The organism is Mycobacterium appelbergii, assembly GCF_032883035.1.
Taxonomy (GTDB): domain Bacteria; phylum Actinomycetota; class Actinomycetes; order Mycobacteriales; family Mycobacteriaceae; genus Mycobacterium; species Mycobacterium appelbergii.
Window position 1 is genome coordinate 455,613 of sequence record NZ_JAMQTH010000002.1, and the last position, 55,934, is coordinate 511,546.

At 65.6% G+C, this 55,934-nt stretch carries 60 protein-coding genes (2 of these 60 cut by a window edge); 33 read left to right on the forward strand and 27 right to left on the reverse strand.

Going from position 1 to position 55,934, the window contains the following annotated elements; translation table 11 throughout:
- Window positions 1-536, reverse strand: the 5' portion of a protein-coding gene (locus M1247_RS06455; RefSeq protein ID WP_317155440.1) for an acyl-CoA dehydrogenase family protein. The gene continues 436 nt to the left of window position 1, outside the view; the window shows 536 of its 972 coding nt (coding positions 1-536); the start codon lies at window positions 534-536; the stop codon falls past the left edge of the window.
- A 95-nt stretch (window positions 537-631) separates the two neighbouring features.
- Between M1247_RS06455 and M1247_RS06460 the strand changes: the two genes are divergently transcribed.
- The 7 genes from M1247_RS06460 (at window position 632) to M1247_RS06490 (ending at window position 7,297) form a co-directional block, all read left to right on the forward strand.
- Window positions 632-2,182 carry a class I adenylate-forming enzyme family protein gene (locus tag M1247_RS06460; protein WP_317155441.1) on the forward strand — a complete coding sequence of 517 codons (1,551 nt, stop codon included), beginning with the start codon at window positions 632-634 and terminating at the stop codon, window positions 2,180-2,182.
- On the forward strand, window positions 2,179-2,964 hold the full coding sequence (locus tag M1247_RS06465; RefSeq protein WP_317155442.1) for an enoyl-CoA hydratase-related protein: 786 nt from the start codon (window positions 2,179-2,181) through the stop codon (window positions 2,962-2,964). The genes M1247_RS06460 and M1247_RS06465 overlap by 4 nt, the downstream gene beginning before the upstream one ends.
- 1 nt (window position 2,965) lies before the next feature.
- On the forward strand, window positions 2,966-3,811 hold the full coding sequence (locus M1247_RS06470; RefSeq protein WP_317155443.1) for a mycofactocin-coupled SDR family oxidoreductase: 846 nt from the start codon (window positions 2,966-2,968) through the stop codon (window positions 3,809-3,811).
- An 8-nt stretch (window positions 3,812-3,819) separates the two neighbouring features.
- Entirely contained in the window at window positions 3,820-5,112 is a 1,293-nt protein-coding gene (locus M1247_RS06475) for an FAS1-like dehydratase domain-containing protein (RefSeq protein WP_317155444.1), read from the forward strand.
- Between the two features lie 4 nt (window positions 5,113-5,116).
- Window positions 5,117-6,259 (forward strand): acyl-CoA dehydrogenase family protein, encoded by a 1,143-nt coding sequence (locus M1247_RS06480; protein ID WP_317155445.1) that lies wholly within the window; start codon window positions 5,117-5,119, stop codon window positions 6,257-6,259.
- A gap of 14 nt (window positions 6,260-6,273) precedes the next feature.
- Entirely contained in the window at window positions 6,274-7,029 is a 756-nt protein-coding gene (locus M1247_RS06485) for an enoyl-CoA hydratase-related protein (RefSeq protein ID WP_317155625.1), read from the forward strand.
- 118 nt (window positions 7,030-7,147) lie between these two features.
- Complete coding sequence (locus tag M1247_RS06490; protein WP_317155446.1) at window positions 7,148-7,297, forward strand: hypothetical protein; 150 nt, start codon at window positions 7,148-7,150, stop codon at window positions 7,295-7,297.
- 117 nt (window positions 7,298-7,414) lie between these two features.
- Here the strand turns inward: M1247_RS06490 and M1247_RS06495 are convergent, their stop codons facing one another.
- Window positions 7,415-8,053, reverse strand: coding sequence for a TetR/AcrR family transcriptional regulator (locus M1247_RS06495; RefSeq protein WP_317155447.1), 639 nt, complete (start codon window positions 8,051-8,053; stop codon window positions 7,415-7,417).
- A gap of 336 nt (window positions 8,054-8,389) precedes the next feature.
- On the opposite strand from M1247_RS06495, the gene M1247_RS06500 reads away from it, so the two are divergent.
- Window positions 8,390-9,619, forward strand: coding sequence for a CaiB/BaiF CoA transferase family protein (locus tag M1247_RS06500; RefSeq protein ID WP_317155448.1), 1,230 nt, complete (start codon window positions 8,390-8,392; stop codon window positions 9,617-9,619).
- Window positions 9,620-9,640: 21 nt separating this feature from the next.
- On the opposite strand, the gene M1247_RS06505 is transcribed toward M1247_RS06500, so the two are convergent.
- Genes M1247_RS06505 through M1247_RS06565 form a run of 13 tightly spaced genes read right to left on the reverse strand, consistent with a single transcriptional unit; the run spans window position 9,641 to window position 21,506 of the window.
- Window positions 9,641-10,468 (reverse strand): thioesterase family protein, encoded by an 828-nt coding sequence (locus tag M1247_RS06505; RefSeq protein WP_317155449.1) that lies wholly within the window; start codon window positions 10,466-10,468, stop codon window positions 9,641-9,643.
- Window positions 10,465-11,214, reverse strand: coding sequence for an alpha/beta fold hydrolase (locus M1247_RS06510; protein WP_317155450.1), 750 nt, complete (start codon window positions 11,212-11,214; stop codon window positions 10,465-10,467). The genes M1247_RS06505 and M1247_RS06510 overlap by 4 nt, the downstream gene beginning before the upstream one ends.
- 14 nt (window positions 11,215-11,228) lie before the next feature.
- Window positions 11,229-12,125 carry an LLM class F420-dependent oxidoreductase gene (locus tag M1247_RS06515; RefSeq protein WP_317155626.1) on the reverse strand — a complete coding sequence of 299 codons (897 nt, stop codon included), beginning with the start codon at window positions 12,123-12,125 and terminating at the stop codon, window positions 11,229-11,231.
- Between the two features lie 52 nt (window positions 12,126-12,177).
- Window positions 12,178-13,305, reverse strand: a complete 1,128-nt coding sequence (locus tag M1247_RS06520) for an acyl-CoA dehydrogenase family protein (protein WP_317155627.1) — start codon at window positions 13,303-13,305, stop codon at window positions 12,178-12,180.
- 44 nt (window positions 13,306-13,349) lie between these two features.
- Window positions 13,350-13,940 carry a flavin reductase family protein gene (locus M1247_RS06525; protein WP_317155451.1) on the reverse strand — a complete coding sequence of 197 codons (591 nt, stop codon included), beginning with the start codon at window positions 13,938-13,940 and terminating at the stop codon, window positions 13,350-13,352.
- Between the two features lie 22 nt (window positions 13,941-13,962).
- Window positions 13,963-15,453 (reverse strand): aldehyde dehydrogenase, encoded by a 1,491-nt coding sequence (locus M1247_RS06530; protein ID WP_317155452.1) that lies wholly within the window; start codon window positions 15,451-15,453, stop codon window positions 13,963-13,965.
- A gap of 9 nt (window positions 15,454-15,462) precedes the next feature.
- Window positions 15,463-16,245: an enoyl-CoA hydratase/isomerase family protein gene (locus tag M1247_RS06535; protein ID WP_317155453.1), complete on the reverse strand. Its 783-nt coding sequence runs from the start codon at window positions 16,243-16,245 to the stop codon at window positions 15,463-15,465.
- Window positions 16,242-17,816 (reverse strand): class I adenylate-forming enzyme family protein, encoded by a 1,575-nt coding sequence (locus M1247_RS06540; protein WP_317155454.1) that lies wholly within the window; start codon window positions 17,814-17,816, stop codon window positions 16,242-16,244. The genes M1247_RS06535 and M1247_RS06540 overlap by 4 nt, the downstream gene beginning before the upstream one ends.
- A 16-nt stretch (window positions 17,817-17,832) precedes the next feature.
- Window positions 17,833-18,360 carry an aromatic-ring-hydroxylating dioxygenase subunit beta gene (locus M1247_RS06545; RefSeq protein WP_317155455.1) on the reverse strand — a complete coding sequence of 176 codons (528 nt, stop codon included), beginning with the start codon at window positions 18,358-18,360 and terminating at the stop codon, window positions 17,833-17,835.
- 2 nt (window positions 18,361-18,362) lie between these two features.
- Window positions 18,363-19,652: an aromatic ring-hydroxylating oxygenase subunit alpha gene (locus M1247_RS06550; protein WP_317155456.1), complete on the reverse strand. Its 1,290-nt coding sequence runs from the start codon at window positions 19,650-19,652 to the stop codon at window positions 18,363-18,365.
- Window positions 19,649-20,098 (reverse strand): Zn-ribbon domain-containing OB-fold protein, encoded by a 450-nt coding sequence (locus M1247_RS06555; RefSeq protein WP_317155457.1) that lies wholly within the window; start codon window positions 20,096-20,098, stop codon window positions 19,649-19,651. Before M1247_RS06555 ends, M1247_RS06550 begins: the two co-directional genes overlap by 4 nt.
- Complete coding sequence (locus M1247_RS06560) at window positions 20,095-21,213, reverse strand: thiolase family protein (protein WP_317155628.1); 1,119 nt, start codon at window positions 21,211-21,213, stop codon at window positions 20,095-20,097. Before M1247_RS06560 ends, M1247_RS06555 begins: the two co-directional genes overlap by 4 nt.
- A 32-nt stretch (window positions 21,214-21,245) precedes the next feature.
- A complete protein-coding gene (locus M1247_RS06565; protein ID WP_317155458.1) occupies window positions 21,246-21,506 on the reverse strand; it encodes a hypothetical protein in 261 nt (86 codons plus the stop codon).
- 199 nt (window positions 21,507-21,705) lie between these two features.
- Here M1247_RS06565 and M1247_RS06570 point away from each other — a divergent pair, with 199 nt between their 5' ends.
- From M1247_RS06570 to M1247_RS06600, 7 genes are all read left to right on the forward strand, one after another.
- Window positions 21,706-22,638, forward strand: coding sequence for an alpha/beta fold hydrolase (locus M1247_RS06570; protein ID WP_317155459.1), 933 nt, complete (start codon window positions 21,706-21,708; stop codon window positions 22,636-22,638).
- Window positions 22,631-23,455: a 2-oxo-hept-4-ene-1,7-dioate hydratase gene (hpaH, locus tag M1247_RS06575; RefSeq protein ID WP_317155460.1), complete on the forward strand. Its 825-nt coding sequence runs from the start codon at window positions 22,631-22,633 to the stop codon at window positions 23,453-23,455. The genes M1247_RS06570 and hpaH overlap by 8 nt, the downstream gene beginning before the upstream one ends.
- Entirely contained in the window at window positions 23,449-24,234 is a 786-nt protein-coding gene (locus tag M1247_RS06580; protein WP_317155629.1) for an aldolase/citrate lyase family protein, read from the forward strand. The genes hpaH and M1247_RS06580 overlap by 7 nt, the downstream gene beginning before the upstream one ends.
- A gap of 110 nt (window positions 24,235-24,344) precedes the next feature.
- Complete coding sequence (locus tag M1247_RS06585) at window positions 24,345-25,517, forward strand: acyl-CoA dehydrogenase family protein (protein WP_317155461.1); 1,173 nt, start codon at window positions 24,345-24,347, stop codon at window positions 25,515-25,517.
- Window positions 25,518-25,538: 21 nt separating this feature from the next.
- Entirely contained in the window at window positions 25,539-26,561 is a 1,023-nt protein-coding gene (locus M1247_RS06590; RefSeq protein WP_317155462.1) for an acyl-CoA dehydrogenase family protein, read from the forward strand.
- A complete protein-coding gene (locus tag M1247_RS06595) occupies window positions 26,558-27,709 on the forward strand; it encodes an acetyl-CoA acetyltransferase (RefSeq protein WP_317155463.1) in 1,152 nt (383 codons plus the stop codon). Before M1247_RS06590 ends, M1247_RS06595 begins: the two co-directional genes overlap by 4 nt.
- Entirely contained in the window at window positions 27,710-29,257 is a 1,548-nt protein-coding gene (locus M1247_RS06600; protein ID WP_317155464.1) for a class I adenylate-forming enzyme family protein, read from the forward strand.
- A gap of 17 nt (window positions 29,258-29,274) precedes the next feature.
- On the opposite strand, the gene M1247_RS06605 is transcribed toward M1247_RS06600, so the two are convergent.
- Window positions 29,275-29,811, reverse strand: a complete 537-nt coding sequence (locus tag M1247_RS06605) for a hotdog domain-containing protein (protein WP_317155630.1) — start codon at window positions 29,809-29,811, stop codon at window positions 29,275-29,277.
- 227 nt (window positions 29,812-30,038) lie between these two features.
- Here M1247_RS06605 and M1247_RS06610 point away from each other — a divergent pair, with 227 nt between their 5' ends.
- Window positions 30,039-32,495 (forward strand): CaiB/BaiF CoA-transferase family protein, encoded by a 2,457-nt coding sequence (locus M1247_RS06610; protein WP_317155465.1) that lies wholly within the window; start codon window positions 30,039-30,041, stop codon window positions 32,493-32,495.
- A gap of 5 nt (window positions 32,496-32,500) precedes the next feature.
- Here M1247_RS06610 and M1247_RS06615 read toward each other — a convergent pair whose 3' ends face one another.
- Window positions 32,501-33,190: a TetR/AcrR family transcriptional regulator gene (locus M1247_RS06615; protein WP_317155466.1), complete on the reverse strand. Its 690-nt coding sequence runs from the start codon at window positions 33,188-33,190 to the stop codon at window positions 32,501-32,503.
- 137 nt (window positions 33,191-33,327) lie between these two features.
- Between M1247_RS06615 and M1247_RS06620 the strand changes: the two genes are divergently transcribed.
- The 9 genes from M1247_RS06620 to M1247_RS06660 all read left to right on the forward strand — a co-directional run bounded on the left by M1247_RS06620 (window position 33,328) and on the right by M1247_RS06660 (window position 41,654).
- Window positions 33,328-34,464: an amidohydrolase family protein gene (locus tag M1247_RS06620; protein WP_317155467.1), complete on the forward strand. Its 1,137-nt coding sequence runs from the start codon at window positions 33,328-33,330 to the stop codon at window positions 34,462-34,464.
- 4 nt (window positions 34,465-34,468) lie between these two features.
- Complete coding sequence (locus tag M1247_RS06625) at window positions 34,469-35,668, forward strand: thiolase C-terminal domain-containing protein (protein WP_317155468.1); 1,200 nt, start codon at window positions 34,469-34,471, stop codon at window positions 35,666-35,668.
- A complete protein-coding gene (locus M1247_RS06630) occupies window positions 35,665-36,120 on the forward strand; it encodes a Zn-ribbon domain-containing OB-fold protein (RefSeq protein ID WP_317155469.1) in 456 nt (151 codons plus the stop codon). Before M1247_RS06625 ends, M1247_RS06630 begins: the two co-directional genes overlap by 4 nt.
- Window positions 36,121-36,124: 4 nt before the next feature.
- Window positions 36,125-36,349, forward strand: a complete 225-nt coding sequence (locus M1247_RS06635) for a hypothetical protein (RefSeq protein WP_317155470.1) — start codon at window positions 36,125-36,127, stop codon at window positions 36,347-36,349.
- A gap of 6 nt (window positions 36,350-36,355) precedes the next feature.
- On the forward strand, window positions 36,356-37,171 hold the full coding sequence (locus tag M1247_RS06640) for a mycofactocin-coupled SDR family oxidoreductase (RefSeq protein ID WP_317155471.1): 816 nt from the start codon (window positions 36,356-36,358) through the stop codon (window positions 37,169-37,171).
- Window positions 37,172-37,186: 15 nt separating this feature from the next.
- Window positions 37,187-38,644 carry an aldehyde dehydrogenase family protein gene (locus tag M1247_RS06645; RefSeq protein ID WP_317155472.1) on the forward strand — a complete coding sequence of 486 codons (1,458 nt, stop codon included), beginning with the start codon at window positions 37,187-37,189 and terminating at the stop codon, window positions 38,642-38,644.
- Between the two features lie 100 nt (window positions 38,645-38,744).
- Window positions 38,745-39,578, forward strand: coding sequence for a hypothetical protein (locus tag M1247_RS06650; protein ID WP_317155473.1), 834 nt, complete (start codon window positions 38,745-38,747; stop codon window positions 39,576-39,578).
- Window positions 39,578-40,783: a cytochrome P450 gene (locus M1247_RS06655; RefSeq protein WP_317155474.1), complete on the forward strand. Its 1,206-nt coding sequence runs from the start codon at window positions 39,578-39,580 to the stop codon at window positions 40,781-40,783. Before M1247_RS06650 ends, M1247_RS06655 begins: the two co-directional genes overlap by 1 nt.
- 49 nt (window positions 40,784-40,832) lie before the next feature.
- On the forward strand, window positions 40,833-41,654 hold the full coding sequence (locus M1247_RS06660) for an NAD(P)-dependent oxidoreductase (RefSeq protein WP_317155475.1): 822 nt from the start codon (window positions 40,833-40,835) through the stop codon (window positions 41,652-41,654).
- Between the two features lie 5 nt (window positions 41,655-41,659).
- On the opposite strand, the gene M1247_RS06665 is transcribed toward M1247_RS06660, so the two are convergent.
- Both M1247_RS06665 and M1247_RS06670 read right to left on the reverse strand, forming a co-directional pair.
- Window positions 41,660-42,004, reverse strand: a complete 345-nt coding sequence (locus M1247_RS06665) for a nuclear transport factor 2 family protein (RefSeq protein ID WP_317155476.1) — start codon at window positions 42,002-42,004, stop codon at window positions 41,660-41,662.
- Window positions 42,001-42,639: a TetR/AcrR family transcriptional regulator gene (locus tag M1247_RS06670; RefSeq protein WP_317155477.1), complete on the reverse strand. Its 639-nt coding sequence runs from the start codon at window positions 42,637-42,639 to the stop codon at window positions 42,001-42,003. Before M1247_RS06670 ends, M1247_RS06665 begins: the two co-directional genes overlap by 4 nt.
- A 36-nt stretch (window positions 42,640-42,675) precedes the next feature.
- On the opposite strand from M1247_RS06670, the gene M1247_RS06675 reads away from it, so the two are divergent.
- Entirely contained in the window at window positions 42,676-43,908 is a 1,233-nt protein-coding gene (locus M1247_RS06675; protein ID WP_317155478.1) for an FAD-dependent oxidoreductase, read from the forward strand.
- An 8-nt stretch (window positions 43,909-43,916) separates the two neighbouring features.
- On the opposite strand, the gene M1247_RS06680 is transcribed toward M1247_RS06675, so the two are convergent.
- The gene (locus M1247_RS06680; protein ID WP_317155479.1) at window positions 43,917-45,002 is read right to left on the reverse strand and encodes a phosphotransferase family protein; all 1,086 of its coding nucleotides are present in this window, start codon (window positions 45,000-45,002) and stop codon (window positions 43,917-43,919) included.
- 47 nt (window positions 45,003-45,049) lie between these two features.
- On the opposite strand from M1247_RS06680, the gene M1247_RS06685 reads away from it, so the two are divergent.
- The 4 genes from M1247_RS06685 (at window position 45,050) to M1247_RS06700 (ending at window position 47,744) form a co-directional block, all read left to right on the forward strand.
- Window positions 45,050-46,111, forward strand: a complete 1,062-nt coding sequence (locus tag M1247_RS06685; protein ID WP_317155480.1) for a TIGR03857 family LLM class F420-dependent oxidoreductase — start codon at window positions 45,050-45,052, stop codon at window positions 46,109-46,111.
- A 54-nt stretch (window positions 46,112-46,165) separates the two neighbouring features.
- On the forward strand, window positions 46,166-46,882 hold the full coding sequence (locus tag M1247_RS06690; protein ID WP_317155481.1) for a hypothetical protein: 717 nt from the start codon (window positions 46,166-46,168) through the stop codon (window positions 46,880-46,882).
- An 80-nt stretch (window positions 46,883-46,962) separates the two neighbouring features.
- A complete protein-coding gene (locus M1247_RS06695) occupies window positions 46,963-47,466 on the forward strand; it encodes a cytochrome c oxidase subunit 3 (RefSeq protein ID WP_410506828.1) in 504 nt (167 codons plus the stop codon).
- Window positions 47,466-47,744, forward strand: a complete 279-nt coding sequence (locus M1247_RS06700) for a cytochrome C oxidase subunit IV family protein (RefSeq protein WP_317155483.1) — start codon at window positions 47,466-47,468, stop codon at window positions 47,742-47,744. The genes M1247_RS06695 and M1247_RS06700 overlap by 1 nt, the downstream gene beginning before the upstream one ends.
- A gap of 6 nt (window positions 47,745-47,750) precedes the next feature.
- Here the strand turns inward: M1247_RS06700 and M1247_RS06705 are convergent, their stop codons facing one another.
- From M1247_RS06705 to M1247_RS06725, 5 genes are read right to left on the reverse strand one after another with little or no spacing between them, the layout of a single operon-like run.
- Window positions 47,751-48,041 (reverse strand): hypothetical protein, encoded by a 291-nt coding sequence (locus M1247_RS06705; RefSeq protein ID WP_317155484.1) that lies wholly within the window; start codon window positions 48,039-48,041, stop codon window positions 47,751-47,753.
- 51 nt (window positions 48,042-48,092) lie between these two features.
- Window positions 48,093-49,016, reverse strand: a complete 924-nt coding sequence (locus M1247_RS06710) for an SDR family NAD(P)-dependent oxidoreductase (RefSeq protein ID WP_317155485.1) — start codon at window positions 49,014-49,016, stop codon at window positions 48,093-48,095.
- Window positions 49,013-49,438 carry a Zn-ribbon domain-containing OB-fold protein gene (locus M1247_RS06715; RefSeq protein ID WP_317155486.1) on the reverse strand — a complete coding sequence of 142 codons (426 nt, stop codon included), beginning with the start codon at window positions 49,436-49,438 and terminating at the stop codon, window positions 49,013-49,015. Before M1247_RS06715 ends, M1247_RS06710 begins: the two co-directional genes overlap by 4 nt.
- A 2-nt stretch (window positions 49,439-49,440) precedes the next feature.
- On the reverse strand, window positions 49,441-50,244 hold the full coding sequence (locus tag M1247_RS06720; protein ID WP_317155487.1) for an enoyl-CoA hydratase/isomerase family protein: 804 nt from the start codon (window positions 50,242-50,244) through the stop codon (window positions 49,441-49,443).
- On the reverse strand, window positions 50,241-51,515 hold the full coding sequence (locus M1247_RS06725; RefSeq protein ID WP_317155488.1) for a cytochrome P450: 1,275 nt from the start codon (window positions 51,513-51,515) through the stop codon (window positions 50,241-50,243). Before M1247_RS06725 ends, M1247_RS06720 begins: the two co-directional genes overlap by 4 nt.
- A 137-nt stretch (window positions 51,516-51,652) precedes the next feature.
- On the opposite strand from M1247_RS06725, the gene M1247_RS06730 reads away from it, so the two are divergent.
- Window positions 51,653-52,747 carry a Gfo/Idh/MocA family protein gene (locus M1247_RS06730; protein ID WP_317155489.1) on the forward strand — a complete coding sequence of 365 codons (1,095 nt, stop codon included), beginning with the start codon at window positions 51,653-51,655 and terminating at the stop codon, window positions 52,745-52,747.
- A 19-nt stretch (window positions 52,748-52,766) separates the two neighbouring features.
- Here M1247_RS06730 and M1247_RS06735 read toward each other — a convergent pair whose 3' ends face one another.
- Window positions 52,767-53,891, reverse strand: coding sequence for an NDMA-dependent alcohol dehydrogenase (locus M1247_RS06735; RefSeq protein WP_317155490.1), 1,125 nt, complete (start codon window positions 53,889-53,891; stop codon window positions 52,767-52,769).
- 17 nt (window positions 53,892-53,908) lie between these two features.
- On the reverse strand, window positions 53,909-55,357 hold the full coding sequence (locus M1247_RS06740) for an aldehyde dehydrogenase (RefSeq protein ID WP_317155491.1): 1,449 nt from the start codon (window positions 55,355-55,357) through the stop codon (window positions 53,909-53,911).
- Window positions 55,358-55,435: 78 nt separating this feature from the next.
- On the opposite strand from M1247_RS06740, the gene M1247_RS06745 reads away from it, so the two are divergent.
- Both M1247_RS06745 and M1247_RS06750 read left to right on the forward strand, forming a co-directional pair.
- Window positions 55,436-55,870, forward strand: a complete 435-nt coding sequence (locus M1247_RS06745; RefSeq protein WP_317155492.1) for an FAS1-like dehydratase domain-containing protein — start codon at window positions 55,436-55,438, stop codon at window positions 55,868-55,870.
- Window positions 55,867-55,934 carry the 5' portion of a MaoC/PaaZ C-terminal domain-containing protein gene (locus M1247_RS06750; protein ID WP_317155493.1) on the forward strand. Its footprint extends 382 nt past the window's final position, so only the first 68 of its 450 coding nucleotides appear in the window; its start codon is at window positions 55,867-55,869; the stop codon falls past the right edge of the window. The genes M1247_RS06745 and M1247_RS06750 overlap by 4 nt, the downstream gene beginning before the upstream one ends.

Consider the following 55,934-nt stretch of genomic DNA (forward strand, 5'->3'; position numbering starts at 1 on the left):
GTTCCGGCCGGAAGTTCGGTTTCCTCGGCGGCGGCGTCGGGGTTCACCCGTGCCCACGATCGGGTCAGGTCGAAGGTCGCCATGGTGGCCAGCGTCGGTGCGGTAAGCAGCGCCAGGTACTCCTTCCCGCCGTCCTGGCGCGCCACCGCGATGGCGTCCATATCGGCGGCCATCGGTACCGGGGTGGCGGTCTGCTCACCCACAACGGCCAGGCCGATCAGCGAGGCCCCGTCGGTCTCGATGCCGGTGGAGTCGAGAAGCCAGGCGGCGATGGCCAGATCGGCGATCGGCAACGAGCTCGCGGAGTAACCGTGGGCTTCGGTGAGGACCGCGAGATCGACATGGGTGCCGCCCATTTCGGGGGTGAGCAGGGCCAGCAGTCCGGATTCCTCGGCGTGTGCGACCGCCGCGGGGTCGACGGTGACCGGCGCAGTGTCCAGCGCGGCACGCACGCGGAGCAGGGGATCGTGGCGGACCAGCCAGGCGCGTTCGGCCCCGGCCAGTTGGTCCTGCTCGTCGGTCAATCCGAAGTCCATGTGAATCCTTCCCACAACGTTGACCTAGTAAACCATGTCGATTAGGTTAAATAGAATACTGATTCTTCGGAAGAAGACTTCTTCGGAAAGTGGCAATGACGAACATCCGCGAGGCGCTGGGACGGCTGTGGGACGCGAACGACCACGCACGCATGCTGCAGTGCAACGGACATTGGGAGCCGTGGGGACGTGTCCGCGCACTCACCGAGCAGATCGACAAGGAGCTCGCCGCTGCAGGGTGCGGTGAGGGCGGCCGGGTGGCGGTCGTGCTGTCCAACCGAATGGAGTCCGTCGCCGCTCTCATCGCGATCTTCCGTGCCGGACGCACCCTGGTCATCGTCAGCCCCCTGCAGCCGCCGGAACGATTGAGCGCTGACCTTGCGGCGGCCGCAGTGCCTTACGTGCTGGCCCCGTCCGCGCTGTGGTCGCACGATGTCTTCACCCGCACCGTCGAGGACCTCCGCGCGACCGGGTGGAGCGTCGAGGGCGATGAGGTGATCGTGCAAGCGCGAGGCGCCGCACCCACGGGGGCCGGGGATGTCGCCGTCGCCGTCGAGATGCTGACGTCCGGTACCACGGGTGCCCCGAAACGTATCCCGCTGACCCGCGCTCAGCTGGATGCATCCCTGGCGGCGGCGCTGCAGCACAATGACCGGCCGGAACGACGGTCCAAACCGCCACTGACGGGAACCGTCGGTCTCGTGACGCTGCCGATCGTGCACATCGGCGGTCTCTGGTCGCTGTTGCAGTCACTGGTCGCCGCCAGGCCGGTCGCGATGTTGGATCGCTTCACCGTGCCGGCCTGGCATGCCGTGGTCAAAGAGTTCCGGCCCGCCGTGGCGGGCCTACCGCCGGCAGCGATGAGATCGGTGCTCGATTCCGAAATCCCCGCAGCCGATCTGGCGAGTATCCGTGCCATCAACGCCGGCACCAGCCCGGTCGACCCTGAACTGGTCGACGCGTTCTTCGAGCGCTACCACATCCCGGTCCTGGTGGTGTACGGCGCAACCGAATTCTCCGGTGCCGTGGCCGGTTGGACCGTCAAGGATTTCCACACCCGCTGGGCGCAGAAAAAGGGCAGCGTCGGACGCGCATTTCCCGGGGTGCGGTTGCAGATCGTCGATGCGGATGGCGCTGTGCTCGACGCTGGTGAAAAGGGCAGACTGCAAGTCGCCACTCCCCAGGCCGGCGGGTCGGATGACTGGATGACCACCAGCGATCTGGCACACCTGGACTCCGACGGTTTTCTCTACATCGATGGACGCGCCGACGACGTCATCGTGCGTGGCGGGTTCAAGGTGGCCCCGGAGACGGTGGTCCGGGCGCTGCGCGCACATTCGGCCGTCGCAGACGCGGCCGTGGCGCCGATTCCTGATCTCCGGTTGGGGCAGATCCCGGTTGCAGCTGTCGAATTGCGTGCCGGTGCCGGTGCCGACACCGACGGTGACGCTCTACGCCGGCACTGCCGTGCGGTACTCGCGCCGTACGAGGTGCCCGCGCAGATTTTCGTCGTCGATGCGCTACCCCGGGGCGCGGCGCTCAAGGTGGACCGCAGGGCCCTGTTGGCCATGCTGGCGGACCTCGGCGCCGGACAGGCAGACCCACACTCAGAGAACGCCGACAATCCGCAGAAGGAGAATTCATGACTGACGCCGCCATTGTGGAGCGGAGGGGCAACGTCGCCCTCATCACGATCAACCGGCCGGAGGCTCGCAACGCTGTCAACGGCGCCGTGAGCAATGCGGTCGGAGATGCATTGGAGGCGGCACAGAAGGATCCGGACGTGTGGGCGGTGGTGCTCACCGGTGCGGGCGACAAGTCGTTCTGCGCCGGTGCGGATTTGAAGGCGATCACACGTGGCGAGAACCTCTTTCACGACACAAACCCCGAATGGGGTTTTGCGGGCTATGTGCATCATTTCATCGACAAGCCCACCATCGCAGCGGTCAACGGCACTGCGTTGGGCGGTGGGTCGGAACTCGCGTTGGCCAGCGATCTGGTGGTGGCCGCCGAGAGCGCCAGTTTCGGGCTCCCCGAGGTCAAGCGCGGCCTGATCGCGGGCGCTGGTGGCGTGTTCCGGATCGTCGAGCAATTGCCACGCAAGGTGGCATTGGAACTGGTGTTCACCGGGGAGCCGATCACCGCCGCTGAGGCATTGCGGTGGGGTTTGATCAACCAGGTGGTGCCCGACGGCACCGTGGTGGAGGCCGCACTGGCGCTCGCCGAGCGGATTACGGTGAACGCGCCGTTGTCGGTACAGGCCAGCAAGCGACTCGCCTACGGTGCCGATGGCGGCGTCATCGCCGCCGAGGAGCCCAAGTGGGACCGCACCGCACGTGAGTTCACCGCCCTACTGAAAACCGAAGACGCACAAGAAGGCCCACTCGCCTTCGCGCAGAAACGTCAACCCGTATGGAAGGCACGCTGACATGGGTCGTGTAGAAGGCAAAGTCGTTCTGGTCACCGGCGGCGCGCGCGGTCAGGGCCGCAGCCACGCGGTGAAATTGGCCGAAGAGGGCGCCGACATCATCCTCTTCGACATCTGCCACGACATCGAGACCAACGAATACCCGCTGGCGACCTCGCGTGATCTCGAAGAGGCCGGTCTTGAGGTGGAGAAGACCGGCCGTAAGGCCTACACCGCCGAGGTCGATGTCCGGGACCGCGCGGCGGTGGCGCGCGAACTCGCCAATGCCGTGGCGGAATTCGGCAAGCTCGATGTGGTCGTCGCCAACGCCGGCATCTGTCCGCTCGGTGCGGATCTCCCGGTGCAGGCCTTCGCCGATGCCTTCGACGTCGACTTCGTCGGCGTGGTCAACACGGTGCACGCCGCGTTGCCGTATCTGAAATCCGGTGCGTCGATCATCACCACCGGTTCGATCGCCGGCCTCATCGCTGCACAACCAGGAGCGCCGGGGCCCGAGGGCCCGGGCGGGGCGGGGTACAGCTACGCCAAGCAGTTGGTGGATTCCTACACGCTGCGGCTCGCATTGCAGTTGGCACCGCAATCCATTCGTGCCAACGTCGTTCATCCCACCAACGTGAACACCTCCATGCTCAACAACGAGCCGATGTACCGGCAGTTCCGGCCCGACCTCGAATCCCCGACCCGCGACGACGCGCTGCAGACCTTTCCCCTCATGCAGGCCATGCCTATTCCCTACATAGAACCGTCGGATATCTCGAATGCGGTCTGCTTCCTGGCCTCCGACGAGTCCCGCTACGTGACCGGACTGCAGTTCAAGGTCGACGCCGGCGCCATGCTGAAGTTCTAGGAGAGGTGATGACGACTACCGAGAAGAGCGCTGATACGGCGGCCGAAGAAGGCCGGATCACCGACGAGGACATCGAGCGGGCCAAGGCGCAGATCGGAATTCCGGTCTTTCAGCGGGACGAGGCATGGCACAAGCTGCCGTCCGGCGATGCCATCACCCAGTTCGCCTTCGGTTGCGGCGACGACAACCCGCTGTTCCACGATCCGGTGTACGGGCCGGGCACCCGTTGGCACGGGCAGATCGCCTCACCGACGTTCCCCATTGCGACTGGTCTGGATCAGACGCCGAAGTTCACCGACCCGGAACGGAAGAAGTTGTTCCGCGGGTTGTTCCGGGGGACCGGCAAGTACTACTCGGGAGTGAAGTGGACGTGGTACCGCCCGATCTACGCAGGACGTCCGGTGCTGGCGGAGAACTACACTCTCGACGTCCAGGTCAAGGACAGCGAATTCTCCGGCGGGCGCTCGGTCAAGGAGACCTACCGCTATCTCTACGTCGACATCGACGGCAATCCGATCGCCACCCGCGACGAGTCCTACATCAATGCCGAACGCCAGGGTTCCAAGAAGTCCGGCAAGCTCAAGAACATCGAGCGCAAGCACTGGACACCTGAGGAATTCGCTCAGGTCGAGGCCGAGTACGAGGCCGAGGTGCGCCGCGGCGCCAACCCGCAGTGGCGGGAGGACGTGTCGGTCGGCGACGAGCTTCCCGGAATCATCAAGGGCCCGTTGACCGTTGTCGATATCATCTCGATGCACATGGGGTGGGGCTGGGGCGGATACGGCGTCGGTCCGCTGAAGTTCGCCCACCAGTTGCGCAAACGGATGCCGGCCTTCTATCAGCCCGATGAATACGGAGTTCCCGATGTCGTGCAGCGGCTGCATTGGGACGCGGCACGCGCGCAGTCCCTCGGCATCCCAGCCCCCTATGACTACGGTCAGATGCGTGCCGCGTGGGTCAGCCACCTGCTCACCAACTGGATCGGCGATGACGGCTGGCTGGCCGAGATGGACCTGCAGATGCGCGGTTTCAACTATCACGGCGATGTGCACAGGTTGACCGGCAAGGTCACGGCCACGGGCGCGAGCGCCGACGACACGGTGTCGCTGGATGTCTTCGCGACCAGCCAGCGCGATGAGGCCACCACCCGCGGTACCGCCAAGGTGCTGTTGCCGTCGAAGTCCACCGGAGCTGTCGTGTTACCGGTGCCGGATACCGACCTCAGAAGACGCGGTGCACAGGTTGTTTCGCGGACATCAGGAAAGGTCGGCGACGAGATGCGCCGGCTGTACGGAGAGTGAGATAGTGAAACGACTTGTACTCGACGCCGAACATGAGGCGTTCCGTGACACTGTGCGGCAGTTCATCGAGCGCGAGCTCGTACCGAATGCCGAGCAGTGGGAGAGCGCTCGGCTGGTCGACCGCTCGGCGTATGTAGCGGCAGGCAAATATGGCCTGATCGGGTTCAACATGCCCGAGCAGTACGGCGGGGGAGGTGTCGACGACTTCCGGTTCAATGCGGTCATCGACGAGGAGATCGCCCGCTACGGGGGGCCGGCCCCGTCGTTGAGCCTGCAGAACGACGTCGTGGGACCGTACTTCTCGTCGCTGGCCGACGACGAACAGAAGCAGCGCTGGCTGCCCGGAATCATCAGCGGAGAGTTGATCGTCGCGGTGGCGATGACCGAGCCCGGCGCGGGTAGCGACCTGGCGGGTGTCCGTACCTCGGCGGTCCGCGATGGAGACGATTGGATTGTCAACGGGTCCAAGACCTTCATCTCCTCCGGGATCAACTGCGATCTGGTGGTCGTGGTCTGCCGCACCGATCGCGACGCCGGGCACAAGGGTTTCACCCTGCTCGTGGTCGAGGAGGGAATGGACGGATTCACCCGTGGCCGCAAGTTGGAGAAGATGGGCTTGCACTACCAGGACACCGCCGAGCTCGTCTTCGAGGATGTCCGGGTGCCCGCGGCGAATCTGCTGGGCAAAGAGGGCCGTGGTTTCTATCATCTGATGCACAATCTGCCGTCGGAGCGGTTATCCATCGCGATCTCGGCATTGGCTGGTGCGCGTGAAACATGGCGGCAGACACTCCAATATGCCAAGGACCGCAAGGCCTTCGGTCAATCAATCGGCAGCTTCCAGCACAATCGCTTCCTGCTGGCCGAGATGGACACCGAACTCGAAATCGGCGAGCAGTACATCGACCGGTGCCTGCAGGCCGTAGTGGACGGTGACTTGACTGCGGTCGAGGCATCGAAAGCCAAATGGTGGTGCACGGAACTGGCCAAGAAGGTGATCGACGGGTGTGTGCAGTTGCACGGCGGCTACGGCTACATGACCGAGTACCGGGTGGCGCGTGACTACATGGACAACCGCATCATGACGATTTTCGGCGGCACCACCGAGATCATGAAGGACATTATCGGCCGCGATCTCGGCCTGTAGCGGGCCCGCTTGTGGTGAACGGGATTTCGGTCGACCACGACGGTGCGATCCGACGGATCCGGCTGGACCGGCCGGAGAAACTCAACGCCGTCGATACCCCGATGCTCGAGGAGTTGTCGGCGCGGCTGAGCGATACCGCGGCCGACGACTCGGTGCGGGCGGTGCTGCTCACCGGGGCAGGACGAGCCTTCTGCTCCGGTGGCGACCTGACGGGCGGTGACACCGACGGTGCGGCGCATGCCGCCAATCGGGTGGTGCAAGCGATCACGGCGCTGCCGAAACCGGTGGTCGCCGGAGTGCACGGTGCGGCAGCCGGTTTCGGCTGCCCGCTGGCGCTGGCCTGCGATCTGGTTGTCGCCGCGCCCACCGCGTACTTCCAGTTGGCTTTCACCCGCGTCGGATTGATGCCCGACGGCGGTGCCTGCGCCCTGCTGCCGGGACTGATCGGAAGGACCCGTTCCGCACGGATGGCAATGACAGCCGAACGGGTGGACGCCGCAACGGCATTCGGCTGGGGGATGATCTCGCACCTGACAGCCGACGACGACTACGCGAGCGTGCTGGAACAAGTGGTGCGGTCGGTATCCACGGGGCCGACGTTGTCTCATGCCTGGACCAAACGCGCGTTGGCGGCCGCGACGTTGGGCGAGCTGGAGTCGGTTCAGGAAATCGAGGCCGACGGACAGTTGGCGTTGGTCCATACCGCCGACTTCGGTGAGGGTGCGCGCGCGTTCCGGGAGCGGCGGGCCCCCGATTTCCGGGGCCGCTGACCTGCCACGTGGAACTTCACCCGCGTAAAGTTAAATATTTAGCGGTTTATCTCGACTTTGCCGTGACGCGAAGCGCTGATGCGATAGCTTGTGGCCACAGTCATAGAAAGGTGGCCCAGTGGCCGGAGCGTTGTTCGCTGTACTCCTACTGGCGTTGGGTATTGGCGCTGTCGCGGGGGTCGTCGTGGCCGCCGCGCTCGGGTACTCCACAGTCGCCATTGTCATCGGGATCGTCTCTGGCGCTTTCTTCGCCGGCCGGGCCTGCTGAGCGACGGTAGCTGCCGCCGGCCCGGTTGCGCCGAGGCTGACGTAATGGTCGTAACAGCCTCTGGGAGCGACCATTACGTCAATCTCGCGGATCAGCGGACATGACCTGGGCAGAAGCCTACTGCGTGCGTGGAGCGAGACAGGCTGGGACGAAGGCGCGGATGAGTCCCTCGTCGCCGCCGTCCTCGGGCCTGCCCGGTTCGGCGATCAGGCTGAACGCGATGCGGGTCACCCAGCGAGCCATGGTTTCGGAGGTGAGATCGTCGCGGACCTCGCCGGCCGTTATTGCTGCCTCGATGCGTTGGCCGAGCGCCTCGGCGAGGTTCTGGCCCCAGACTTCGGACGCCTCGGCCGCGTGAAAGGTCCGGCCCAGGTCGTCGGCGCCGATCAGTAGTGCCATCGTTGGCGAGTTCCTCGCTGCCCGCATCCCGATCGTCATTGCGTTGACGAGTTGTTCCAGAAAAGGTTCGTCAGTGTCCCAACAAGGTTCGGCAGTGTCGAGCACAGCACCGATCGCACGCATGAAGGATGCGGCCAACAGCGCTTCCTTGGTGGGGAAGTAGTCGTAGACCGTGCGGCGATGCACGCCGGCCCTGTTCGCGATATCGCTCATCCGGGTCCGCGACGGACCCCGTTCGACGTAGCAGGCCTCAGCGGCGGCCAGCAACCGCTCCCGGGCCTGTTCCTCGCCCACCGGGGCATCGGCTCCCCAGGGCGCGGCGCGGACCGAACCCGTCCGCCTTGACGTGCCTGCCATTCTCGCTACCCCCGATGCGCGGAACTCCTTGACTATCAACCACGCGGAAGCTTACCGTGTGGTGGCAACCACATTGCGACAATTTTGTGGTCCAGGAGGCGGGATGACGGATCGCCGATCTACTCGGTCTTCGATAGACGACGCTTACCTAGTAATCTATGTTGGTTATGTGATTCAGATCTCGGCAAGCCGAAGGTGTCCCTGATACCGTCGCAGTTAAGTGTCTCATAATTGAGTCGTCAGTGAAAGATAAGCGCATATATTGGTCGTTGTCAGCGGAATTCCCAACCACCGCTGCGACACGCTCAGCCCCGGCTCGAGGATGGATGTGGGTAGATGCAGAAACCGATGACCGGGGTGCGTGTGCTCGAGGTCGCGCAGTTCACCTTCGTGCCTTCGGCGGGGGCCGTACTCGCCGACTGGGGCGCCGATGTCGTCAAGATCGAGAATCCCGTGACGGGCGACGCGCAACGGGGACTGGTGACGGTCGCCGGACGCTCGGCCACGGCACCGGGAGTCGCGTTCTCACCCGTGATGGAGGCCCCCAACCGCGGTAAGCGCAGTGTCGGACTTTCCCTGGCCCTCAACGAGTCGCGGCCGGTGTTCGAGGAACTCGTCCGCCGCAGCGATGTCTTCCTGACCAACCACCTACCGCAGGCGCGGGCCAAGCTCCGGATCGACCTCGACGAGATTCGCCGGATCAACCCGTCGATCGTCTATGTCGCGGGCAGCGGTTTCGGAAGTGAGGGGCCCGACCGGGACACCGGGGCCCACGATGTCACCGCGTTCTGGGCCCGGTCGGGCAGCGCCGACGGGGTGACGCCCACGGACTCTGAGGCACCGGTCGGGATGCCGTCCGGTGGGTACGGCGACAACATGGGCGGGATCACCATTGCGGGCGCGGTCGCCGCGGCCCTGTACGGCAGGCAGGCTACAGGCCAGACGTCGGTGATCGACGTATCGCTTCTGGCAGTGGGGGCGTGGGCCAACCAGTTCAACATGAACTTGGCGATGTTGTACGGCTGCCCGCTCCCCAAGATGGACCAACGCGGCCAAGCCCTGGGTAATCCGCTCACCGGCGCCTACCGTTGCGCGGACGGCCGGTTCATCCAGTTGTCGATGCTGCAGCCGACCCGCTACTGGTCGCCCGTATGCCGGCTGTTCGGTCTTGAGAAGGCTGCCGATGACGAGCGGTTCGCCTCATTGGAGTCCCTCGCAGCGCACGCCGACGATGCCACCGCACTCATCGCGCAGGCGATCGGCACCCGGACGTTCGACGAATGTAAACATCTCCTCAACCTGTCCGGCGGTCAGTGGGCTCCCGTGCAGGATGCCTGGGAGGCCGCCAATGACGAGTCGCTGATCGCCAACGGGCGCATCGCCGATGTCGTTGATGCACAGGGTAATAAACAGCGGTTGGTGGCCAATCCGGTGAAGTTCGACGAGGCGGGCGCTCACTTGGCGCGTGCGCCGATGTTCGCTGAACACACCGATGAGGTGTTGCGAGAGCTGGGATTCTGCGATCACGATCTGATCGAACTCAAGATCGAAGGGGCGATCACCTGAGCGCGCCTGTGATCGGACCGCTCAGGGCGACACCATCGACGGCGGCGGCGTGAATCCGGGGTTCACCAATGCCGTTGCCAGGCCGCTGCCGATCGGCCCGGCCTCATCGAACAACGTCGCCACACCGGTCGCGACTCCGGCGTGGCCGGAGTGCGTCAACGAAGCCAATCCGATGTAGACACCTTCCGGCAATCGACTGAGCGCGACCGTGTAATCGGCGTTGATGTACTGCAATCCGGCGCTACCCCAGTGTGTCAACGAGCTCGTGATGTCCGCGGCCATGACCACTCGTGTGAAGGGCGACAGCGGCTCGTCGTCGACCAGCAGTTTCGTCTCCCGCACCCACGCGAACTTCTGCCCGTCGTGGCGCCACTCGGTGACGCCGACACCCGGGCTGCCTGCGACCGGATCGCGACCGTATGAATGAAGCAACATGGGGAGGTTGTCATCCGCCACTTCGGGTTCGGCCGGGATCGCCGGCATCGTGACGGGCGTCGTCCATACCCTGTCCTCGGCGTGCCCGCCCCGCCGCAGGAACAACGCACTGGCACGTGCCACCATGACGCCGTTCTGAGTCATGACCGCGTCGACCACCCGCAGTCGGCGGCCATCCCGAAGCACCGACGACTCGACCTGCAAGGGTTGCAGCGCCACCGGTCTGAACAGGTCGACCGTCAGCCGGGCGGGCTGCAGGTCAACATCGTCGACTTCGTGCTCCACCGCTCGCCCGAGCAACCCGCCGATATAGTTCCCGCTGAGTGCCGGACCCCACGGCCCTCTCGCCAAGGGAGTTGGCAGATAATGTTTTCCGTCGGTGACGAAGAAGCAATCCGGTGATGGATGCGTCATGTGGCGTCCACTTCTCGCAGTCGGCACCGTTCGAGGAGAATCTGTGCCAAACGTTCCGGGTGGCTGAACATCACCTCGTGGCAGGCGTCGATGGCGATCACGTTCTGGACCCCGCCGAGTGCGGCGATGCTCGCCTGCTGAGATGGCACCGACAGGGCCCGGTCCCGGGTGGTCAGGATCCAGGTGCGCGGTACATCTTCGGGGAGCCCGCTGCGGTCCACGGGTTCTGCGGGGATACGAGCGGATTCGGCAGAAAGCTTCGACATGGTCAATCGGCGCCGCTCGCGTGTCATGCCGTTGCAGAACGCCCACTGTGCTGCCGGCGCCGGGATCTTCATGGGCCTGCCGATCCGGGCAGCACGTCGTGCGAAGACCGCCAGCGGGCCACCGAGCGTGTCCGCGATCGCCAGCCCGTGTGGTGGGACGAAGGCGGTGGCCAGGATCATCTCCCGAACCCTCGACGAGCCGAGTTTGGCCACAACACCAGGCACCGTGACGCCGGCCATCGAATGGCCGACGATCACGATGCCAGCCAGACCTGCGTCTTCGATGTCGGCGACCACGGAGTCCACCCAGTCGCCGATCGTCGAGGTTCTGAGGTCTCCGCGCTTCGCGCCGTGGCCCGGCAGGTCTACCGCCAGGGTGCGTAATTCCGGTGCCAGACGGTGCAATTCGGCAACGGTCAGGTCCCAGCAGTCGGAGGCGTGCTCGCCGCCGTGGACGAGGACGAGATCGGGCAGGGGCATGGGTCCGGTGTCCCTCAGCGGTCGATCAATTGGGAGGCGAGCAGGTCGATGTCGGTGCGGAGGTCGGTGAAACTCCTGCTGGCAGGCTCGATGGTGATCCAGGTGACGCCGGCCTCGGCGTAGTCGTCCAGTTTGGGTTGCACGGCAGTGGTGAATGCGGTGCAGTCGCCACTGGCGAGCAGGTCGGCTTCGAAGGGGACGAACGAGACGTCGGCCGGGCCGCGCTCGAGTTCGGCACGCCGTTTGTTGACCGCAGCGATCCATTCGCCGAGTGTCCCGACGTCTTCGAGCGGCCGGGCCCGGGTGATGGCGGCCATCTCGCCCGATGCGGCCATCGGCATCCAGCCGTCGGCCACCTCGATGACCCGGCGCTGTGCCGCAGCGCTGTTGCCGCCGATCCAGATCGGGGGGCCGCCGTTCGTCAGCGGTGGTGGAAGCGCGATGTGACCGCTCACCCCGAACGCCGGGCCGTCGTGGTCGATGCCGGCCCAGGTTGACCGCCACGCCGCGATCGCCTCGTCCAGCAGTGCGCCGCGACGGCCGAAATCGGCTCGGAGTGCCTCGAATTCGGACTTCAGATAGCCGGCTCCGGTGCCCAGGGTGAATCGGCCGCCCGACAACAGGTCGAGACTCGCAGCCCCCTTGGCTGTCAGATACGGGCTGCGGTAGCCGGAGACCAGGATGTAGGTCATGACCCGGATGCGGGTGGTCGCGGCGGCGGCGAAACTCAGCGACACGAACGGGTCGAAGGCGTGGTGGCCGCCGTGGGCCAGCCAATCCTGGTCGGGGTACGGATGCTCGGACATCGAGAACGCATCGAAACCGGCTTCCTCCACCAGTTTGGCGATATCGCCGATGGCGGCACCCTCACACCACCGATTCCAATGCTTGACCGCCCGCATCGGGAACATCAGGTTGTAGCGCACATGACCCCATTCCGCTGATAATTAGCAAACTATATAACTATCTCAACAGCGATCTGGCAATGACCTCACGCTGGACTTCGGTGGCGCCTTCGCCAAGCCGTTTGACTCGCAGGTCCCGGAACCACCGTTCCAGCGGGAGTTCCGCGGAAATCCCCAATGCGCCGTGGAGCTGAATGCACCGATCGAGGACTTTATAGGCCGCCTCCGTGCCGTACATCTTCGCGACCGACGCGTCCACGCGGACGTTTCGGCCCAGGTCGGCGTTCCAGGCCGCCTGATACATCAGCAACCGCGCGGCCCGCAGTTCTACCTCGCTCTCGACCAGCATCCACTGCACGCCCTGCTTGTCGGCGAGCCGGCCGCCGAACACGTCGCGGTCCCTGGCCCACCGGCAGGCCAGGTCCAGTGCGCTCTGCGCGATGCCGATCGGCCCTGCGGCGTAGATGATGCGGCCGTGGATGAGGAAGTCGCTGGCCAGCGAGAAGCCCTGTCCCTCAGCGCCGATCAGCTGATCCGCTGCCAGCCGGACGTTGTCGAAGTGCAGTTCGTAGGGCGCGAAGGAGGCCATCACCGGGATGCGGTTGAACGTGACACCGGGGGTGTCCTTCTCCAGAATGAACGCCGAGATGCCGTGGCGGCCTTCGCCGGTTCGGGCGTACACCACCCCCCAGTCGGCGCCCGGTGCGTGCGAGATCCACATCTTCGAGCCGTTGAGCAGGTATCCCGAATTTGCACCGTCGCCGTCCCGCGTCGCCTTGAGCTTGATCGCCCGCGCCGGGTCCGATCCCCCGGACGCCTCGGTGATCGCGGTGTAGGCCTTGGACATGGTGCCCTCGATGATCGGCCGGGCATACTTCTCGAACTGCTCGGACGAGGCCTTGAACATGATGTTGGGCGGATTGCCGCCGAACGCGCCGAGCGCCGGAAAGAAGGCGCCCATCCGGCATTTCGCGGCCTCCTCGGCGACCACCACCTGGCCGAGCACGCTCAGCCCGGCGCCACCGTACTCCGAAGGAGTCTGCAGTGCCCACAGTCCGAGCTCACGGGCTCTCGCCTGCAGCGCCGCCAATTGCGCACGTGGCAGGCCGACCGCGTCGTGGTCCAGCTTCTCCTCGAGCGGATGCACGTGTGCATCCATGAATCGCCGCACGGTATCGCGCAGCATCACGAGTTCTTCCGGCAGCTCCCAAGCGCCGGCCTGCTGGTCGGTCACACCGACTGCACGGCGGCGGCCCGCAGGTCGCGCGCGCTCTGCAGTTGCGGCTCGTGATTGGCTTCGTACCGCTCGATCCACTCGTGCGGCAGCTTGCCCCACGCCTCGCCGATCCGGAGTCGCTGGGCCGAGCTGAACACCTCCGCGGCCACCACGTCACCGACGAAGATGGTGTTCTCGTCGTTGTCGAGGGAACCGGTGATCCGGCATTCGACGTAGCTGTGCGCATCCAGCAGGACCGGCGCACCTGTGACACCGGTCTTGGTGCGCAGCGTGGCGATCTTGTCGCCGTCGCGGCCCGAGCTGCCGCCAAGGGTCATCAGGATGTCCATCGACGCGTCGATCTCCTCCGGGCCGGCCGACAGCATGTGCATCACGAAAATGCCGGAATTGATCAGCATGTCGTGTGAACGGTTGTACTTGGTGAGGCTGACGGTCGCGCGGGGCAACTCCGGCACGATGCTGGCCGAGCCGGCCGACAGCGACATCAGCCCGTTCGCGAAGCCTTTGTCAACGGTGGTGATCGCCACCGGGAACGGGCGTAGACCGGCCAGTACCTTGTCGGCGGCCGCGAGGTCGAGTGTCATATGTCTCTCCTTTGTTGAGTCGCTACCCGAGGGTGAACGGATCGCGGGTCGCCCCGGACAGCTCTATCCACACCGCCTTGGTCTCGGTGAAGTCCTTGACCGCGTCGATACCGTTCTCTCGGCCGATGCCGCTGTGGCCGACGCCCCCGAACGGAACATGCGGTGCGACAACGCGATAGGCGTTCACCCACACCGTCCCGGCCTGAAGTTTCGCCGCGACCCGGTGCGCCCGGTGCACGTCCTTGGTCCACACCGACGCGGCCAGCCCGAACTCGGTGGCGTTGGCTGCTGCGATGGCCTCGTCTTCGTCGGCGAAGGTCATCACCGCCAGCACCGGTCCGAAGATCTCCTCGGCGACCGCCCGCATTGACGGGTCGACACCGGTCAGCACCGTGGGCTTCACGAAGAAGCCGCCGAGATCGGCGGCCGGTTCGCCACCGTACGCGATGGTGGCACCCTGTTCGCGTGCGGAAGCGAAGTGCGACAGCACCTTCTCGTACTGCGGTTGATTGGACACCGGGCCCATCTCGGTCGCCGGGTCCTTGGGGTCGCCGAGCTTGATGGTGGCTGCCCGCGCGACGATGCGCTGCACCAGCGCGTCGGCAACGCTGTCGTGCACCAGCAACCGTGACCCGGCGAGGCAGGTCTGTCCGGTGGCGGCGAAAACGCCCGCGATCACACCGTTGGCCGCGGCGTCGAGATCGGCATCGTCGAACACCACCTGCGCCGATTTGCCGCCCAGTTCCAAGCTGAAGCGGGTCATGTTCTCGATGGCGGCCTTACCGACCCGGATCCCGGTGTCCGTAGACCCGGTGAACGCGATCTTGTCCACATCCGGATGGGATGCCAGCGCGGCACCGGTCTGCGGGCCCCAGCCGGTCACCACGTTGACCACGCCGGGCGGAAAACCTGCTTCGGCGAACAGCTTTGCGAACGCCAGCGTCGAGGTGGGGGTGTGGTCGCTCGGCTTCACCACGAATGTGCAGCCCGCGGCCAGGCCGGCGGCCAATTTCCAGGTCAGCAGCAGTAGCGGTGAGTTCCACGGGGTGATCGCCCCGACCACGCCGACCGGCTCGTGCCGGGTGTAGACGAGGTAGTTGGCCTTGTCGGTCGGCATCACCTCGCCCTGCAGTTTGTCGGCCAGACCCGCGTAGTAGAAGTAGTACTCCGGCAGCGACCGCATCTGGCCGACCATCTCTCGGGTCAGCTTGCCGCCGTCGCGGACCTCCAATTCGGCGAGCATCTCGGCGTCACGCGCGATGAGTTCGCCAAGACGCCACAGCAACTTGCCGCGTGCGGTTGCGGTGAGGGCGCCCCACGGCCCGTCCAGCGCGGCGCGGGCGGCGGCGACCGCGCGGTCAATATCGTCGGCATCCCCATCGGGGACCCGGGCCCAGGGCTGCCCGGTGAACGGGTCAACGCTGTCGTAGGTGGCCCCGGATGCGGCGCCCGTGGATTCGCCCCCGATGACGAGGTCGAACTCGGCCAACTGCCGGGTGCTGGTATCAGTCATGCACGCTCCTCATCGAGTCCGCGGCTTCTTCTTGTTGTTGAGCGAATCGGGAACGGCGCCGGCATTGCCCAGATCGGTGTAGAACTTGCCGTGCCGGGCCGCGATCGTCGGCGGCAGATCGCGCGCCTCCCACATGGCGCGCACCGTCCCTTGGATACCGGATGGGCGTCGCGCGGCGATCTCGGCGGCCAGTTCGGCGGCGCGGGTACGCAGTTGGTCGTCGGGGACGACCTCGGTGACGATGCCGACGCGCAGTGCGGTCTCGGCCGTCATCCGCTCCTCGCTACCCAGCAACGCCCAGCGCATCACCTCGCCGTAAGGCAGGCCCAGGGCCAGCATGCCCATGGGCTCCAGTGCCGACACGATGCCTGCGTTGGGATGGGGATCGAAAAACGTGGTGGTCTCGGCGCAGATCGCGAAGTCGCATTCGTTGACGAAATACATCGCTCCGCCGGCGACGATGCCGTGCAGTGCCGCGATCACCGGCTTCCACACCTTGTGCGCCTTGGGTCCCAGCAGCTCGCCCGGGTCCTCCTGGTTGAAGATCGACTTGTGCTTCCACCAGGTGCCCGCGGCGACGTCGATGCCGGTGCAGAACGCCCGGTCTCCGTTGGCCTGCAGCACCGCGACGTGGATATCGTCGTCATCTCGCACCCGGGACCACGCGGTGGCGAGGTCCGCGGCCATCTGTTCGGTGAAGCTGTTCAACTTCTCGGGCCGATTGAGCGCCACGGTGGCGACGTGGTCGCTCACCTGGAACTCGATGGTGGCCAGGTCTGTGGTGTCGGTCACGGGCGCTCCTCTGTCATTCCGGTGGACACCGGAATCATCGCACCTTCATCGACTACATGGTTCACCTGGTTAGCTATCTCGCGTTTGAGAATCTTGCCGGCGGGCCCCAGCGGGAATTCGCTCCAGAACAGGAACCGGCGCGGTTGCTTGTAGCCGGCCAACTCGGCCCTGCACAGCGCCGTCAGTTCCGCGCTGAGCGCATCGCGGTCGGTGACATGCGATGTGGGAATGACCACCGCGACGGGAGTCTCGCCCCATTCCGGGTCGGGCGCCCCGACCACCGCGACCAGGTCGACCCCGGTGTGGTGTGCGATGACCCGCTCGATCTCGGCGGGATAGACATTGAACCCGCCGGAGATGATCATGTCGGTCTTGCGGCCGGTGATGTGCAGATAGCCGTCCCCGTCGAGGTAGCCGAGGTCGCCGCTGCGCAGGCCGTCGGGCCGGAACGCCTCGGCGGTCTGCTCGGGCCGGTTCCAGTAGCCAACGGCGTTGGCGGGGCTGGTGATAACGATTTCACCGACCTCACCGGTGGGTGGGTCGTTGCCATCGGAGTCGATGATCCGGATGACGCACATCGGCGTCTCCCGGCCGCACGACGTGGCGATCGACGTCCGGCCCGCAACGATGTCGCGATGATCCTGGGGAGTGAGAATGGTGGCCTGCCCGCCACATTCGGTCAGCCCGTAGCGCTGCTGCAGATCACAGCCGAGCAGATCCATCGCCTTGCGCGCCAGCCCCGGCGGCACCGGCGCCGACCCGTAGGAGATCCGTCGCAGGCTGGACATGTCCCGCGGCGGCCCGTCCTCCAGGATCGCCAGGGTCCGGTGCAGCATCGTCGGGATGAACGTGGTGAAGGTGATCTTGCTGCGTTCGATCTCGTCGATCACGGCCTGCGGGTCGAAACGCTGGTGGATCACCATGGTCTGGCCGAGATACAGCCAGGACACGGTGCGCACCATGCCACCCGCGGTGAAGAACGGGGTGGTCGCCAGCATGACGTCGGAGCGGTTGGCCTCGGTGACCAGGTTGGTGTCCGCGGCCTGGTAGAGCAGCGCGCGATGAGTGTGCATCACGCCTTTGGCGCGGCCGGTGGTACCGCTGGTGTAGAGAATGACCGCGACATCATCTGGTGAGACGTCGACCTGGGGAGCCCGGGGATCAGCTGAGGCCAAGGCCGATTCGTACTCGGGGCCGATGATCAGCGCCAGGCGCAGACCGGTCAGCTCGTCGAGGAATTTCTCCGCGTGGTCGGCGTGGATGAGCACCGCCTGGGCGCCCGAGTCATCGCGAACGTGGGCCACCTCGTCGGGGGCGAGCCGGATGTTGACCGGAATGGCGACCAGGCCTGCCTTGGCCAGGCCGAACGAGATCTCCGGCCATTCGATGCAGTTGCGGGCGATCACCATCACCCGGTCACCGGCTGTGAGTCCCTGAGCGGCCAAATGGTTCGCCAGGCGGCGGGCCCGGTCGTCGACCTCCGACCAGGTGTGTACCCGGTCGGCATCGACGAGCGCATTCTTGTCCGGGTAGCGGCGGGCGTTGTTGGCTGCGATATCTCCGATGAGCATCAGATCAGGAATGCCTTCATATTAGAAATGCCAATGTTTCGACCGGGCCGCCCGCGTCGATCAGGTGCACGATCTTGCGGATCAGCCACGGACCATCGGGGGAGCGGCGGACCGTGTGAATCACCTTCCCGGCCCAGAAGCGTTGTCGTATCCGGTATTCGAACAGCGCGAAATTGGATTCGACGGTCACGATGTCGCCGCCCGCATCGGTGTGGACGTCGACGACCTCGGAGTTGGACACCACCCGCCGCATCACCGACGGGGGCGTCTGTGAATGCCGGTTGCCGGTGTTGAGTTGCGCCACCCGGCTCTTGATTCGCCGCCGGTTGTCGTTGATGTAGGCGAGCGTGGTGCGCGGGTTGTCCTCGGGGTGGATGGGGACGCGGTATTCGACCCGGTCGTCGTCATCGGCCCACAGCGCTTCCCACTCCGAGTAACGACCCTCGTCGGCCAGCCGGGCCTCCAGGTTCAGGAAAGCCATGATGTCGGCGTCGGGAACCGGCCGCAGGGCGGGCCGGATCCGGGGTGCGGTGTCAGCGGTCATGCTCATGCCTTCCCGCCGACGACGTCCGCCCACCTCGAGTAGAACCCGCGCTGCGGTGTCTCGGCACTCTTGTCCCGGTTGATGATTCCGGATTCGTCGGTGATGTCATCGGACATGCCGCGGGCCAGCACCAGCCACTCCGGCAATTCCGCGGCGAGGCCGGCCTGGTTGCGCATCCCGATTTCGCCGTCGTCGGCGATGAGGAAGCCCGCAGGCCCCATCGCGCCTTCCGATCGCCGCAGGGTGCGTTCGTTGAGTGCGTCCTCACCGGGGATCAGGACTGCGGTGGTGTAGGCGACGGTGCGGTCCGGGGCCTGCGGCTCGACGAACATGACGTTCATCTCGGCCAGGAACAGATTCGGCCAGATCAACGTGTGCGGCGGGCCGACCACCAGCGCGTCGTGCGCCTGTTCGGGGCCGTACGCGGATTCGAGTGCTTCGACGTAGCCGGCGAGTTTGGCGCGGGGAATGCGGCCGTACCAGATGAATTCCTCGTCGAGCTTGCGGTATTCGTCTGTGTAGTCGATCTCCGAGTGGCCGTTGCCGAGGTCGCGCACCAGCACGTCGACCTTGGTGGGGACGTGCGACACTTTCGCCGGTTTGATCGCGTCGTACACCGAGGCGTGCGTGAACAGCGCGTGGTAGCCATCGACGTTGTTCTCCACCACCATCTTCCAGTTGGCGTGGTGCAGATGCTTCATCCAGTTGGCCCGCAGGTCGATCTTGCGGTTGGGCGAGAGATTGAGAAGCCGGTCGATGGCGCCGGTGGCCTTGCCGAGATGCTCGCGCAGTGAGACACCGTCGGGGGCCAGTGACGCGAAGACGAAGCCGCCGTAGCTGTCGACCCGCGGTGCCTGCGCCAGACCCAGTTCGGCCCGCATCTCTCGGTAGGCGTCCCCGTAGCCCTCGCGCATCGGGACGCCCTGCAGCGCACCGGTGTTGCTGAACGTCCAGCCGTGGTAGGGGCACCGGAATGAGTTGGCGTTGCCGGTCTCTGCGTTGCAGAGTTTGTTGGCGCGGTGGGTGCAGCGGTTGAGCAGCACCCTGACCTCGCCGTCCTTGCCCCGCACCACCACCACCGGATCGTGGCCGACGGACCGGGTGAGGTAATCGCCGGGCTCGCTGACCTCGCTGTCGTGGGCGACATAGACCCAACCGGTCTTGAAGATGGTGTCCATCTCACGGCGGAAGATGTCGGCGGAGGTGTAGACCGACCCGTGCACGCGGTCCGTCCGGACGATGCTGTCGACGTCGAAATCGTCGACGGTGGGCGATGATTCGAGAGTCGTCACTTGTCCTCCAGGGTGTCGATGGCTGGTATCGCGACGTTGCCGAGGTGGCGGAAGCCGATGGTTACCTTCGTGCCGATGGCCGGCGCGGTGTCCGCGGGACGCACGGTGGTGAGCACCAGTCGGTGCCCGCTGTGCAGTTCGACATCGACGATCGGATACGGCTTCTGCACACGTACCAGACCGGGCTCGCGCCGATGCATGAGCGTCGCGGAGTGCACTGTGCCGCGCAGTTCGACTGTGCGCGAATACTGTTCGGAGGAACCGCAGTTGTCGCAGATTTCCTGGTCGAGCTCAACCGGCAGCGCGCACACCGCACAGAACGGCAGAGCCAGCTCTCCACGTTCGGCCGCCTCATACAGCGGTGCCAACGAATCGCCGTCGACAGCAGGCGCAAGTGTGTCGTCCAGCAGCCAGTCCGCGCTGGCTCGCTCGTTCGTGGCGGTCATCCCGCCCGCTCCAGCACCAGCGCGGCGTGGTGGTCCAGTCGGCCGCCGATACCGCCGACCAGCGCCACCGTGGCGCCAGAGACCTGGCGTTGCCCGCCTGCACCACGCAGCTGGACAACCGCCTCGGCGAGCGGCGTCATACCTTGTAGGTAGAAACCTGACAGTTGGCCCCCACCGGTATTGGTCGGCAGGGCCCCGTCCGGACCGGTCTGGCCGGCACGTACGAAATCGCCGGCCGGAACGCCTCCGGTGAGCCGGTATTCGTCGAGCAGCAGCAGCGTGACGATCGAGAAAGGGTCATAGAGCTCGGCGACATCCAGATCTGATCGGGACATCCCGGCTTGTTCCAGCGCATTGTCGACCGCCCGGCAGCCGCCGCCGAACCACGACTCCGCGGCCGCGCGGCGCCGGCGCACCGGATGTTCACGGCCGGTGCCACGCACTGAAAGTCGGGTTGCGCCGATTTCAGGCCTGCCCGTGAGTATCACCGCGACTGCGCCGTTGACGGGCCGCGCGCAGTCGAGCCGACGCAACGGTTCGGCGATCATCGGACTGGCGTCGTAGCCGGCATCGTCGAGTGGTTCGCGGTTCACCGCGTCGGGGTTCGCCATCGCCCAACCCCGTGCCGTGAGAGCCACCGACCGCAAGGTTGCAGGATCGGTGCCCGTCGTGTGCAGCCAGCGGCGGGCCAGCAGTGCGTACGTCGGTACCGAGCCGAGGAGTCCGGAGGCGCGCTCGAGACCGCGTACTCCGGTATTGCCGCCACTGTGCGCGTAGGTGGATCCGGCGCCCTTCCCGGCAGCCAGCGGCGCATCGGCGAAGACGCACAGCACAGTCGATGCCTCACCGGAACGGATCGCGTGACGGGCGCGCTGAATCATCGCAATCGTGGTGGCGCCCTTGATCTCAATGTGCTCGAGCAGCCCGAGATCCCGGAAGCCGCCTGCCGCGGCGAACCCGACACCCAGGCGGTCCGGTCGCACCCCCTGGGAGGAACCCACCAGGAGGCCGTCTATGTCGGCGCGGCCGATCTGAGCATCGGCCAGCGCGGCGACGCTCGCCTCGGCAGCCAGGCGCAGCGGGGCCGCGCCCGGCCGTAGCGACATCGCCGTCATGCCCAGGCCCACCAGATCTACCTCGGGTGCGCTCACCGCGGTTTCCCCGGTCCGCGTTCGCCGTGTCCACGTTCAGACCGGTAGTTGCCCACCCGCAGCCAATCCTCGCGGTCTTCCGGGGTGGCCTGGGTGAAGCTGGCCAGCTCCAGCGGGCACAGGAAGACGTGTTCGCCGCTCTCCAGGTCTTCGACGAGCAGGCGAGGCCCGTTGCCGTTGACATCCAGCGATACCCGCACGGCCGCGAACTCATTCACCAACTCGGCGAGTTCGCGGCGTCCGGAGGGTGTGCTCACCTGCCTAGTTTTACCGCATACGAGTGTCAGAAGCAATGCATCAGGTGCGACCGGACGCGCGACTCGACGGCCTTCGTGGTGGCGCCCGTGAGTAGTTATCTACTAGGAAACATGCCGGTTATGGCACCATTGACGTATCCGCATCGGGTCGGGACAATAAGTTGACATGATTGTCAGATGAGTCATCGGGAAGGGTGAGATGATCCAAGCGCAGGCACCACAGACCGAGGCGGGTGGAGGCTCCGGGCTCGACACGGCGGACTACCGCAGTATCTGGATGTACCTGAAAGAGCTCGAGTTCCGCCAGGGATTCATCGACGTTCCGGTCAATGGCACGAAAGTACGGACGCGGTACGCCGAGGCCGGTGCGGCAGACAGACCGCATGCGATCCTGCTGCACGGCACCGGTGGACATTGGGAGACGTTCGCTCCCAACCTCGCTGCGTTGAGCGAGCACTTCCATTGCGTGGCCATCGACATGGTGGGTAACGGCTTCTCCGACAAGCCCGACTACGACTACGAGATCGCGGTCTACGTCGAGCATGTCCTCGGGGTGATGGACCACTTCGGCATGACGTCGGCCAGTTTCGTGGCCATGTCGCTCGGCGCTTTCGTCGCCTCCGCCGTGTCGGTGGGTCATCCCGACCGGGTGGACAAGGTGATCCTGATGTCGCCGGCCGGCAGAGAGTCGTCGGCGTCGAACATGGCCCGTATCCGGGCCGAGCGCACCAAGGCCGTCAACGAGCCGACCTGGGAGTCGTTGCACGCGGTCTTCGCGCACCTGATCGCCGACGAGGCGAATCGACTGCCCGACCTGATCGGTTTGCGCCAGTCGATCTACCGGCGCGCGGACACCCGCAACACCATCGACCGGCTGCTGATTCTGCAGGACGAAAAGGTGCGCGACCGCAATCTCATCCCGGACGACAAGTGGCGCGGTATCGCCGCGCCGGTGATGATCGTGGCTTCCGGTAAGGACCACGGTGTGTACCAGGACACCGCACGCACCATCGCGGACCTGATCCCGAACTCCGAGGTATTCGAGATGCCGACGGTGCGGCATTGGCCGCATTTCGAGGATCCCGAATCGTTCAATGTCGCCGCGGTCGATTTCCTGACCCGGCATGAGTAGACCCGGCGACGCCCAGATCGCGGATATCGCCCGCCGGTTGTACGAGGCTGAGAAGACTCGTACACCGATCCGGCAGCTGTCGCTGGACCATCCCGAGATGACCGTCGAAGACGCGTACGCGGTCCAGCGGGCTCTGGTCACGCTGAAGGTGGCCGACGGCCGAAAGGTCAAGGGCCGCAAGATCGGTCTGACCTCGAAGGTGATGCAGCGCGCGGTGTCGATCGACGAGCCCGACTACGGTGCACTCTTCGACGACATGTTCGTCGAGGACGGCGGGCGCGTGCAGCCCGGCCGGTTCATCCGACCCCGCGTCGAAGTCGAGCTGGCGTTCGTGCTGGGCGAGCCGCTGCAGGGACCCGATGTCACGTTGTTCGACGTACTGCGTGCCACCGAGTTCGTGACTCCGGCGCTGGAGATTCTGGACGCCAGGGTGCAGATGTCGGATCCCGAGACCGGCCACCTGCGCACCATCGTCGACACCATCGCCGACAATGCCGCCGACGCGGGCCTGGTGCTGGGAGGGCGGGTGCTGCGGCCGATGGACGTCGACTTGCGCTGGGTATCGGCGCTGCTGCTGCGCAACGGCACCATCGAGGAGTCCGGGGTGGCCGCTGCGGTACTCAACCATCCGGGAAACGGCGTCGCCTGGCTGGCGAATCGGCTGGCTCCGCACGGGGTTTCGCTGCAGCGCGGTGAGGTGATCCTGTCCGGGTCGTTCACCAAGCCGGTGTTCGCCGAACCAGGCGACACTTTCGTCGCCGATTACGGGCCGTTGGGCACCGTCTCGGTGTCATTCGAACCGGGTGAGGCATCGTGAACCGCTGGGTGGAACGGATCGGGGCCGGGCGGCCACGGTTCGGTATGTGGCTGGCCTCGGGCAGCGGCTACATCGCCGAGATCTGCGCAGGGTCGGGGATCGACTGGGTCCTGCTGGATCAGGAACACGCGCCCAACGACCTGCGCAGCACGCTGGAGCAATTGCAGGCGCTGGCAGGCTGTCCCGACGTCGACGTCCTGGTGCGTCCGCCGTCTGCCGACCCCGTCGTCATCAAGCGGTTGCTCGATATCGGTGCACAGAACATCATCGTCCCGATGATCGACGATCCCGACGAGGCCCGCGCGGTCGTGGCCGCCACCCGATACCCGCCGGCCGGCATCCGCGGCGTCGGTAGCGCATTGGCGCGCGCATCACGATGGAACCGGATCTCGGATTATCTGGCCACCGCGGACGCGTCGGTGTCGCTGACCGTGCAGGTGGAGACCGTGGCGGCGCTGGATCGGGTGGGGGACATCGCCGACGTCGACGGGGTCGACGGGGTGTTCATCGGGCCTGCCGACCTGGCCGCCTCCATGGGCCGGCTGGGTGAACCGGAACATCCGGAGGTGGTCAGCGCCATCGAGAACGCGCTGGCGACCATCGTCGCGCACGGCAAGAGTGCCGGGGTGAACGCATTCAACGAGAGGATTGCGCGACGCTACGTGGCCACCGGGGCGAGTTTCGTTCTGGTCGGGGCAGATGTCGCGCTGCTGGCCCGGGCTGCCGAACAGCTGGTCGACAAATACCGGGAAGTCCCGTCAACTGACTATTCTGACTAAAACGTCACGTGATACGGATGGTCAAACCTATGTATACATGGGGAGATTCGGATGACGCCAATGTGGACGAATATTGTTTCTGACACTTATGTCACATAGACTCGCTAGTCATGGACCTGGACTTCACTCCTGACCAGATCGAGTTCCGCGATCAGGTCCGCACCTGGCTCGACGAGAACAAGCCGAGCGAATCGCGGCCCCGCGATGATGAGGGTATCCGGGCGTACGACCTGGCCTGGCAACGCACCCAGTGGGAGGGTGGCTGGGCCGGCATCGCCTGGCCGCAGGAGTACGGCGGCAAAGGCCTGACCCTGCTGCAACAGCTGATCTGGTACGAGGAGTACGCCGCGCGGGGATTCCCCGGTATCGACGCCTGCTTTGTCGGTCTCTCGCATGCCGGGCCGACACTGATCACCCGGGCCACCGATGACCAGAAGTTGTTTCATCTGCCGAGAATCCTCCGCGGAGAGGTGATCTGGTGCCAAGGATTCTCCGAGCCCGATGCCGGCTCCGATCTCGCGGCGCTGCGCACCAAGGCGGTGGTCGACGGTGACGAATTGGTGGTCTCCGGCCAGAAACTCTGGACCAGTTTCGCCACCGTCGCCGACTACCAGGAACTTTTGGTGCGCACCGACAACACGGGCAGCAAGCACAGCGGCATCACCTGGGTGATCTGCGATATGCGCACGCCGGGTATCGATGTGCGCCCGATCGAGACCATCGAGGGCGGCGCGGAGTTCTGCGAGGTGTTCTACGACGACGTCCGTATCCCGTTGTCGAATGTCGTCGGTGAGTTGGGTGCGGGCTGGTCGGTGGCGATGGCAACACTGTCATTCGAGCGAGGTACCGCATTCACCGCGAACCAGGTGCGGCTGGCCAAGATCATCGAGGACCTCATCGACTACGCGCGCGATCATGTCGGTCCCGACGGTCGCCGGCCGGCCATCGCCGACGACGAGATCGCGCGGCGGCTGGCTCATGCGCGGGCGTCGGTGGCAGCGCTACGCGCACTGACCTACACCAACATCTGCGAGGCGATGAAGACCGAAACCCCCGGCCCGCGTGGATCGATCGTCAAGTTGATGTACGCCGAACTGGCCAAGGAGATCGGCAAATTGGCGCTGGACGTCGTCGGTCCCGCGTCGAACCGCCACTCCTCACGGTGGGACGTCGACGGCTGGGTGGGCTACTACTACTACAGCTTCTCCCAGGCGATCGGCGGCGGGACCTCGGAGATTCAGCGGAACATCGTCGGTGAGCGGGTGCTGGGGCTGCCCCGATGAACGATCAGTCAGGAGAGCGTCGTGGACCTGCTACCAGGAGCTGAACAGCTCGAAATCATCGAGGCGGCAGGAGAGTTCCTTGCCGAGCGGATGCCGGTCGAACGGATTCGCACCGAGCGGCATGCGGAAATGGCGGTGCCCGAACAGCTCTGGCGTCAAGGTGCCGAGATGGGTTTGCTCACGCTGGGGCTGGACGAAGAATCCGGCGGCTCCGGGCGGCCGTTCGACGACGAGGTGTTGTTGTTCGTCGAATTCGGCAAACGGCTCGCGCCCGGTCCGTTCCTGGCCTGCACGTTGGCTGCCCGGGTCGCCGCGCGCTGCGGTGACACCACCCTTGCGGAGCGCATCGGATCCGGGCATGCGCTGGTTGCGCTTGCCGTACTGCGCGGCGACGGTGAGGCCAGGCCGGTCAAAGGCACCTTCGACGTGTTCGAACCCGCCGGTGCCTCCCACGCGCTGGTGGTCGCGCGCAGCGGAGCCGCGCTCGTCGGGATCGACGAACTCGGTGAACTGTCGCCGGTCGATGCGTCCGACCCCGGCACCCGCATCGCCACCGCCACCGTGGAATCCGCAGAGCCCCGGTACTGGCTGCCCGCCGAGGACGAATGGATCTGGGGACGCGCCATGGTGCTCTCGGCGGCATTCCTGACCGGTCTGGCCGCGGCCGCGTGTGAATCGGCGACCGAACACGCGAAGACCCGCGAGCAGTTCGGCAAGCCGATCGGTGTGCACCAGGCGGTCAAACACGCGTGTGTGGACATGGAGATCGCGGCCGAAGCGGCACAGGCACAGACGTTCTTCGCCGCGATAGCGCTGGCGGACGGCCGCTCCGATGCACTGCTTCAGGTGCTCTCCGCGGTGACCGTCGCCGGATCGGCAGCGGTCGACAACGCCGCCGCCGGCATCCAGGTGTTCGGCGGCATGGGGTACACCTTCGAGAACGACACCCACCTGTACCTCAAGCGTGCGCACGTATTCCGGCACCTCTTCGCCGAACCTGCCGAGGTGCTGGCCGAGCTGTTGGCACAGGACCGCGCCCAGTGAGCCGCGGTGTGGCGATTGCCGGTGTGGCCCTTTCCGATGTCGGCCGCGTCGACGACAAGAGTCCCTATGAGTTGATCGCCCAGGCCAGCCGTCGGGCGCTGGCTGACGCCGGGCTGACACCAGCCGATGTCGACGGATTGGCCTCCACGGGTCAGGGCACCCTGCCCCCGGTCGACGTCGGCGAGTATCTCGGTCTACGACCCCGATGGGTTGATTCGACAACCGTCGGGGGTGCGGCATGGGAGGTGATGGCCGCGCACGCGGCCGATGCGATCACCGCCGGGCACGCCGACGTGGTACTACTCACCTACGGTTCGACCGCGCGAGCGGATCTCCGAAAAGGATTGCGGGGAGCCAATATCAACTGGGGTGCCCGCGGGCCGCTGCAGTGGGAGGCGCCGTACGGGCACACTCTGGTCTCCAAGTACGCGATGGCGGCGCGCAGGCATATGCACACCTACGGCACGACCATCGAGCAGCTCGCCGAGGTCGCGGTGTCCGCGCGGCTCAACGCCGCGGACAATCCCGAGGCCTACTACCGGGATCCGATCACCGTCGACGATGTGTTGGCCGGGCCGATGATCGCCGACCCCTTCACGAAACTGCATTGCTGTATCCGCAGTGACGGCGGGGCGGCTGCCGTGCTGGTCAGTGCGGACCGCGCGAAAGACCTGAAGAGTGAACCGGTCTGGGTGCTCGGCACGGGGGAGACCACCTCGCACATGCTCACCTCGCAGTGGGACGACCTGACCGTCGGCCCGGCGTCGGTGAGCGGGCCGCTGGCCTTCGCCCGCGCCGGTGTCACGCCGTCGGATGTGGATGTGGCAGAGCTCTACGACGCGTTCACCTACATGCTGCTGCTCACGCTGGAAGACCTCGGCTTCTGCCCGAAGGGGGAGGGTGGCGCGTTCGTCGAGTCCGGCGCACTGCGGCTGGACGGCGCACTGCCCACCAATACCGACGGCGGCGGGCTGTCGGCATGCCATCCGGGACAGCGTGGTCTGTTCCTGCTCGTCGAGGCGGTGCGCCAACTCCGCGGGGAGTGCGGGCCGCGGCAGGTGCCCGACGCCAAGATCGCCTGCGTCAGCGGAACCGGCGGTTGGTTCTGCTCAAGCGGAACCGTGATTCTGGGCGCCGAGGAGCCGTAGATGACTGAAAACCGCGCCGACACTACGGTTTGTGGCGGAATTTCACGGAATCCCGCCATAAAGGGTAGTTTCGCGAGCACGCGGGAACTGCTGGAGGCGGCGGCGCGGGCCCACGGCGAGCGGGATGCCTACGTCGAACCGGGCGCGCGGATCACGTTCGCGCAGTGGATCGGTCGGGCCCGCAGTGTCGCCACGCAGTTCGCCGCTCTCGGGGTCGGCAAGGGCGACGTGGTGATGCTGTGGTTACCGTCGGGCATCGACTATGCGACGTGTTACGCCGCCGCGGCGATGATCGGCGCGATCACCACCGGACTGAACCCGCGGCTGGGCCGTCGCGAGATCGAATCCATTGTGCAGCAGGCTGACCCGGCACTGATCATCGTCGATGACGCTCTTGGCCGGTTGCCCGTTGCGGGGCGTCGCATGGCGCGGCGAGAGGCCTTGTCGAACGACACTTCCGGCCTGACACCGCCGGCGGTCGAGCTCACCCGACGCGATCCCGTGGCACTGATCTTCACCAGCGGCACCACCGGAACCCCCAAAGGTGCGGTGTACGACGCCGACCGGTTGGCGGCCGGCGCCGCGGCGGCCGGCGTGATGAGCGCGCCCTACGACCGGCGGCTCACCTCGACCCCGTTCGCGCATGCCGGCTACATGTTCAAGCTGTGGGATCAGCTGGTGTGGGGTACCACGCTGGTGATCCCACCGGCACCGTGGTCGGCTCGGGGCATGTTCGATGTGTTGCGCGACGAGCGGATCACCGTCGCCGGCGCGGTGCCCACCCAGTGGGCCAAACTGCTCGACGTCGATGGTGTGAACCCACAGGCATTGCCGCACTTGCGGATCGGTGTGGTGGCGACCGCGCCGGCACTCCCCGAGCTGGTGCGCCGGGTCGCTCGGCAGATCGGTGTGCCGCTGGTGGTTCGATACGCGATGACCGAATGCCCGACCATCAGCGGCACCGCACCCGATGACCCGCCTGAGGTACAGTTCCGCACCGTCGGACGACCCGCGGCGGGAACCGAGGTACGTATCGGAGCCGACGGTGTCGTGGAGGTCAGGGGTCCGTGTGTGATGCGCGGCTACTGGCGTAATCCGGAACTCAGCGCCGAGGTGTTGCGGGACGGCTGGCTGCGTACCGGCGACATCGGGGTACTCGGCGACGACGGCAACCTCATCCTGGTGGGACGCCGGGGCGATATGTACATCCGGGGCGGTTACAACGTGCATCCCGGTGAAGTGGAGCGGACACTTGCCGACCACCCCGGGGTGAAACAGGCTGCGGTCATCGGCCGTTCCGCACCGGTGATCGGCGAGATCGGCGTCGCCGTCGTCGTCCCGCGTGACCCCGCGGATCCACCGACGCTGACCGATCTGCGCACTCATGTGGCGGCCGAACTGGCCGACTACAAGGCGCCCGACGAAGTGCTGATTGTCGATGAACTGCCCTTGACGGCAATGCTCAAGCCGGACCGGGCGGCGCTGCGCGAGCTTGTTGCCGTGTGCGACAGAGACATTCAGCGCCGGCAGCCAGCCGGACGAGAGTGAGACAAGCCCCGCGAGCGTCAGGGTTGGTCGGGGCGCAGTGCGATGAACAGCCCCTCGGCTTCGGCGCAGAGCGTCTCGCCGTCCTTCAGTTCAGCGCGCAGCACCCGCTTGCGTCCCTGCTCGCTGACGAACCAGCCGTGCACCGAAAGGTCCTTGTCGACCGGGGTGATGGACCGGAAGTCCGTGTGTAGATAGGCAGTTCGAGACGGTGCCCGATCACCGGAATTGGACAGCCGACCGAGCACCTCATCGAACAGCAGCGGGATCGCCCCACCGTGCACGGCGCCACCGCCACCGAGGAAATAGCGACCGAACCGCACGATGCCCCGCACGCTGTCCCGGTCGCCGTTGACCGGAACGAAGTTCGGCGACATCGTCTGGCCGCGCCCGGGCAGGTCGAGGCGTCGGGCGAAGATCTGTCGTCGTTCACCGACCGCGGCGGGTGCCAACCTGTCGGCCCACCCGCGTAGGTCGCGGGCCAACTCGACCGTCGTCGCGGTGTCCGGTGCCGCGGCGGCGACACCGTCGAGAAAATCCCGCAGCGCATCGATCATTTCGCCGTACTCGGGGCCACCACCTGGATTACGCAGGGCGGGCTCCTGCCAGGTGCGGATCTGCGGGAATCCACCGCGGATATCGGTGTCGTCGGTCATTGGCCGCACGATACAGGCATATATCTAACGCTAATGCATTGACATTAATCTTGACCACTGCGATGCTGGGCGTGGCGCGCGTCACAACGCTGCGGAAAGGCTTCTGGGCCCACATGTAGGGAGCGAATATGGTGGCAGGCGACTCAGCGTCAGAAGGCCCGCTGAGCGGTGTGGTGGTGGTGGATCTGTCGACCACGCTGCCTGGGGCGCAGGCCACCCAGTTCCTGGCCGACTGCGGCGCCGAGGTCATCATGGTCGAACCGCCCGACGGCAGCCCGCTGCGCGATCTGCCCGGCTGGCCCGCGCTGCTGCGCGGCAAGCTCAGCGTCACACTGGATCTGCACGACGATGCCGATCTGGACCGGTTGCGGGCGCTGCTGCGGCGCGCCGATGTCATGGTCAACACCCTGCGTCCGGCATCGGCCGAGCGCCTCGGTCTGAGCCCCGAATCGCTGGCCGGGCGCTACCCGCGACTGGTGGTCGCCAACATCACCGGGTGGGGGTCGACCGGCCCGTGGCGCAACTATAAGGGCTGGGAAGCCCTGATCATGGCGAAAACCGGCGTCATGCACGAGAAACGTGGCCTGACCCCACGACAGGGGCCGGCCTACGTCGCGACGCCCTATGCCTGCTGGGGTGCCGCCCACGCGGCAGTGCAGGGAATTCTCGCTGCGCTGATCGAGCGTGACACCAGCGGTCTCGGCCAGATCGTGGAGTCGAATCTGGTTACCGGAATGGGGTCGATGGACCCCTACAACTGGTTCTACGAGATGGTGCTCGAACGCTATCCGGGGGCGTTTGAGCCGATGGACGCCGCCTATGACGAGATGGGCCGCCCGCAGGCCTACCTCATCTATGCACTGCTGGTTGCCCCGACCAAGGATGGCCGGTGGTTGCAGTTCGCACAGGTATCGCCGCGCCTGATCCATGCCTGGCTCGAGGAGCTGGACCTGCTGGGGGAGTTGACCGATCCGAAATGGCAGGGGTTCCCGATGCTGCCGACGCCCGAGCTCCGGACCGAGTGGTGGGACATGATGCTCGCCCGGGTGGGGGCGCGGACACTGGCCGAGTGGGAAGAGGCCATGGCCACCAACCATGACCTCAGCGGTGAGCTCTTCCGCACCCCGGACGAGGCGTTGGACCATCCCCAGGTCGTCCACGACGGTCGCGCCGTCACGGTCGTCGACCCCGATCTCGGACCTGTGCGCCAGCCCACCACGCTGGTCCATGCCGACGGTCGGCCCCTTACCGCCATCCGGCCGGCGCCACGTGTGGGCGAGCACAACACCGTGGTCGACTTCAGCGCGCCCGGCACCGATGATGCGCGGCCCGTCGCCCCTGCGAGTGACACCCCGTTGCGGGGCGTGACAGTGCTGGAATTCGGCAGTATGTACGCGGGTCCCTACGGTGCCACCCTGCTGACGGACCTGGGTGCGCGGGTGATCAAGGTCGAGCCGTTGGCGGGGGACAACATCCGTAACCTCGTCGCCTTTCCCGAGGCGGGCGGCGCGAAGGTGCTGCAGGGCAAGGAAAGCGTCGCGATCGACTTCACCAAGCCCGAAGGGCTGGAGCTGGTCTACGAGTTGGCGAAAAAGGCAGACCTGGTACTGCTGTGTTTCCGCGGTAACGCCGCCGGACGGGCCGGAATCGACGAGGCGAAACTGAAGGCGGTCAATCCTGATTTGGTGGTGCTGAGCATGTCTGGCTACGGCGCCGACGGGCCGTACGCACATCGTTCGGCCTATGCGCCGTCAGTCGGTGCGGCGGCTGGGCTTTCTGTGATCGACAGCCGTGGCGCCGCGACTCCGCCCGCAGACCTCGACGAAGCGCACCGACGGGCCGTCACCCTGCACGCCGGTAGTGCCGTTCCGGCGGTGCAGTCGGACGGTATCGCTGCACTCGGTGTGGCCTCGGCCCTGTTGATCGGCTTGTACGCACAGCGGCGCGGGATCGGACTCCCGCAGCTGAGCACCACCATGCTCGGGACGGCGCTGCAGGCGGTGATCAATCACAATGCCGGATACGCCGGGCGGCCCGCGATCGCATCCGCCGACGACCAGTTCTACGGTCTGAACGCGCTCTACCGGATGTACCGCGCCGCCGATGGCTGGGTGTTCCTGGCGGCGCCGCTGGCCCGCGAATGGCCCGCGCTCACCAAGGCCATGGCACCATTTCTGGACCTGCATGCCGATGAACGGTTCGCCGACCCGGCGTCGCGGGCCGAGCACGACGACGCCCTGATCGGCGCGTTGGCGCCGGTGTTCGCGACGAAGCCGGCAGGGGAATGGGAGTGTGAACTTTCCGCGCAGGACGTCGGTTGTGTCGAAGTGGTGGAACGTAACTCGGAACTGGTGCTGCAGACCGATCCGTTCTTCGAAGCGGGATACTCGGTTGCGGCGCACAGTCCGATCTTCGAGGAGCACCGCAGGCTGGCCCCGCTGGTCCGGTTCTCGCGCTCGGGGACGAAGGCCGAGGCCGGCTGCACGATCGGCCAGCACACCGACGCGGTGCTGCGCGAGATCGGACTGGCAGGCGAGCGCATCACGGTACTTCGTGCGGCCGACGTGATCGGCGGTGGAAACTGAGCCAATCAGCCGCCGTCGTCGTGGTCGGCGATCAACCCGCGGGTCTCATAGGAAACCGGGGCGGTCAACATGCCGACCCAGGCGTCGACATAGTTGTGCAGTTGCGCCTCACCCATCCCGTGCCCGGACCGCGCGGCCGCTGCCAGCACATTGATCAGGCTGGTGTAGAGCTGGAAAGTCCGGCCCCGCCGGACCCGCTCGGGCAGGTCCTGCAGCGCGGCGTCAACGAGTTCCTCCAGCCTGTCCTGGGTCCACTCGTCCTCAAGATGTTCCGGCCAATAATCGCTGCGTGCCCGGGGATCTTCGCTGAGGCGGGCCAGGAACGGCACGAACATCTCGCCCGCCTCGATGCTGTTGGCCAGTGGACGGACCAGCAGCCACACCACCGCCCGGGGGTCTGCTTCCTTGCCCTGCTCGCGCATCTCTTCCAGCATCATCTTGCGGTCGGTACCGAGCGTGCGCTGGCGGTGGGCGATGAGCGCACGGATGAGACCGTCACGGGAGCCGAAGTGGTACCGGATCACCGAGGTGTTGGACTGACCGGCAGCCTCCTGGATCTCGCGCAGGGTCACCGCATCGATCCCGCGGGTGGCGAACAGACGCTCGGCGACCTCCATCAGCATCACCCGAGTCGACTCACCCGAGGAATTGCGGCGCCGCGCGGCGGCGGGTTTGTCGGTGCCCAGCTCTGTCATCGGTCCTCCCATCGGTCCCAGTTTCGCCTGCTGAGCCGTCGATTGAAAATAATAATGGATTATCATTAAAAATACTGGACTTCGAGAGCGGTCGCTGGCAGCATCACGTGAAGAAGCCCGCACACTTTGAAGGAGCAATGAGCATGATCTGGACGAACTCGGGCGACTCCCATTTTCTGGAACCCGAGGATCTGTGGCAGTCCCGGTTGCCCAAGCGCCTCGCGGATCTGACCCCGCGCGCGGAAAAGGACCCCGACGGCGAATACGAGACCGTTTCGGTTGACGGACAGATCTTCCGGCGCAAGCTGCCGTCCTCGGCGATGGTCGCGTTTGTCGAAGAGAGCATGAAGCCGCAGGGCATTCGGGAGGCCACGGCCCGGCTGGGCGACCTGGACAAGGAAGGTGTCTGGGGTGAGGTGATATTCCCGTCACTGGGTATGTGGGGGTCGACCTTCCGCACCCCGGAGTTGCTGAAGGCATGCATGCGGGCCAGCAACGAGTGGGCGCTGGAGGAGATCGTGGCGATATCGCCCCGATACGTGGTGACGGCGCAGGTGTCCACCCTGGTGGTCGAGGATGCAATCGAAGAGTTGCACTGGGCGGCGGACAAGAACTTCAAGGCTGTATTCCTGCCCACCACACCGCATCCGAGCGCACCCGACTGGCACCGCAAGGAATGGGAGCCGTTCTGGGCGGCAGCCGAAGAGGCAGGCATGGTCATTGCTTTCCACATCGGCACCGACCCGGTCGATATGACCGTCGGAGGAGCAACCGGTGGAGCAGGCATGGTCTACCGCGGCCCGGGCGGCGCGATCATGAACTACGCCGAGACGACGTTCTCCGGCCAGCGTGCCGCGATGAAGATGGTGGCCTCCGGGGCTCTCGACCGTCATCCGAACCTCAAGGTGCTGATCTCCGAAGGCGGCGCGACCTGGGTGCCTTTCCTTGGTGACCGACTCCTGGAGGGTTACCGTCAGCACCATATGGCGGTGCGGCCGAAACTCACCCGCAGCCCGAAGGAGATCCTGTACAGCCAGGTGTACGCCTCGTTCCAGCACGACGAGACCGCGGTGGCCGCATACGATCACATGGGTTACAAGAACGTGATGTTCGGCAGCGATTACCCGCACATGGAAGGCACTTTCGGCCACACCCAGGACACCCTGAAGGGACTCTTCGACGGTGTGAGCGACGAGACCCGACTGCGCATCACCCAGGGCACCTTCTACGAGCTGTTCCCCGATGTACCGGCGATCCCGGCCGAACTGGTCTGAGCCCGTGGGAGACAACTCTGGTCTGCGCGATGTCGCGATCGTCGGCATCGGGGCGACCCCGTACTACAAACGCGGTGGGTCGCTCCCGAAGACCACCACCGAACTCGCCGGTGAGGCCATCCTTGCCGCGTGTGAGGACGCCGGCCTACCGGTAACGGATATCGACGGCTTCGCCTATTACTCCGGTGCCAGCGCCGGATACACCGAGAAGATGGACACCGCCGACTTCATGGAGACCCTCGGGATTCCCGAAGTCCGGTTCACTGCGGCGCTGACGTCGGGCGGCGGCGGCTCGGCCGGTGCGATAGGTCTGGCGCGGGCAGCCATCGTTGCCGGCGACGCGTCCGTGGTGGTGACGGTGATGGCGTTGCAGCAGTCCAGTCAACGGCTGGGATCGGTCTTTGCGGCGCTGGAGCCCGATCCGATCAACTCGTTCCTGCAGCCGTCCGGTCTGGCCGGCCCCGGCCAGTTGATGTCGGTCCTTGCGCGACGTCACATGCACCTTTACGGAACCCGGCGCGAGGCGTTCGCCGAGATCGCACTCTCGACTCGGGCCAACGCTGCCAACCGGCCCAAGGCGATGCATCCCGAGCCGTTGACGCTGGAGGACTACTTCAACGCGCGGATGATCGCAGAACCATTGTGTCTGTACGACTTCTGTCAAGAGACCGACGGTGCGGTGGCAGTGATCACCACCAGCGTCGAGCGGGCTGCCGATCTGCGGCAACCGGCGGTCCCGGTGGTCGCAGCCGCACACGGCGGAGTCAAGGACTGGGGCAGGGCGTTCGCCTGGATGGGGATGCCCGACGAGTACTTCGCATCTTCGGGCAACAAGCCCATCGCCGACCGGCTCTATCGGCAGGCGGGCATCAGCGCCGCCGACATCGACGTCGCATTGCTCTACGACCATTTCACGCCCATGGTGCTGATGCAGTTGGAGGACTACGGATTCTGTGCCAAGGGTGAAGGCGGGGCATTCGTCGAGAGCGGTGCCATCCGCTATGACGGCGGCTCGATTCCGGTCAACACCCACGGCGGTCAGCTGTCCGAGGCCTACATCATCGGAATGACCCACATCATGGAAGGGGTGGAGCAGATGCGCGGTACCGCAATCAATCAAGTCGCCGACGCCGAATTGGCGCTCGTCACCGGCGGCCCGGCCAGTATCCCGGTCAGCGGACTCATCCTTGGGCGTGGCGCATGAGTACCGCCGCTGCGGTCTTGGCCACCACCATCCCCGGCGAACACGTCCGGATCGCGGTCAACAAGGACACCGAGCCCTTCTGGCAGGCCGCGAAACAGCGGCGCCTCGTCGCACCGCAGTGCGGTGACTGCGACGCCTACCGACTGCCGCCGACACCGTTCTGTCCCAACTGCCGGTCAAAGGCGGTGAGCTGGATCGAGTTGTCCGGTGCGGCAACGGTGTACAGCTTTGCCGTGGTGCATGGGTTTCCCGGCATGCCCGATCTGACCCTGGTGCCCGCGGTGCTCGACCTGCCCGATGCGCCCGGTGCTCGCCTGGTGTCCAACGTCGTCGACGTCGTACCCGACGAGGTGAAGATCGGCACGCGTCTGCAGGTGGACTTCACCCCGATCGCAGACGGCTGGATGCTGCCGATCTTTCGGGTCGCGGACGCTTCAGCAAGCAAGGAGTGAGTACATGTCCGATGACAGCGCTCTGCACGAAAAGCCGCTGGAATTCCTCACCAGCATCGCCAATACCGGCGGCGACTGCGACGGCCAGGCAATTCTGCCGGTCAACGGCCACTACCGGTGCACCTGCTCCTGCGACAACTGGGCTATCGAAGTCGATGATCCGCAGGAAGGCCTGCGTCTGGCCAGAATTCACACCGGCAGCCTCGCCGACGTCACGATAGGGAGTTGACAGAAAATGGCTAATCTCGAAGGCAAGGTCGCGTTCATCACCGGCGCCGCCCGGGGTCAGGGACGCGCGCATGCGGTCAGGCTGGCGGCCGACGGCGCGGACATCATCGCACTGGACATCTGCCGCGATATCGATTCGATGGACTATCCGAATGCGACGCCCGACGAGCTCGAGGAGACGATCAAGCTCGTCGAGAACGAGGGCAGGCGGATCGTCGCCCGCCAGGCCGATGTCCGCGACGCGGATGCGGTGGTGCAGGCCGTCGACGAAGGTGTGCGCGAGTTCGGCCGCCTCGATATCGTGATCGCCAACGCAGGCATCATTCGGCTCAGCGGTGACGGTGATCGCCGCCAGGTCTTCCGCGACATCATCGACGTGAACCTGATCGGCGTCTGGAACACGGTCGAAGCGGTACTTCCCGCGCTCATCGACGGAGGTCGCGGCGGGTCTGTCGTGCTGACGAGTTCCAGTGCCGGGCTCAAGGGAACAGGCACAGACAGAGCGGGCGGCCAGGCGTACACCGCAGCCAAGCGCGGCCTGGTAGGCCTGATGCAGGTATGGGCAAATGAGTTGGCGCAGTACTCCATTCGGGTCAACACGATTCATCCGACGGGTGTCGCGACCGGGATGGTGATGAACGAGACGATGGGCAAGCTGCTCGAGGCCGGGGATACCGCGGTCGCTGCCATGCAGAACGCCCTGCCGATCCAGATCCTGATGCCCGAGGACGTCGCCGGTGCGGTGGCTTTTCTGGTGTCCGATGAGGCGAGGTTCATCACCGGAACCGCGTGGCCGCTCGATGCCGGCTTCGCAGTGCGCTAACGGAGGAAATCTCAGATGACTACCGTCGAAATCGAACGTCCCGCGGTGCAACTGCGTATCGGTGCGGCGCGGCTCTCCACCGGCTCAGGCGGCGTACACCAGCACATCGATCCCACCACCGGTCGACCTGACGCCGACGTTCCACTCGCCGGCCCGGCCGAAGTCGACCGGGCCGTGCAGGCAGCGCACACCGCATATCTGGAATGGCGCCGCACCAAGCCGGCCGACCGCCGCCGGATGCTGATGCGACTGGCCGATCTCATCGAGGATCATGCGGCCGATTTCGGACGGCTCGCCGCAATGGACAACGGCACGCCGGTGAGCACGACGTCCGCGATGACCCCCACGGCTGTGGAATGGATCCGCTACTACGCGGGGTGGGCCGACAAGATCAGCAGTGAGGTCACCGCGTCCCTGCGGGCCGACGGCGAGTTCGCCTATACGCTGGCGCAGCCGTGGGGCGTGATCGGTGCCATCATCACCTGGAACGGACCACTGATCTCGTTGGCCATGAAAGTGCCTGCGGCGTTGGCAGCCGGCAATACCGTAGTCATCAAGCCGTCAGAACTGACACCGTTCACCGCGGGGCTATTCGCCGATCTGGCTGCTGAAGCAGGGATTCCGGACGGTGTGGTCAACGTGGTGACCGGGGGTCCCGAGGCCGGCGCTGCGCTGGTCGAGCATCCGTTGGTGAAGAAGATCAGCTTCACCGGCGGGCCCGACACGGCACGCAAGATCCTTCGGTCCTGTGCGGACCTCATCAAGCCCGCGGTGATGGAGCTCGGTGGCAAGTCGGGCAACCTCGTGTTCGCCGATGCCGATGTCGACAACGCCTGCGGTGTCGGAACCATGTTCTCGGTCGGTGCACTCAGCGGCCAGGGTTGTGCCCTGCCCACCCGGATGATCGTCCAGCGGCCGGTGTACGACGAGGTCATCGAGCGGGTTCGCGCCATCACGGGATTCCTGAAGGTCGGTAACCCCTTTGAGGCCGATACTGTCTCCGGACCGGTGGTCAACAAACAAGCGCTCGAGCGCATCACCGGAATGATCAAGCGTGCCAAGGCCAGTGGTGCGCGCCTGATCACCGGCGGTGAACGCATCGGCGGTGACCTTGCCGACGGGTTCTACCTGCAACCCACCGTCTTCGCCGATGTCGACCCGTCTTCAGAGTTGGCGCAGAACGAAGTCTTCGGACCGGTCCTTTCGATCATTCCGTTCGACGACGACGATCAAGCCATCGACATCGCCAACGGCACCCCATACGGACTATCGGGCTACATCTTCACCAAAGATCTACGCCGCGCACACCGGGTGGCCGAGGAACTGGAGACCGGTGAGGTGCTCATCAACGGTGCGGCCAACCTCGGTGTCACCCGGCCGTTCGGTGGCATCGGAATCAGCGGTATGGGTAAGGAAGGTGGCAGGCAGGGACTTGAGGAGTTCCTGCACATCAAGACCGTGAGTATGGCATGACTCATTGACCCTGACAGTTCACTGTCATAGTCTCCAAGGGCGCTGCTGCTGAATTACTTTCGTGTCAGCGGTCGCTCGCGGATCGCACAAAGGGGTGTCGATGATTCTGCTCGCCGACGGTATTCCGATGCCGACCGACGCCAGCCCGCCCACCGGACCGTCAGTGGCGTTCACTGTGGCGAGTATCGCCATCGTGATCGCGCTACTGGTGTGGTGGTGGGTGTCCGGCGAGCGCCGACGCGGGCCGGTGCTTCCGCTGTTGTTCCTCGGCATCGCGTTGTCGGCCGTAGCCGTGGAGCCGATCTTCGACAGCACGCTGCTCTACTGGTATCCACCGGACAACCCACTCGGGGTTTACGCCGCATATGACCGCACGCTGCCCTGGTTCACGCCCATCTCGTACGCCTGGTTCTTCGGCGGGAGCTCTTACATCATGTGGCGGGTCATCTGCCGGGGTGCGAATCCGCGCGAGATCTGGAGCTGGTTCGGGTTCTTCGTCGTCATCGATGGCCTGGCCACCGCGACCGCGGGCTGGCTGGGGATCAGTGGATTCTACGGACCCCAACCGTTCATGCCCGGCGGCATCAACATATGGTTCGCGTTCGCCGATGCCACTGCAGGCCTGGTGGGCGCAGTCATCCTCTACCTGGTCGTACCGCGGCTGTCGGGGTGGAAGTGGGCTTGGCTCTTGGTTATCCCCACAGTCTCCTATGGTGCCGTGCTGGGGGCCGTGACCTCGCCGGTGGTACTCGGTCTGCACTCGGACTGGACGACGTTCGGCCGCTGGCTCGGGGGCGCAGGCACCATCGCGTTGTGTTGTGTCGTCGTCTACGGGTGCACGTCCATCGCCGCGAAGGGTTCGCCGTTCAGGATTCTGGCGATCAATGGCCCAGCAAGTACCCCCGCCGAGCCCGACCTGGAGGCCAGTCACTGATGACCGAGAATCGGCCCACAGCAACATGCCCCGCGTTGAACATCGAGATGAACACACCGGACACACCCGCGCTGTCGCACTTTCGCCGGCTGGACGAATGTCAGGATGGGGCGCGGCCGGTCTTCCGCAATACCGAGGGCGGGATGGACTACTGGGTGTTCACCGACAACTCGGTGATCCTGGATGGCCTGCAGCACCCTGAGCTCTGGTCCAGCAGCGTCATCGTGCCGACCGAACCTGAGCCGCCGTACAAGTGGATTCCGATCATGATCGACCCGCCCGATCACGCCAAGTGGCGCCAGGTGCTGGCGGAGTACTTCTCGCCAGGTCGGGTCAAGGGTCTGCGGGGCGCGCAGCAGGCGTTGGCGGCCGCCCTCGTCGACCAGTTGGTCGACGAGGGCGGCTGCGACTTCGTCGAACGGATCTCACGGGTGTTCCCGTCGACGGTCTTCCTGACGATCATGGGCATGCCCGTCGAGGATCTCGACAAGTTTCTGGTGTGGGAGGACATGATCCTGCACCAGAGCGGTGTGGGCGAGGAAGTCAACGCGGCCAGGCTCGAAGGCATGACGCACGTGATGGGCTACTTCTCCGAGCTGATTCGACGACGCCGCGAGAATCGTGACCCCGATGCCGACGACATCGTCAGCAAGGCGATCGACTGGACGATCGACGGTGAACCGATCAACGACCTGGAGTTGCTCAACTGCCTGCTGCTGTTGTTCATGGCCGGACTTGACACGGTGTCCAACCAGTTGTCCTACGCAATGCTGCACCTGGCCACCCACCCCGCGGACCGCGCGAGGATCGTCGCCGAACCCGAGCTCATCCCGAAGGCGGTGGAGGAGATACTTCGGGTGTATCCGATCGTGCAGACCGCACGAAAGGCCACCCAGGACATGGATTTCCACGGGTGTCCGGTGAAAGCCGGCGATATGGCGTCGTTCTCGTTGGCGTTGGCAGGCCGCGACGAGTCGGCCTATCCCGATGCCCGCGAATTCGACATCGACCGCGGCGTCACACGTCACCTGTCGTTCGGCGGAGGCCCGCACCGGTGCCTTGGCTCGCACCTTGCCCGGCAGGAAATGGCGGTGGTTCTGGAGGAGTGGCACAAGCGCATTCCGGACTATGAACTCGCCGGGGAGGCCATCGAGCACGGTGGCCAGGTATTCGGCGTGGATTCGCTGAACTTGAGGTGGCGTTGACGGTGCCCACTTTCCCCGAGATTCCATCTGACCAGATTCAGGAGGCCCCGTGACCAACACCGTCGGGTTCATCGGAGCCGGCCAACTCGGCGAGCCGATGGTCATGCGGTTGCTCGGTGCGGGCCACCACGTGCTGGTGCACAGCCGCCGCGACGAGGTCATGGACCGCCTCGCGGCGAGCGGGGCCGGACCGGCAGGCTCGGTCGCCGAGTTGGCAAGGCAGAGCGACATCCTGATCTCGTGCCTGTTCTCCGACTCGCAGTTGCGCGAAACCGGTTTGGGCCCCGATAGGTTCATTGCCAATGCCAAGCCCGGCTCGGTGTTCGTATCCCACACCACCGGCACCGTGTCCACACTGGAAGCGCTGCGCGACAGCTCATCGTCGGCACCGGTGATCCTGGACGCGCCGGTCAGTGGAACTGCCGAGGATATCGCCGCGGGCACGCTGACCGTGCTGATCGGGGGACAGGCCGATGCCGTCGAGGCGGTGGCTCCCGTGCTGGCCGCCTATGCGGATCCGGTGGTGCCCACCGGCGAGCTGGGCAGTGCACTGGGCATCAAGCTGATCAACAACCTGTTGTTCGCGGCGAATGCTCAGCTCATCGCAGCGGCAACACAATTGGGTGACAACCTGGGCGTCGAACCGGGTGCGTTGCTCTCCGCGCTTCAGGTGTGCAGCGGCCGGAGCGGTGCCGCTGCGCACGCCCACCGCATCGGCGGGATCGACCGATTCACCGAGTTGGCAGGGCCGTTCCTACGCAAGGACGTCGCAGCCTGTCACGAGGCGGCTGCCGAGGCCGGCGTCGATCTGGGCCTGCTCGGCACGGTCGCGCAGACCGGGCCGCTGACGTTTGCGGACAGCGCCGGCTGACGTTCTCACGTTTTCATCGTCGAGGCATCCCAGAAGTCGCGGTTGGTGGCGATCTTGCCGTTCCGCACGGTACCGACAGATGCGCCGTGCAGGCCTGCCGGTTGCATCACCCACTCCGCGGCGAACTGCTCGCCACTGACCAGCGCCGCAAGAATCTCATAGCTGGCTCCCGGTGCGAGTTTCAGTGCGCCGTCGACGAAACCGCGGGCTTGGGCCCGGCCACGGGCGATATGGCCGGTCGGGACATCTTCGAGGACGACTTCATCATCGAACCAGGCGCTGATCGCCTCGGCGTCACCGGAATCCCAGGCCGCATAGTAGGTCTCCAGCCAGGTTGCGTCGTCGGTCACGTGGTTCCTCCTTGTGCGGTCATCAGTATGCGGCGCATTGCCTCTTCGAGAGGTCGGCCGCCGTCGCGGCCGAGCCCGGTTGCGCCGGCAGCAGCCAACGCGGGGTGCATGGTGTTGCCTTCGGCTCGGCTTCGGGTCGCGAGCCATCCGACGAACATCAAATACGTGGCGGTGAAGGTCTGCACGGCAGCATCTTCGGTGCAGCCGGCCTGCCGCAGAATCCCCAGCGCGGTGTCGGTAAGTCGGGTGGCCGCCGCTGACGGGCCCGTTGACGTCAGTGCGTGCAGCCCGGTTCCGGGGTAGGCGAGGAACGCGCGGTCCATGGCCGAGACGAGCCCGAGGTACTGGTCGATCCACGAGGTGCGCGGATCCAGCCGTACATCTATCTGCGCGGCGACAGCCTCGACAACGCGATCGGTGAGGTCGTCGCCACCGCGCAGGTGGTAGTGAATCGCCGGTGGAGTCACTCCGCATTCGGCGGCGACTTCCCGAACTGTCAACCGCTCCAGCGATGATCGCGCCACGACGCGCATGGCCGCATCCACGACGTCGGTCTTCGAGATGGGGGACGACTGAGTTCCGCCGCGGCGTCGCAGCACTGTCCGTTCCTTCCCGGTGGCGTCGCGAGATCCCATTATGTCATAGTAAATGAGAACTGCGAAGGGGGTCGGATGGACGCTGAAGTTGTCGTCGTCGGCGGCGGGATCGCCGGATGTGCGTTGGCGGTCCGCTTGGCCACCGCCGGTCTGGCCGTGACGGTCCTCGAGCGTGAGCAGAGCTACCGCGACATCGTGCGTGGAGAGGCGATGGTGCCGTGGGGTTTTGCCGAGGCCGCCGAGATCGGGGTCGCCGACACGATTCTGCGGACCGCAGGTGTCTCGGTGATGACGAAGATGGTTCCGTACGACGAGGGTGTCGGCATCGACCAGGCTCGATGGCGATCGCGCGACCTGTCGGCCGTGGTGCCCACGGCGCCCGGCGTTGTCGGTGTGGGCCACCCGGAGTTGCGCGAAGCGCTGGCCACTGCTGCGGTCAAGGTCGGCGCCACGGTGGTGCGCGGCGTGCGCCGGACGACAATACGCCCCGACGAGGCCCCGACGGTCAGCTACGACACGGACAGCGGCACACGAACCATCGTGTGCCGCTTGATCGTCGGAGCCGACGGCAAGATGTCGTCCGTCAGGTCAGCGCTCGGCGCGAGGTTGTTCACAACACAGGCCCGGGTCCGGTTGTCGGGCATGCTGGTCGACGACGCAGGAGTGTGGGATCGCGCGGAAACGGCGATCTCCGTCGACGGCCGGAACCAGTACATCGTCTTACCGCGCGCTGACAACCGATTGCGGCTCTATGTCGGTCGGGGCGTCGACGATCCGGAACCGCTCAGGGGGAGCTCGGCGGTCGGGGATTTCATGAATGCGTTCCGAACGCCGATCTTCCCGGATTCGGACGCGCTCGCAGCTTCCGCGCCGATCGGTCCGTGCGCGACGTTCCCGATGAACGACGCCTGGGTCGACGAGCCCGCGGTGCCCGGTGCGGTGCTCATCGGCGACGCTGCGGGCTGGAGCAATCCCGTGACCGCGCAGGGCCTCAGCATCGCCATGCGCGACGTGCGCGTTCTTTCCGAGGTGTTGCTGGACACCGCCGTCTGGACACCGCAGGGGCTGGCCCGCTATGTCGAGGAACGGCGAACCCGCATGGCCAGGTTGCGATTTGCCAGTGCCCTGACGGATCTGCTCACCGGCTTCGGCATGCCCGAGCGGGCGGCCCGGCGTTCGCGGATGTTCGGGCTGCTCCGCAGCCGTCCCGAACTCGGGCTGGCGTTGGAAGCCGTGCATACGGGGCCGTGGTCGCCGCCGGCGGAGGCGTATTCGCCCGACATTCTGAGCACGCTGGCGCTGGCCTGAACTGGGCTCTACAGCTGCCGCAGATACCGCTCGACCAAGTCGACCGCGGACTGCGGATAGCTGCGCGCGGTAGCCACATCCAGGCCGTCACGCACCAACAGCAGCGCAAGCCGGTTGTTGATCAGCGACAGCACGAATGCGGCCACCAGTTGGTAGTAGACGATGTCTCCGGTCAGGATTCCCCCGAATTCCCGGTAACGGCGGACGAATTCGTCATCGCCCGGCACTCCCGGGGGGCGGATGAATCCCAGCGATTCACACAGGAACGTCTCGAACATGAGCCACCAACCGAGGTCGATCTCGGCGGGCCCGGTGCCGGCCGTCTCCCAGTCGAACAACGCGGCCACCGACAGATCGTCGGCGAACGCCATGTTCCCGACTCGCGCGTCCCCCCAGACGATGGTCTCTGCGCTGGTTCCGGGAGCCTGATCCAGGATCACCCGCAGTGCGCGGGACAGCGTGTCAGCCCCCACTTCGAGGTCGCCGCGGCACCAGTCGTACCAGCCTTCAAGCATCTGCAGATAGCGCTGCAACGCGGTGGACCCGGCGGGGCCGTCGGATCGAAGGAACGCCAGGTCGTCGGCATCGCTGACCGCATGGACACGGACAAGGGAACGTAGCGCGTTGTCGCACAGCGATTCCCGTTCGGAGGCAGACAACTGCATCGTCCACCCGCGCTTATGCCAACTCGGAACGTCCGACGGGGTACGGCCGTGCACCCGGCGCATCACATAGAAGGGCGCACCCAGCAAAGATGCATCCGTTTCGATGCCGACGACCTGCGGCACGGCGATCCCGTGCCGGCCGAGCCTCCGCATCACCTCGGCCTGCCGGGGCGCATCAGGCGAGGTGAACAACTGATGGTCTCCGGCCTGCAGTCGCAGTACCAGATCCTCGGAACGGCGTTGGCGCTGAGGATCGACCCAGGAAGCGGTGAAGAAGGCGGTCTTCCCGGAGTAGCCGGCGTCCGGCGCGCTCAGACCCGAGATCTTCATCGATGTGGCCGTCCCCGGTGTGAGCCGCGGCGGCAGCCAGGCACGCATGATGTCGTCGATCGCCGCGCCGACGTCGCCGCGCGTTGACGTGTACGCCACGGATGCCCCTCTCACCAGAATATGAACACTAGTGTCAGAATAGGATGATGGAGACCGAAATATCCAGTGGCATACCGCTCGGTGCGTACACGCTGCCCGGCCGGGTCTCCGATCCGCGGGCCGCGATCGAGCAGGCGGTGGCAGCGCAACGGTTGGGGCTGCGCACCCTGTGGCTCAGCGAGCGGTGGGGTACGAAGGATCTCGGTGTGCTGACCGGTGCGCTCGGTCAGGTGACCTCCACGGTGCGGATCGCGTCGGGCATCACGCATTTCCAGTCCCGGCATCCCGCACTGATGGCATCGCTGGCCATGACAGCCCAGGCACTCACGGACGGCCGATTCGTCCTGGGCGTCGGCCGTTCTGTCGACGCGATGTGGGACGCCGTCGGGCTGCCCAGGTCCACGAACGCCTCGATCGTCGACTACGCAGATATCGTCCGTCGGCTCTGTCGCGGGGAGAAGGTGCGTTACGACGGACCGGCCGGCAGATATCCGTCGTTACGGCTCAACGATCGTCCCGATCAACCGGTGCCACCACTGGTGTTCGCCGCGATCGGGCCGAAAGGTTTGACGTTGGCCGGCCGGCATTTCGACGGTGTGCTGCTACACCCGTTCCTGACACCGGCAGCGGTGGCCCGCTCTGTGCGGGTGGTCAGAGAAGCCGAGAGGTCAGCAGGCCGGCCGGCGGGCAGCGTGCGGGTCTACGCCACCGTGGTGGTCGCCTGCGACCTGTCCGATGCCGAGGAACTCGAGGTGGTGGGGGCCAGGGCGGTAACCTACTACCAGATACCGGGGTTCGGGGAACGTCTGTCCGCGGTGAACGAATGGGATCTGGAACCACTGGAACGCTTACGGTCCCACCCGCTGTTGGCTGGAACCAGGGGTTCGGCAGATTCGGTGCTCACTCGCGAACAGCTTGTGGCGGTGGCATCCGTGCTGCCCCGTGAATGGATCGACGAGGCGGCCGCGGTCGGGTCGGCAGGCAACTGCCACGAGGTCTTCGAGCGCTATCGAGAGGCGGGCGCCGACGAATTGGTCCTGCACGGGAGTACTCCCGATCAGTTGGGGCCGCTGTTTCCGACGACCGGGCGGCCGCCCCGGATGCAATGAACCAATTCATCAAAACAGTTAAACATTGAACGAATTACTTTAAGCTTTCGACCTATGGATCTGAAACTCCAACGCGTCGCCGCGTGGGGCGGAATCGCTATGCTCGTCCTGTTCTTCGTCTTCTTCATGCTCATCGCGAAGCTGATACCGCCGCTCTCGCCGACTGCCAGTCCTCAGAGCATCGCCGACTTCCTCACCGTCAATAAGGTGAGGGTGCGGGTGGGCTTGGCGTTGAGTCTGCTCGCCGCCTGCTTTGCCCTGCCATGGCTGGCCACGATCTGCCTGCGGGTGCGTCGCGTCGAGGGCAAGTGGGGGGTGCTCTCGGTAACCCAAATCTTCAGCGGGGTCATCTTCGTACCAGGCTTCCTCTTTCCCATGATGGTGATGGCCGCAGCAGCATTTCGTCCCGAGGAGCGCGATCCGCAGATCACCCAGGCGCTCAGCGACGTCTTCTGGCTGATGTTCATCGGCATCGTTGGCACCCTGGTGGTACAGGCACTGGTGCTCACGACGGCGTCGTTCATCGACCGCACGGAACCGGGAACCTTTCCACGGTGGTTCGGCTATCTGAACGCGTGGTACGCGCTCCTCGCTTTGCCCGGAGGGGCGGTCATGATTTTCAATGACGGCCCGCTGGCCTGGAACGGCGTATTCGCCTTCTGGATTCCGTTGGTCGCGTTCTCCGTATGGATGCTCGCGGTGACCACGGTGCTGCTCCAATCGATCAGTGCCGAGCAGGCGGTCGAGCCGGCAGCCACCTCGGTATCGTGACACTCAGCGCGTCCGCTGCCGTGGCGCCGACTCGGCGGGTTCCCGGCGAGGGTGGCACCTGGGTCTTCCTGTTCGGCGACATGTTGGTCTTCGGGGCGTTCTTCGCCACCTTCATGGTTGAGCGCGCCAAGGCACCCGAGGTATTTGATGCTGCACGCAAAACCCTGCATCTCGGTGTAGGACTGATCAACACCCTTTTGCTGCTGACGAGTTCGTTGTGCATCGTCGTTGCGCTGAGGGCGCTGCGTTCGGGCGCTCGGCTCGCCGCGGCGCGCGCCATTGTGGTGGCGATGACCTGCGGCGGAGTCTTCATCGCGCTCAAGATGTACGAGTACACCTCGCTGGTGACGGATGGGCACGGCATCGGTGCCAACCATTTCTACCTGTACTACTTCATCCTCACCGGCGTACATCTGTTCCACGTCTGCGTCGGCGTGGGGGTCTTGGCGTTCCTGCTGACGCAGACCCGCCGACACGAACTCAGCGACACCCGGATGGCCGTCGTCGAAGGCGGGACCTGCTTTTGGCATCTCGTCGACCTGCTGTGGATCGTGCTGTTTCCACTGCTGTACCTGGTGGCCTGATGCCTGGCCCATCGGCGCTCACCTTCGTACGCAGTCGCGCGGGATTGTCGTGGCTGGTGCTCATCGCGGCGACCTTGGTGTCCTACGTGCTGGGCGCCGACCACGGCAGCGGATCGGCGATGGTAGTAGTCGTGCTCGCGATCGCCGCGATAAAGGTCAGGCTCGTTGGCTTGGACTTCATGGAATTGCGCAGTGCCCCAAGGCCGCTGCGCGTGCTGTTCGAGGGGTACTGCCTCGTGTTATGGGGGACGCTGTCCGGGCTGTATCTGTTCCTCTGAACGGGCTCAGCCCAAGAACTGCCGCTCCAACTCCGTGACGAGGTCGGCGACCGAGGGGACATCGGTGATTCCGGCGACGCTGTGTCCACCGCTCAAGATCATTCGCCAGGGTTTGATGCGGCGGGGGATGGTGGGACGGTGTGCGGCATCCAGCGGTGGCAGCTGGTCGGGATCGAGTCCGTGCTCCAGGCTGGAGGCTTTCCAAGCATTGTGCGTGGGGAAGCAGCCGATCACCCCGGCTCGACAACATGCCGTGACCAGTTCCGGCGTCGAAGCAATCGACATGGGTGCTGCCATCAGTGGCAGTCGTAACCGTTCGAGTAGCTCGGCTTTATCCACCGCGGCAGCTCAACCGCCCAGCCGCAGACCGGTATTACGGGTTCCGAACACGTCGGTGGCCATGATCGTGCCCAACTTATCGGCATCCCAGCGCTTCTGGCCGTTGGACACCGAGGCCACCGGATGCCATCCCTTGAGCAGCTGCAGGTTCTCGCCCATCGCGCGGATCACCTGACCGCTGATGTGACCGGCCTCGGGGCTGGCCAGCCAGGCCACCACCGGCGACCCCAGTGACGGGTCTTTGGGGTCGAATTCGTCGTCGGCGCGTTCATCGGGCTCGATCGGCGCCTGCGCACCGGGCATCGACGCAGACATCCGGGTGCGCCCGCCTGGGCTGACCGCGTTCACGGTGGCGCCGATCGCCGCCAACTCCAGACTCAGCGTTTGGGTCAGCCCGACGATGGCGGCCTTGGCGGCGCTGTAGTTCGTCTGGCCGAAGTGCCCGTGTAGGCCGGCACCGGAGGTGGTGTTGATGATGCGGCCATACACCTTGCCGCCGATGGTCTTCGATTCGTCTCGCCATTTGCGGGCCACCGCACGGCTGGTCAGCCAACTGCCCCGCACATGCACCCGCAGCACCAGGTCGAAATCGTCGACCGTCATGTTCCAGATCGCCTTGTCGCGCACGATGCCGGCATTGTTGACCACGATGTCCAACCGGCCCAGCTGCGAGTAGGCGCGATCCACCGCGAGGTCGACCTGCTCCTCGTCGCCGATGTCACTGAAGTCGGAAACCGCCTTACCGCCACGCTTTTCGATGATCTGCACCACCTCGTCGGCGACCTTCCCGGTCCCTTCGCCCGACAGGTTCGTGCCCAGGTCGTTGATGATCACGGTGGCGCCGTGTTTGGCCAGTTCCAGCGCGTGGCCTCGACCGATGCCGTGGCCGGCCCCGGTCACCAGGGCCACCTTGCCGTCGAGTAGTCCGGTCATGCGTGCTCCTCGCTAGGGGTGAAGATGGTCAGAAACGGGCTGGCCGGGTCGTTTTCGTCAACAGGCCGGAATACCGCGTCAACCGGCACATCGACTCGAAGGTTGTGCGGGTCAGCACCTTCGATGGTCGTCAGCAGCCGTGGGCCCTCGGTCAGCTGCACGATCGCCGCGATGTAGGGTAACCGCTCTTTGAACGGCGATAGGTCGTTCACGAACACCGTCGAATACGTATAGAGCGTCCCGGTGCCACTGGCCTGGACTGGGTGCACATCCTCGCTCCAGCAGTACGGGCAGAACGGCCGCGGGTAGTGGTGCACCTTGGCGCACACCGAACACCTGGTGATCAGGAGGCGACCTTCGCGGGCGGCCGCCCAATAGGGAGCGCTGGCAGCGTCGATGGTCGGGATATCGGCTCGTGGCATGGTCACCACCCGGTGAACTCGGTCGGTCGCTTCTCGACGAACGCCTGCACGCCCTCCTTGGAGTCGTGCGAATAGGATTGGATCTCCTGAGCCATCGCCTCGGCGACGAATGCCCCGGTCCGGTCGGTGTCGGGGGAGTCGTTGAGCAGTCGCTTGGTGAACGCGATGGCGGTGGTGGGCGCGGCCGCCAGTCGGCCGGCGAAGTCCGCAACCGTCGCATCGAGTGCATCGGCCGACACCACCCGGTTCAGCAGACCGAGGCTTAAAGCCTCGGCTGCGCTGAGCTTCTCACCGAAGAACGCCAGCTCCTTCGCCTTCTGCATGCCGATTCGCCGCGGCAGCAGGTAGCAGCCGCCGCCGTCGACCACCAGCCCGCGTTTGGCGAAAGACTCGACAAAGTAGGCATTTTCGGTGGCTATGACCAAGTCGGATGCATAGACCAGGTGAGCTCCGACGCCAGTGGCCGCACCCTGCACGGCGGCGATCACCGGTTTGTTGCAATCCAGCACGCTGGCCACCAGCTGCTGCGCGCCGTTCATGATGCGTCGCATCGGGTCCATCACCCGCTTTTCCACCGTTGCGCGTCGCTCAGCGAGCGAGCCGACGTCGGCACCGGCGCAGAAGTGCTTGCCATTGGCCCGTAACACCACCACGCGCACCTCTGCGTCGGCGTCTGCGGTGGCCAGCAACGCGATCACCGCATCCCGGTCGTCGGGCCGTAGTGCGTTGGCGGCTTCCGGGCGGTTGAGGGTGATGGTCAGGACACCGTCGGTGGTGTCGGACAGCACCGCAGGTTTCGTGTTCATGCGGTGTATGTCGCCTTGAGGTGTTTGATGCCATTGACGAAGTTCGATCTCAGCATGACCGGTTCGCCGACCGACGTGATGTCAGGATAACGGTCGTAGAGCATCTTGAATGCGACGTTGAGCTCGAGCCTGGCGAGGTGTGCGCCCAGGCAAAAGTGCGGCCCTGGGCCCCCGAAGGCGATGTGGTTGTTCGGCTTTCGGGCGATGTCGAACAGCTCCGGCTCGGCGAAGACCGCCGGATCGCGGTTGGCGGCCGGATACCACAGGACAACCTTGTCACCGGCGCTGAACGTGTGGGTGATTGCGCCCTGATCGTCGGTCAGCGTGACGCCGTCGCGGGTGACGGTGCGGCGCATGTGGATCACCGGGCTGGCATATCGCAGGATCTCCTCGACAGCAGGTGAGGCCAGGTCGTCGTAGTCGGCCAGAAGCCGGTCTCGCTGTTCGGGATGCGCGGACAGGACCAGCAGCCCGTGGCTGAGCGCGTTGCGGGTGGTCTCGTTGCCGGCGCCGATCAGCAGGATGAAGAACTTGGCCAGTTCCTGTGAGGTCAGATTTTCCTCGTCCGAGGTGACCAGCTTGCTGATCACGTCGCCACGAGGGCTCGCGATACGGTCCTCGGCAATGCCTTTCAGCAAATCGATCAACCGCTCACTGGTTTCTGTGACGGCGGTCTCGATACCCTTGATGCTCTGATCGGGTACGTACTCGGGGTCGGAAGCGCCCAGCACCACGTTGGTGGCTTTCAGGATGAACTGCTCATGCTCGCGTGGCACGCCCAGCATGTTGTCGATGATGCGCAGCGGCAACAGCGTGGCGAACGAGGAGACGAAATCGCACTCACCGGAGCGCGGCATCTCCTCGAGGATCTCGGCCGTTGTCTCCTGCACGAGCGCACGCATCTCGGAGAGGATGCGCGGGGTGAATCCACGGGAGACGATCTTGCGCAGACGCATGTGCTCGGGGTCGTCCATGTCGATGATGGACCCGCGGTATTCACGCATCTCGGCCGTCTGGTCAAAGATCTGGGTCCCCCGGCCCGAGCAGAAGTCTTCGGGGCGGCGACTGATCTGGGTGACGTCGCGGTGCGATCCGACAGCCCAGAATCCGCGCACCCGCGGGGAATCCGGCCGACTGGTCCGGACGAACACCGGGCCGTCGGCATCTCTCAGCCGCCGGTAGAGGTCACAGCGGTCGGCCGGACGCTCCTGCCACCACTGCAGGTCGATCAGCGGGGCGAACTGCTGCTCATCGATGTGGATCGCACTCACAACACAGAATTCTGGCACTAGTGTCACTTTTTGGCAATGCTGGGCCGTTGCCTACGTATGCTGTTATAACGAATATCTGCATGCGCATCGGCATGCGATCTAACATAAGTGTCCACATATGACGAATAAGGAGAACTATGGCGGACCAGACGCCGAAGCGGGTCGGCATCGTCGGCGTTGGTTGGGGTGCGCACGTGCAGGTACCCGGCTTCCGGGCGGCTGAAGGCTTCGAGCCGGTCGCACTCTGTGCACGTACACCCGAGCGATTGGAACGGGTGGCTGCCAAGTTGGGGATCGAAGAGACCTCCACCGACTGGGAGTCGTTCGTCACCCGGGACGACCTCGACGTCATCTCGGTGGCGACACCGACCACTCTGCATCGCGATATGACGTTGGCCGCCCTGGCCGCGGGCAAGCCCGTGCTGTGTGAGAAACCGCTTGCCGGTGACGTCAAATCGGCGCGCGAGATGGTTCGGGCCGCCGCCGAGTCGAACCTGCCCACAGCATGCTGTTTCGAGAACCGATGGAATCCCGACTGGTTGGCCGTCGCCGACAAGGTGCGCTCGGGCTTTCTGGGGGCCCAGTACCTGGCGCGAGTCAGTCGCAGTGCGTCGTACTGGCATCCCAGTCACCCGCTGCAGGCCAGTTGGATGTACGACCGGGAGCAGGGCGGCGGCTATCTGGCGGGGATGCTGGTGCACGACCTGGATTTCCTGTGCAGCCTGCTCGGTAAGCCGGTGTCGGTGTGCGCCGAGGTGAAAACCAGCGACCCCGCGCGTGAACTGCCCGACGGTACGACATTGCACGTCACCGCCGACGATACGGCGGCGCTGTTGATGCGCATGGAATCCGGATTGACGGCGATGCTGAGTGTTTCGGTGATGGGCGCGCACGCCGATCACTACCGGCTGGAGTTGTTCGGCGCCGACGGCACGATCATCGGGGACGGTGAGCTGCGCTCGGCTGCGTACTCGGCAGGCTTGGCCACCGACGACGGATTGAAGCCGTTGACGGTCGACGAGCGGGAGCCGGGCCATCCCGAGAATTTGCCTGCCGGTCTGGCCGGGCACGCGAGCCGCGCGATGGCGTTGATGCTCGAAGACTGGCTGCCGGCCTTCGACGGAGCGCCGAGCGGCGCTGCCACCTTCGAGGATGGTCTGCTGTCGTTGGCGGTGATCGACGCCGCGCACCGCTCCGCCGAAGGTGGCGGCTGGGAGACCGTCCAGATCTAGCGCGGGCCCGTCCGATCGGCTAGGCCCCGGCAGGCGGATAGATCAGCACGCCACGGATATTGGCGCCGGCGTGCATATCGGCGTAGCCGTCGTTGACCTTTTCCAGGGGATACGTGCGGGTCACCATGGAGTCCAGGTCGACTTGGCCAGCGCTGCTCAGCTCGAGGATCTTCGGGATGTCGGCCCGCGGGTTACCCGAGCCGTAGAGTGTCCCGACGATCTGCTTCTCGGTCAGGGTGAGGTCCATCAGGTTCGCCCGGATCTCCCGCTCCAGCATGGGGTGGATGTTGGTGACGACGAGCTTGCCCCGTTTGGCCGTCATGGCCAGGGCCCGGCCGACAAGTCGACCGTCGCCGACGCCCATCGCGCAGATGAACTTGTCCACGCCGCGATTCCAGGTCGCCTCGGCCACAATATCTTTGGCATCGTCCCAGTTCGCTGCGGTATGGGTGGCGCCCATCTTCACCGCTTCGTCCCGCTTGTACTCCGAGGGGTCGATGACGGTGATCGTCCGCGCACCGGCGAGGCGCGCGCCCTGCACCGCCGCCGCGCCGATTCCGCCGACCCCGGCAACGGCAACCGTGTCGCCGGGTCGCACGTCGGCGGCGTACACCGACGATCCCCATCCGGTGATGAATCCGCAGCCGAGCAGGCAGGCCCGGTCCAGCCGATAATGCTCCGGGATCTTCACGCAACTCGCCTCGTGCACCACCGTGTGATGCGCGAACGACCCGACCCCGCAGGCCAGCGCGAGATCCATGTCGCGGAGGTGGTGGCGGGCGGTTCCATCGTGAATCTGCATGCCGGAGTATATTTTTGCGCCCAGGTCACACAGGCTCTGATGGCCCGTCGAGCAGGATGGACAGCGGCCGCACGATGGGATGAAGCTGAACACCACGTGGTCGCCGGGCGCCAGCCACGACACATGATCGCCGACTGCCTTGACCACGCCGGCACCCTCGTGCCCGCCGATACAGGGCAGCGCGATCGGCATGTCGCCGGTGACGAGATGATCATCCGAATGGCACATACCGGAGGCGTGCAACTCGACCAGGACTTCAGTCGCCTTCGGCGGATCCAGCTCGATCGTCTCGATCGACCACGGTGAATTGCGTTCGAACAGCACCGCTGCCTGCGTCTGCATGTGAAATTCCTTCTGGATCAACGGATGATGGCTTGGTATTCGACGAATCCGGTGATGCCTTCCGGACCGCCCTCGCGGCCGATACCGGACTGCTTGAAGCCACCGAACGGGCTGCCGAAGTCGAGTACGGCGGTGGAGTTGACGGCGACCGACCCGGCCTGCAGGCGGGCCGCCACGGCGGCTGCGTGCTCCTCGTCGGCCGACCACACCGCACCGACCAGCCCGTAGCGTGAGTCGTTGGCGATCGACACCGCCTCGGAAATGTCGTCATAGGCGAGGACGACGACGACAGGCCCGAAGACTTCTTCGCGGGCGATCTCCATATCGTTGGTGGCCTCGACGAGAGCGGGGGTGACGAACCAGCCCGGCCGGTCCGGACGCTCACCGCCGGTGAGCACCGTGGCTCCCTCGTCGCGCGCCCGCCGCAGGAGACCTTCGACCTTGTCACGTGCCGCTTTGTTGATGAGCGGACCGACATCGGTGGACCGGTCGGCCGGATCGCCGACCGTCAGCGCGGAGACGGCAGCGGTCAGGGCAGTCACGTACTCGTCGTACCGGCTGCGCGGGAGCAGGATTCGCGTCAACGCGGCGCACAGCTGGCCGTTGTTGCCCATCACCCCGCCGACCAGTCCGGCGACCGTCTTCTCGAGTGGCGCGTCGGGCAGCACGACGGCCGCGGACTTGCCGCCGAGCTCTGTACTGCAGCGGCGGATCCGGGATCCGCACGATGCGGCGATCCGGGCGCCGACCGCCGTCGATCCCGTGAAGCTGATCTTGTCGACATCTGGGTGCCCGGTGAGCAGCGCTCCGGTCGCGGCCCCGCCGTTGACGACATTGACCACACCGTCGGGGATGCGGGCCTCCTCGATCGCCTCCATCAGCACACCGAAGCTCAGAGGCGCATCGGGCGCGGGTTTGAGCACCACCGTGCAGCCCGCCGCCAGCGCCGGACCGAGCTTCAGCGCCGCGATGAACAACGGCGTGTTCCACGGCACGATCGCACCGACCACGCCCACCGGCACCTGCCGCACGTCGACGACGCCACCGGTCGTCGACGGCCGGCTGGTGGTGAACGGATAGCCGGGTGTGATGGCGGCGTAGGCCCGTAACACCCCGGTCGCGGTGATGACCTGGCCGAAGGTGCTCCATGAGCGCGGCGAGCCGATCTCCGCCGTGGCCAGGTCGGCCAGCTCGCCCTTGCGGGCGGTCAGGGCATCGGCGAGCCTTGCCAAAGCGGCGCCGCGATCGGCCGGGGAGGTCTGCGCCCACCCCGGCAGCGCGCTGCGGGCCGCCGCTACGGCGGCAGAGACTTCGTCGTCGCCCGCGATGCCGACGGTGCCCAGCACCTCATCGGTGGTCGGCGAGGTCACGTCCAGCGTGTCCGCGCCGGCGTTCGGGATCCATTTACCCGCGACGTAACTCGCTGCCAACTCGATCATGGACGCCAATTCTGGCATCGATGTCATCTTTATTCAAGCTGATGAGACGCGTTTAAATGTTGTTTCGGTTTCGCATCGAACAGTTTTCTGACACCATTGGTCACTATGACTGCAGCGCCTGACAGTGACGCCGACCCGGGCGTCGGACAACCCTGGGAGGTGGTCGTGGAGCGCGGGAAGATCGCCGAGTTCGCCGAAGCCATGCTCAGCGAGGACCCTGCCTACCGCGGTCCGGACGCGATTATTCCGCCGACTTTCCTGACCAGCGCAGCCCGTTGGGCGCCGCCCGGCGTGCGGGTCGACGTGGGCTTCGACCGCAAGCGGCTCCTGCACGGTGAGCAGGAGTACACGTTCCACGGCGAGTTGCCCGCGGCCGGCGATGTCCTGACCGCACACGAGCGGATCGTCGAACGGTTCACCAAGCCGGGCAAGCGTGGCGGGACCATGCGCTTCGCCACGGTCGTGACCGAATACCGCGATACCACAGGAGTTCTGGTGGCCGAGGCCAAGGCCACCTTTATCGAGACGGCACGGCGATGAAGCCGGGGGATCAGGCGTCGCCCCGGGAGTTCGGTCCACTCACCCGGCAGATGTTCGTCCGCTA

Bases quoted from the DNA above. Each gene is read 5' to 3' on its own strand.
- M1247_RS06740 (WP_317155491.1), bottom strand. From the start codon at position 55,357: ATGACATCGATGCCAGAATTGGCGTCCATGATCGAGTTGGCAGCGAGT.
- M1247_RS06675 (WP_317155478.1), top strand. From the start codon at position 42,676: ATGGACGCTGAAGTTGTCGTCGTCGGCGGCGGGATCGCCGGATGTGCG.
- M1247_RS06475 (WP_317155444.1), top strand. From the start codon at position 3,820: ATGACGACTACCGAGAAGAGCGCTGATACGGCGGCCGAAGAAGGCCGG.
- M1247_RS06465 (WP_317155442.1), top strand. From the start codon at position 2,179: ATGACTGACGCCGCCATTGTGGAGCGGAGGGGCAACGTCGCCCTCATC.
- M1247_RS06530 (WP_317155452.1), bottom strand. From the start codon at position 15,453: ATGACTGATACCAGCACCCGGCAGTTGGCCGAGTTCGACCTCGTCATC.
- M1247_RS06605 (WP_317155630.1), bottom strand. From the start codon at position 29,811: ATGATCGATGCGCTGCGGGATTTTCTCGACGGTGTCGCCGCCGCGGCA.
- M1247_RS06745 (WP_317155492.1), top strand. From the start codon at position 55,436: ATGACTGCAGCGCCTGACAGTGACGCCGACCCGGGCGTCGGACAACCC.
- M1247_RS06555 (WP_317155457.1), bottom strand. From the start codon at position 20,098: ATGACCGCCACGAACGAGCGAGCCAGCGCGGACTGGCTGCTGGACGAC.
- M1247_RS06505 (WP_317155449.1), bottom strand. From the start codon at position 10,468: ATGACGCATCCATCACCGGATTGCTTCTTCGTCACCGACGGAAAACAT.
- M1247_RS06585 (WP_317155461.1), top strand. From the start codon at position 24,345: ATGGACCTGGACTTCACTCCTGACCAGATCGAGTTCCGCGATCAGGTC.
- M1247_RS06700 (WP_317155483.1), top strand. From the start codon at position 47,466: ATGCCTGGCCCATCGGCGCTCACCTTCGTACGCAGTCGCGCGGGATTG.
- M1247_RS06470 (WP_317155443.1), top strand. From the start codon at position 2,966: ATGGGTCGTGTAGAAGGCAAAGTCGTTCTGGTCACCGGCGGCGCGCGC.
- M1247_RS06730 (WP_317155489.1), top strand. From the start codon at position 51,653: ATGGCGGACCAGACGCCGAAGCGGGTCGGCATCGTCGGCGTTGGTTGG.
- M1247_RS06615 (WP_317155466.1), bottom strand. From the start codon at position 33,190: ATGACAGAGCTGGGCACCGACAAACCCGCCGCCGCGCGGCGCCGCAAT.
- M1247_RS06600 (WP_317155464.1), top strand. From the start codon at position 27,710: ATGACTGAAAACCGCGCCGACACTACGGTTTGTGGCGGAATTTCACGG.
- M1247_RS06525 (WP_317155451.1), bottom strand. From the start codon at position 13,940: ATGACACTCGACCTCGCGGCCGCCGACAAGGTACTGGCCGGTCTACGC.
- M1247_RS06705 (WP_317155484.1), bottom strand. From the start codon at position 48,041: ATGGCAGCACCCATGTCGATTGCTTCGACGCCGGAACTGGTCACGGCA.
- M1247_RS06610 (WP_317155465.1), top strand. From the start codon at position 30,039: ATGGTGGCAGGCGACTCAGCGTCAGAAGGCCCGCTGAGCGGTGTGGTG.
- M1247_RS06685 (WP_317155480.1), top strand. From the start codon at position 45,050: ATGGAGACCGAAATATCCAGTGGCATACCGCTCGGTGCGTACACGCTG.
- M1247_RS06690 (WP_317155481.1), top strand. From the start codon at position 46,166: ATGGATCTGAAACTCCAACGCGTCGCCGCGTGGGGCGGAATCGCTATG.
- M1247_RS06655 (WP_317155474.1), top strand. From the start codon at position 39,578: ATGACCGAGAATCGGCCCACAGCAACATGCCCCGCGTTGAACATCGAG.
- M1247_RS06695 (WP_410506828.1), top strand. From the start codon at position 46,963: ATGTTGGTCTTCGGGGCGTTCTTCGCCACCTTCATGGTTGAGCGCGCC.
- M1247_RS06500 (WP_317155448.1), top strand. From the start codon at position 8,390: ATGCAGAAACCGATGACCGGGGTGCGTGTGCTCGAGGTCGCGCAGTTC.
- M1247_RS06520 (WP_317155627.1), bottom strand. From the start codon at position 13,305: ATGCTGCGCGATACCGTGCGGCGATTCATGGATGCACACGTGCATCCG.
- M1247_RS06560 (WP_317155628.1), bottom strand. From the start codon at position 21,213: ATGACGGCGATGTCGCTACGGCCGGGCGCGGCCCCGCTGCGCCTGGCT.
- M1247_RS06510 (WP_317155450.1), bottom strand. From the start codon at position 11,214: ATGCCCCTGCCCGATCTCGTCCTCGTCCACGGCGGCGAGCACGCCTCC.
- M1247_RS06630 (WP_317155469.1), top strand. From the start codon at position 35,665: ATGAGTACCGCCGCTGCGGTCTTGGCCACCACCATCCCCGGCGAACAC.
- M1247_RS06645 (WP_317155472.1), top strand. From the start codon at position 37,187: ATGACTACCGTCGAAATCGAACGTCCCGCGGTGCAACTGCGTATCGGT.
- M1247_RS06545 (WP_317155455.1), bottom strand. From the start codon at position 18,360: ATGACCGCTGACACCGCACCCCGGATCCGGCCCGCCCTGCGGCCGGTT.
- M1247_RS06515 (WP_317155626.1), bottom strand. From the start codon at position 12,125: ATGTTCCCGATGCGGGCGGTCAAGCATTGGAATCGGTGGTGTGAGGGT.
- M1247_RS06460 (WP_317155441.1), top strand. From the start codon at position 632: ATGACGAACATCCGCGAGGCGCTGGGACGGCTGTGGGACGCGAACGAC.
- M1247_RS06495 (WP_317155447.1), bottom strand. From the start codon at position 8,053: ATGGCAGGCACGTCAAGGCGGACGGGTTCGGTCCGCGCCGCGCCCTGG.
- M1247_RS06710 (WP_317155485.1), bottom strand. From the start codon at position 49,016: ATGACCGGACTACTCGACGGCAAGGTGGCCCTGGTGACCGGGGCCGGC.
- M1247_RS06650 (WP_317155473.1), top strand. From the start codon at position 38,745: ATGATTCTGCTCGCCGACGGTATTCCGATGCCGACCGACGCCAGCCCG.
- M1247_RS06715 (WP_317155486.1), bottom strand. From the start codon at position 49,438: ATGCCACGAGCCGATATCCCGACCATCGACGCTGCCAGCGCTCCCTAT.
- M1247_RS06670 (WP_317155477.1), bottom strand. From the start codon at position 42,639: ATGGGATCTCGCGACGCCACCGGGAAGGAACGGACAGTGCTGCGACGC.
- M1247_RS06720 (WP_317155487.1), bottom strand. From the start codon at position 50,244: ATGAACACGAAACCTGCGGTGCTGTCCGACACCACCGACGGTGTCCTG.
- M1247_RS06735 (WP_317155490.1), bottom strand. From the start codon at position 53,891: ATGCAGACGCAGGCAGCGGTGCTGTTCGAACGCAATTCACCGTGGTCG.
- M1247_RS06540 (WP_317155454.1), bottom strand. From the start codon at position 17,816: ATGCTCATCGGAGATATCGCAGCCAACAACGCCCGCCGCTACCCGGAC.
- M1247_RS06635 (WP_317155470.1), top strand. From the start codon at position 36,125: ATGTCCGATGACAGCGCTCTGCACGAAAAGCCGCTGGAATTCCTCACC.
- hpaH (WP_317155460.1), top strand. From the start codon at position 22,631: ATGAGTAGACCCGGCGACGCCCAGATCGCGGATATCGCCCGCCGGTTG.
- M1247_RS06570 (WP_317155459.1), top strand. From the start codon at position 21,706: ATGATCCAAGCGCAGGCACCACAGACCGAGGCGGGTGGAGGCTCCGGG.
- M1247_RS06640 (WP_317155471.1), top strand. From the start codon at position 36,356: ATGGCTAATCTCGAAGGCAAGGTCGCGTTCATCACCGGCGCCGCCCGG.
- M1247_RS06620 (WP_317155467.1), top strand. From the start codon at position 33,328: ATGAGCATGATCTGGACGAACTCGGGCGACTCCCATTTTCTGGAACCC.